Here is a 57,671-nt window from a genome sequence, read left to right on the forward strand (position 1 = left end):
TCCATACATCGTTGTATTCTTAAACAAATGTGACCTTGTAGACGACGAAGAGCTTCTTGAGCTAGTTGAAATGGAAGTTCGTGAACTTCTTTCTACTTATGACTTCCCAGGTGATGACACTCCAGTTATCCGTGGTTCTGCTCTTGCTGCACTTAACGGTGAAGCTGGTCAGTTCGGTGAAGATGCAGTTGTTGCTCTTGTTGAAGCGCTTGACTCTTACATCCCAGAGCCAGTACGTGCTGTAGACCAAGCATTCTTGATGCCAATCGAAGACGTATTCTCTATTTCTGGTCGTGGTACAGTAGTAACTGGCCGTGTAGAAACTGGTATCGTTAAAGTAGGCGAAGAAGTTGAAATCGTAGGTATCAAAGACACAGTTAAAACTACAGTAACTGGTGTTGAGATGTTCCGTAAACTTCTAGACGAAGGTCGTGCGGGCGAGAACTGTGGTGTACTTTTACGTGGTACTAAGCGTGAAGACGTACAACGTGGTCAAGTACTTTCTAAACCAGGTTCAATCAAGCCACACACTAAATTTGATGCGGAAGTATACGTACTTTCTAAAGAAGAAGGTGGTCGTCACACTCCATTCCTTAACGGTTACCGTCCACAGTTCTACTTCCGTACAACTGACGTAACTGGCGCGATTCAATTAAAAGAAGGCGTTGAAATGGTTATGCCTGGTGACAACGTAGAAATGTCAGTAGAATTAATCCACCCAATCGCAATGGACCCAGGTCTACGTTTTGCGATCCGTGAAGGTGGTCGTACAGTTGGTGCTGGTGTTGTTGCTAAAGTAACTGCATAATAGAAGTACAAACGAAAACCGAGAGTTTCGATTCTCGGTTTTGCTATAGGTCAGTAGTTCAATTGGTAGAGCGTCGGTCTCCAAAACCGAATGTTGGGGGTTCGAGTCCCTCCTGGCCTGCCAAATTATTTTTGATAAAAAGCTTGATGCTGGCTAAACTGGTCATATAATAAGTCGCGAATTCAACGACGAGTACAAAAATGTCGAATGATAAATCGCGTGACGCATTAAGCGACGCGCCAATTCCTCAAAGAAACAATTCCGCTGAAGTTGTCAAATCTGGCTCACCAGTTGACGTGATTTTATGGATTATTGCATTGGCATTACTTGCTGGTGCACTTATGGTAAATCAACATCTTCCAGCATATTGGGTTCCCGCAAACAATATTTGGGTGCGTGTTGGGGTAATTTTGGCTTGTATCGTTGTGGCTTTAGGTTTATTATACGCCACCCATCAAGGCAAAGGCTTTGTTCGTTTGTTGAAAGACTCACGCATTGAACTGCGTCGAGTGATTTGGCCAACAAAGCAAGAAACAGTAACTGCATCATGGCAAGTGTTACTTGTTGTTGTAATCACCGCTATTGGTTTATGGTGTTTTGATTACATTATTAGTTGGTTGATGAAGTTTATTATCGGGTAAAAGAGCTATGAAACGTTGGTACATTATTCATGCCTATTCAGGTTATGAAAAACAAGTGATGCGTTCGCTTAATGATCGAATCCAGCGTAGCGCTGTTGCCGATAGCTTTGGTGAAGTCCTTGTTCCTACCGAAGAAGTGGTAGAGATGAAGGATGGTAAGAAACGTAAGTCAGAGCGTAAATTCTTTCCAGGCTATGTGTTAGTTGAAATGGAAATGAATGATGATACTTGGCACATTGTTAAAGAATGTCCAAAAGTACTCGGATTTATTGGTGGTACGGCAGAAAAGCCTGCTCCAATTACGCAAAAAGAAGCTGACGCGATTCTTGCACGTGTACGCAATACTGGCGAAGCACCTCGTCCTAAGACAATGTTCGAGCCAGGCGAAGAATTATTGGTTACTGATGGTCCATTCACAGACTTTAAAGGTGTGGTGGAAGAAGTCCAGTACGAAAAGTCACGCTTAACGTTGACGATTAATGTATTCAATCGACCAACTCAAGTTGAATTGGAATTTCGCCAAGTCGAAAAAACAATTTAATCTGAATTGGTTGAAAACGCCCGATTTTATTAATCGGGCATTGTTGTTGTAACGGTATCGTTACTTGTAAATATTGGGGAGCCTTAATCGGCGTTTGTACCCAGAGGTAATTGAAATGGCTAAGAAGATTGACGGCTATATCAAGCTGCAAGTTCCAGCTGGTAAAGCGAATCCATCTCCACCAATCGGTCCTGCACTAGGTCAACGTGGTGTAAACATCATGGCATTCTGTAAAGAATTCAATGCTGCTACACAAAAACTTGAAGCTGGTCTTCCGATTCCTGTAGTGATCACTGTGTACAACGACAAGTCGTTCACATTTATCATGAAAACTCCGCCTGCTGCTATTCTTCTTAAGAAAGCTGCTGGTATCCAAAAGGGTTCAGCTGTACCTAACAAAACTAAAGTTGGTAAGTTGACTCGTGCTCAATTAGAAGAGATCGCGACTACTAAAGAACCAGATTTAACTGGTGCTGACTTAGACGCGCGTGTACGTACCATTGCTGGTTCTGCACGTTCTATGGGCTTGGAAGTGGAGCTTTAAGACATGGCTAAATTAACTAAACGTCAAAAAGCGATTGCAGCTGCTGTAGAAGCGAACAAAGTTTATACTTTGGAAGAAGCTGTAGCAGTACTTTCTAGCCTTCCAGCTGCTAAATTCAAAGAATCTTTGGATGTGGCTGTAAATCTAGGTGTTGATCCTCGTAAGTCTGACCAAGTTGTTCGTGGCGCGACTACACTTCCTGCAGGTACTGGTAAGACTGTACGTGTAGCTGTATTTGCTCAAGGTGCTGCTGCTGAAGCTGCTAAAGCTGAAGGCGCGGACGTAGTTGGTTTTGATGACCTTGCTGAAAGCATTCAAGCGGGTAACCTTGACTTTGACGTAGTGATTGCTGCTCCAGATGCAATGCGCGTTGTAGGTAAGTTAGGTACAATCCTTGGTCCACGTGGCTTAATGCCAAACCCTAAAGTGGGTACTGTAACTCCTGACGTAGCAACTGCAGTTAAAAATGCAAAAGCTGGTCAAGCACGTTACCGTGTAGACAAAGCGGGTATCATCCATGCTGCGATCGGTCAAGTAGGTTTCACTGCTGAAGCTGTTCGTCAAAACGTTGAAGCTCTTGTAGCTGACCTTAAGAAAGCAAAACCTGCAACTTCTAAAGGTGTTTATATCAAAAAGATCACTTTAAGCTCAACTATGGGTCCTGGTCTTACTATTGATGTAACTAACGTTTCTAACTAAGTTTAACTTAGACAGAATTTTAAAGCCCTGAGTAAGATTTGAAGCGCTGCTTCAAATCTTACGCAAGATACCGGTTTTGGATTTCTTGCGAACTTAGGCAAACTTTGAATTGGTAAATGAGAATTTATCAGCGTCAAAGACCTCAGGCGAGGGGAGTTTTATGCTTCGCTCTTAATATTCCAGCCTGCGTAGACGCGGTGGTGTGATTTAGTTCATCCTCCGCGTGTTGACTCAGTGATGAGTCAACGAACTGGGAGTGTACTTCGCGTGAGTACATAAATCACCGTTAGGAGGTTTTACAATGGCTCTTCTTATCGAAGACAAAAAACAGATCGTAGCTGAAGTTAACGCTGTTGCTTCTACTGCTTTCACTGCTGTTGTTGCTGACTACCAAGGTTTAACTGTTGAGCAATTAACTGCTCTTCGTGTTGAAGCTCGTAAACTAGGTGTTACTACACGTATCGTGCGTAATACTTTAGCTAAACGTGCTCTTCAAGATACTCAGTTCGATATCTTGAACGACAACCTTGTTGGCCCAACAATTTTAGCTTTCTCGACTTCTGAAGACGACATGGGCGCAGCTGCTCGTTTGTTTGAAGAATTTGCTAAAACTAATAAAGCATTTGAACTTAAAGCTGCTGCATTCGATGGCAAGGTTTATCAAGGTGCTGAAGTTAGCGTAATCGCGAACCTTCCGAACCAAGAAAAAGCGCTTACTATGCTTGCAAACGTTCTTCAAGCTCCTATTTCGAAATTGGGTCGCCTTATTACTGCGCTCAAAGAGAAAAACGAGTCAGAAGCTGCTTAAGCTTAATAAATCAATTTCCACACCATTCAATATCCATTTGGAGTTATTCTCATGGCTTTAACTAACGAAGAAATCTTAAACGCAGTTGCTGAAAAAACTGTTCTTGAACTTGTTGAACTTATCTCTGCTTTTGAAGAAAAATTCAATGTATCTGCTGCTGCTGTAGCTGTAGCTGCTGCTCCAGGTGCTGGCGCTGCTGCTGCTGAAGAACAAACTGAATTCAACGTAGAGTTGACTTCTTTCGGTGCTAACAAAGTTGCTGTAATTAAAGCAGTTCGTGAAGCTACTGGTCTTGGTCTTAAAGAAGCTAAAGATTTAGTTGAAGGCGCTCCAGCTCTTCTTAAAGAAGGTGTTTCTAAAGAAGAAGCTGAAGAACTTAAGAAGAAACTTGAAGAAGCTGGTGCTCAAGTTACTGTTAAGTAATTTCGCCATGGGGCCAATATTAATTTGACCCCAAAAATTGGCTGATGGCTCTTGGGTCATCAGCCTTTTTGCGTTACAATTATCGGCTCGATTTTTGTTAACTTGATGTAAAAATCATCAATACTAACTATAATTGAATAAAATCAAACGCTTACCAATATTTTTCCATGTTTAAAAATATTGTTAAGCGTTTTAATACCACTGAACATTGCAGCATTTGAACAAAGTGGTGGTCATATCGACCTGCGTAATTCCTTCTAGACCCGTTCTGCAGGCGGGTTTAGTTTACTTTCCGAGGACTCCAGATGGCATACTCATATACCGAAAAGAAACGGATCCGTAAGAATTTTGGTAAATTGCCCCAAGTGATGGATGCTCCGTACCTGCTCGCGATTCAAGTCGACTCGTACAGAACGTTCCTTCAAGATGGCAAAACACCAAAAAACCGCGAAGATATCGGTCTCCAAGCCGCATTTCGTTCAGTTTTTCCAATTGAAAGTTATTCTGGGAATGCTGCTTTAGAATTCGTTGAGTATAGCCTTGGTAAACCAGAGTTTGACGTTCGCGAATGTATTCTTCGTGGCTCAACTTATGCGGCACCAATGCGCGTAAAAATTCGTTTGATCATTAAAGATCGCGAAACGAAATCAATTAAAGATGTACGTGAACAAGAAGTGTACATGGGTGAAATGCCACTTATGACACAGAATGGTACGTTCGTGATCAATGGTACTGAGCGTGTAATCGTATCTCAATTACATCGTTCACCTGGTGTGTTCTTTGATCATGACAAGGGTAAGACGCATTCAAGTGGTAAGGTGCTTTATTCAGCACGTATCATTCCTTACCGTGGTTCATGGTTAGACTTTGAATTTGATGCTAAAGATTTAGTATACGTACGTATTGACCGTCGTCGTAAATTACTTGCGACTGTGATTCTTCGTGCCTTGAATTATACAAACGAACAAATTCTAGACATGTTCTATGAAAAAGTTCCTGTATATCTAGACATGGGCAGCTATCAAATTGACTTGGTTCCAGAGCGTCTGCGTGGCGAAATGGCACAATTTGATATCAAAGACAATGACGGTAAGACAATCGTTGAGCAAGGTAAACGTATTAATGCGCGTCATGTTCGTCAAATGGAAGCTGCAGGCTTAACTAAACTTCCAGTACCTGATGAATATTTGTATGAGCGTATTACTGCTGAAGACATTACATTACACAATGGTGATGTGATTGCTGCAAACACGGTTCTTAGCCATGAAGTGATGGTTAAAATTGCTGAAGGTGGCGTTAAGCAATTTAACCTACTTTATACCAACGACATCGATCGCGGTTCATTCGTAGCTGATTCATTACGTGCTGATACGACTTCTGGTCGTGAAGAAGCGCTTGTAGAAATTTACAAGGTAATGCGTCCAGGTGAGCCACCAACGAAAGAAGCTGCAGAAAACTTATTCAATAACTTGTTCTTCTCTTCTGAACGTTATGATTTATCACCAGTCGGTCGTATGAAGTTCAACCGTCGTTTGGGTCGTCCTTACGAAGTGGGTACAGATCAGAAGTCACGTGAAGTTGAAGGTATTCTTTCAAACGATGACATCATTGACGTATTAAAAACACTGGTTGAAATCCGTAACGGTAAAGGTGAAGTCGATGATATCGACCACCTAGGTAACCGTCGCGTACGTTCTGTTGGCGAAATGACAGAAAACCAATTCCGTGTTGGTCTAGTTCGTGTTGAACGTGCTGTGAAAGAGCGTTTATCACAAGCAGAGACAGATAATTTGTCTCCACAAGACTTGATCAACGCAAAACCAGTAGCGGCTGCAATCAAAGAATTCTTTGGTTCAAGCCAGTTATCTCAGTTCATGGATCAAAACAACCCATTGTCTGAAATTACACACAAACGTCGTGTATCAGCATTAGGTCCAGGTGGTTTAACACGTGAACGTGCGGGCTTTGAAGTACGTGACGTACATCAGACTCACTACGGTCGTGTTTGTCCAATTGAAACGCCTGAAGGTCCAAACATTGGTTTGATCAACTCATTATCTGTATATGCGAAAGCGAATAGCTTTGGTTTCTTAGAAACTCCATATCGTAAAGTTGTTGATGGTCGTGTAACGGATGAAGTTGAATATTTATCTGCAATTGAAGAAGTAGGTACTGTGATTGCACAGGCCGATTCTCAATTGGATAAAGATGGCAACTTAACAGAAGAATTCGTATCTGTTCGTCACCAAGGTGACTTCGTACGTATGCCGCCAGAAAAAGTAACGCACATGGACGTATCTGCTCAGCAGGTTGTTTCTGTGGCTGCGTCACTGATTCCATTCCTTGAACACGATGATGCGAACCGTGCATTGATGGGTTCAAACATGCAACGTCAGGCTGTTCCTACGCTGATTGCTGACAAGCCTCTTGTTGGTACAGGTATGGAAGCGAACGTGGCGCATGATTCAGGCGTGTGTGTGATCGCGAAACGTGGCGGGCGTATTGAATACGTAGATGCATCTCGTGTCGTTATTCGTGTGAATGAAGATGAAATGGTTGCGGGTGAAGCAGGTGTAGATATCTACAACTTGATTAAATACACACGTTCGAACCAAAACACATGTATCAACCAAAAAGTGCTTGTGAACCTAGGCGACAAAGTTGGTCGTGGTGATGTACTTGCTGATGGTCCATCAACTGATGGCGGTGAATTGGCACTTGGTCAAAACATGCGTGTCGCGTTCATGACTTGGAACGGTTATAACTACGAAGACTCGATCTTATTATCTGAGCGTGTTCTTCAAGAAGATCGTTTGACGTCTATTCACATTCAAGAACTCTCTTGTGTCGCGCGTGATACTAAACTTGGTTCAGAAGAAATTACTGCTGATATCCCGAACGTAGGTGAGGCTGCACTTTCTAAGCTTGATGAATCAGGTATTGTCTATATCGGTGCTGAAGTAACTGCTGGCGACATCTTAGTTGGTAAAGTAACACCTAAGGGCGAAACGCAGTTGACTCCTGAAGAAAAATTGCTTCGTGCAATCTTTGGTGAAAAAGCAGCTGATGTGAAAGACTCTTCACTTCGTGTTCCATCTGGTACGAAGGGTACAGTTATCGACGTTCAAGTGTTTACTCGTGATGGTATCGAGAAAGACGAACGTGCTCAAGCGATTGAAAAAGCTCAACTTGATGCATACCGTAAAGATTTGAAAGAAGAATACAAAATCTTCGAAGAAGCTGCACGTGAGCGCGTTGTACGTTTGTTGAATGGTCAAGAGTCTAATGGCGGCGGTACAACAAAACGTGGCGATAAGTTAACTGATGAAGTTCTTTCAAATCTAGAACTTGTTGATCTACTTGATATCCAACCAGTAGATGAAGGCATCGCGGAGCGTTTAACTCAAATTCAAGTATTCTTGAAAGAGAAGAGTCTTGAAATCGATGAGAAATTCGCTGAGAAAAAACGCAAGCTTTCTACAGGTGATGAGTTAACAACTGGCGTATTGAAAGTTGTTAAAGTTTACCTAGCAGTAAAACGTCGTATTCAGCCTGGTGATAAGATGGCGGGTCGTCATGGTAACAAAGGTGTTGTATCAAACATCTTGCCAGTTGAAGACATGCCACATGATGCGAATGGTGTTCCAGTAGATATCGTATTGAACCCACTAGGTGTACCTTCACGTATGAACGTGGGTCAGATTCTTGAAACTCACTTGGGTATGGCTGCGAAAGGTCTTGGTGATAAGATCGATCAAATGTTGAAAGAACAACGTACTGTACTTGAACTTCGTGAATTCTTAGACAAGATTTACAACAAAGTTGGTGGCGAGCAAGAAGATCTTGATAGCTTAACTGATGATGAAATCTTGGCACTTTCAGGCAACCTCCGTAAAGGTGTTCCACTTGCAACACCAGTATTTGACGGTGCGGAAGAAGGTCAAATCAAAGAGTTATTAGAACTATCTGGTCTTTCACGTACTGGTCAGACAGTACTGTATGATGGTCGTACTGGTGAACGTTTTGACCGTCCTGTAACTGTAGGTTACATGTACATGTTGAAATTGAACCACTTGGTTGATGACAAGATGCATGCGCGTTCTACAGGTTCTTACTCGCTTGTAACGCAACAGCCGCTTGGTGGTAAAGCACAATTCGGTGGTCAGCGTTTCGGTGAGATGGAGGTCTGGGCACTCGAAGCATATGGCGCAGCTTATACGCTTCAAGAAATGCTGACTGTGAAGTCGGATGACGTTGAGGGTCGTACCCGTATCTATAAGAACATTGTAGATGGTAACCATTATATGGACCCAGGTATGCCTGAATCGTTCAACGTATTGACCAAAGAGATCCGTTCTTTAGGTATCAACATTGAACTGAAAAATGGTGACTAAATCCCCCTCAATCCCCCTTTGATAAGGGGGAGACTAACCCCTCTTTAAAAAAGAGGGGTTAGGGGAGATTACCAATTCAGTTAAAAAACAATATTTGTGACCCAGTTGTGAAGTGAAAATCTCCACAACACACGGAGAAAAAAATTGAAAGACTTGCTCGATATCATGCGCAAAAAGACGGATTCAGACGGTCATGCTCCTGTAGAGTTTGATCGCATCCGTATTGGTCTTGCGTCACCAGAAATGATTAAGTCATGGTCTCATGGTGAAGTTAAAAAGCCAGAGACAATTAACTATCGTACGTTCAAACCTGAACGTGATGGTTTATTCTGTGCCAAAATTTTTGGTCCAGTAAAAGATTACGAATGCTTGTGTGGTAAATACAAGCGTATGAAATACAAAGGCGTCATTTGTGAAAAATGTGGCGTTGAAGTAACAACTGCGAAAGTTCGTCGTGAGCGTATGGGTCACATTGAGCTTGCTTCACCAGTTGCACACATTTGGTTCTTAAAATCACTGCCTAGCCGTATCGGTCTTCTTTTAGACATGACGCTACGTGATATCGAACGTGTATTGTATTTCGAATCTTACGTTGTAACAGATCCTGGTATGACGCCATTTGAGAAATACCAACTTCTGAATGACGAAGAATACTTCACAGCATTAGAAGAGCACGGTGATGAATTCACTGCGAAAATGGGTGCTGAAGCAGTTCAAGATTTGTTGAAAGACATCGATCTTGAAGCTGAGATTTCTCGTTTACGTGAAGAAATTCCAAATACAACTTCTGAAACGAAGCTTAAGAAAGCATCTAAGCGTTTGAAGTTAATGGAAGCGTTCAAAGAGTCGAATAACAAACCAGAATGGATGGTGTTGACTGTACTTCCAGTACTTCCACCAGATCTTCGTCCGCTTGTACCACTTGAAGGTGGTCGTTTCGCGACATCTGATTTGAACGATCTTTATCGTCGTGTGATTAACCGTAACAACCGTTTAAAGCGTCTTCTTGATCTAGCTGCTCCAGATATCATCGTACGTAACGAAAAACGTATGTTACAAGAGTCTGTAGATGCATTGTTAGATAACGGTCGTCGTGGTCGTGCAATTACTGGTTCGAACAAACGTCCTCTTAAATCTTTGGCAGACATGATCAAAGGTAAACAAGGTCGTTTCCGTCAGAACTTACTTGGTAAGCGTGTTGACTATTCTGGTCGTTCGGTAATTACTGTAGGTCCTACTTTACGTCTTCACCAATGTGGTCTTCCTAAGAAAATGGCACTTGAGTTATTCAAGCCGTTTATTTTCGCGAAATTACAAGCGTCTGGCCAAGCAACTACCATTAAAGCTGCGAAGAAAATGGTTGAGCGTGAGACTCCAGAAGTTTGGGACGTTCTTGCATCTGTGATTCGTCAACATCCAGTGATGTTGAACCGTGCGCCAACACTTCACCGTTTAGGTCTTCAAGCATTTGAGCCTGTACTGATTGAAGGTAAAGCAATCCGTCTACACCCACTCGTATGTGCTGCGTTCAACGCCGACTTCGATGGTGACCAAATGGCGGTACACGTTCCATTAACACTTGAAGCTCAATTAGAAGCTCGTGCGTTAATGATGTCAACGAACAACATCTTGTCTCCAGCAAACGGTGAACCAATCATCGTTCCATCGCAAGACGTTGTCTTAGGCTTGTATTACATCACGCGTGATGCAATCAATGCCAAAGGTGAAGGCATGGTGTTCGCGGATACTCACGAAGTAAACCGTGCGCTTGCAACAGGTCAAGTTGATTTACATGCTCGCGTTAAAGCTCGTGTACATCAAACTGTGATCAATGAAAATGGTGAGCGTGAGCAACAAACGATTATCGTTGATACAACGCCAGGCCGTTGTTTACTTTGGGAAGTTGTGCCAGAAGGTTTAAGCTTCGAGCAAATCAACGTTGAGATGACCAAAAAGAACATCTCTAAATTGATCAACTCTTGCTACCGTAAGCTTGGTTTGAAAGATACTGTTATTTTTGCTGACCAATTGATGTACCTCGGTTTCCGTCAAGCAACACGTTCAGGCGTGTCTGTTGGTATGGAAGACATGGTGATTCCACCTGCGAAGTATTCAATCATCGAGAAAGCTGAAGTTGAAGTTCGTGAAATTGAGCAACAGTTCGAACAAGGTTTCGTAACTGCCGGTGAACGTTATAACAAAGTTGTCGATATTTGGGCACGTACAAATGACCAAGTAGCGAAAGCGATGATGGATAACTTGTCTTACACGACTGTTAAGAACAAACAGGGCGAAGATGAGAAACAAAAATCATTCAACTCCATCTACATGATGTCTGACTCTGGTGCCCGTGGTAGTGCAGCACAGATTCGTCAGCTTGCAGGTATGCGTGGTTTGATGGCAAAACCGGATGGCTCGATTATTGAGACACCAATTAAAGCGAACTTCCGTGAAGGTTTGACAGTACTTCAGTACTTCATTTCAACACACGGTGCGCGTAAAGGTTTGGCCGATACAGCATTGAAGACAGCGAACTCGGGTTACTTGACACGTCGTCTTGTAGACGTAGCGCAAGACTTAGTGATTACTGAGCCAGATTGCGGTACTTTTGACGGTCTCGTAATGACGCCATTCATTCAAGGTGGTGATGTTATCGAGAACTTAGGTACTCGTGTGCTTGGTCGTGTATTAGCTGAAGATGCGAAGCGACCAGGTTCTGATGAAGTAGTACTGCCACGTAATACACTCATCGATGAGAAACTTGCAAACTACCTAGAAGAGCAAGGTGTCGATGAAGTTAAAGTGCGTTCAGTAGTAAACTGTGCATCTACTTTTGGTGTATGTGCGAAATGTTATGGTCGTGACCTTGCACGTGGTCACTTGGTGAATCCAGGTGAATCAGTGGGTGTAATGGCTGCTCAATCCATTGGTGAGCCAGGTACACAGTTAACGATGCGTACATTCCACGTGGGTGGTGCTGCGAGCCGAACTTCTGCTGCGAACAGTGTTCAAGTACGTAATGCAGGCTTTGTCCGTTTCCATAATGTGAAGACAGTTCAACACGCTAAAGGTCACTTTGTGTCTGTTTCTCGTTCTGGTGAGATTGGTATCACTGATGACATCGGTCGTGAGCGTGAGCGTTATAAACTTCCTTACGGTGCCTCAATCTTGATTAAAGATGGTGGTGCGGTAGAAGCTGGCGGTATTGTAGCGACTTGGGATCCGCATACGCATCCATTGGTAACAGAAGTTGCTGGTAAAGCACGTTTCAGCCAAATCGCTGATGGTGTAACTGCAACCTCGAAAACAGATGATGCAACTGGTATGACGACAGTTGAAATTTTACCTGTAACGTCTCGTCCAGCTTCTGGTAAAGACTTACGTCCAGCGATTGTATTAGATACAGTTGATGGTGGTGAACAGTTCTACTTCTTACCACAAAATACAATTGTGACTGTCCGAGATGGCGAAACAATTGGTGTGGGTGATGTAATTGGTCGTGTACCTCAAGAAACTTCACGTACTCGTGATATTACCGGTGGTCTTCCACGTGTAGCTGACTTGTTTGAAGCACGTAAGCCGAAAGAACATGCGATCCTTGCAGAAGTTTCAGGTGTTGTAAGCTTTGGTAAAGAAACTAAAGGTAAGAATCGTTTGGTGATCACACCGGATGATGGCTCAGAGATTTACGAAGAGTTAATTCCTAAGTGGCGTACGATTAACGTGTTTGAAGGTGAGCATGTTAACCGTGGTGAAACGATTTCTGATGGTCCGCAAAATCCACATGACATCTTACGTTTGAAAGGTGAAGTGGCATTAACCAACTACATCGTGAACGAAGTTCAAGACGTATATCGTCTCCAAGGTGTAAAAATCAACGATAAGCACATTGAAGTCATCGTACGTCAAATGTTGCGTAAAGTTGAGATCATCGATGGTGGTGATACAAGCTTCATCAAAGGCGAGCAAGTGGATTACATCCGTGTTGTCCAAGAAAACCAAGCAGTACTTGCTCAGAACAAGTTCCCTGCGAAGTTTGAACGTCAATTGATGGGTATCACGAAAGCTTCACTTTCTACTGACTCGTTCATTTCTGCTGCATCGTTCCAGGAAACAACACGTGTGTTAACTGAAGCTGCTGTAACAGGTAAAGAAGATGATTTACGCGGTCTAAAAGAAAACGTGGTTGTTGGTCGCTTGATCCCAGCGGGTACAGGTTTGGCTTACCACTTAGAGCGTCGTCGTCAAGAAGCAGAAGCTGCTGAACACGAATTGGTTAATGACTTCTCTGAAGTTGACCAAGCGTTCTCACAAGCATTAAATGAAGATCAGTTTTAATCTAAACTGAATTAAGAAGGCACCTACGGGTGCCTTTTTTTATTGAGTTTGATAATGTGAATTTGAGGCTAAATATCTATTTTGAAAAAAACTCTTTACAAATAGCATCATTTTCGCGTTGTCTTGTAACAGAAATTGAAAATTTTATTCTCTAGATCGCGATATGCTTATATAAATAGACAAAGAGGGACATCAAGATGAAAAAGTTAACAGCTGTCATGGCGATGGCAACCGTATCTACAATGCTACTTGCAGGTTGTGAAAGCATGACGCCGAATCAACAGCGTATTGGTGCAGCTGCTGCAGGCGGTGCACTTGGTGGTGGTGTTGGTAATAATGTTGGTGGTGGTGTTGGTGCAACGCTTGGTGGTGGTGCAGGTGCCGCTGTAGGTAGTAAAGCTCAAGGGGGCTCAGATCGTAATGCCACTTATAGTGGTGTAGGCGGTGCAATCGGGTCTGCAGTCGGTAAAAGTATTTTTGGTGGTAACTCTGGCGCTGCAATTGGTGGTGCAATTGGCGGCGGTGCAGGAGCAGCGATAGAGCAAAAGCGATAGAACAAAATAATCGTTAATTTGCTAAAGTGATAAAAAAAGCGCTCATAGAGCGCTTTTTTTATTAACGGAAACGTGTGGCTTTTGCCTTCTTGCGACGGATATACACAGTTTTGTGAACTTCTGCGATCCGTAAGCCTGATTCATCCATAATATTCACAGTATAGTTACGGTAAACAAGAGCATGATTGCTAGCGAGCTCTTTGATGAGTTGTATTTCACTGGAATCAATGCGGATATCTGCATAAACAGTGCTACGACCAGGAGTTAAAAAATCGATGCTTGCAGCCTTATCCCAAACAATATATTTATCACCTAAGTGATACATGAGTAATGTCATATAGAATGGGTCAACCATAGAATAAAGGCTACCGCCAAAGTGGACACCCACAATATTTTTATTTTTTCGTGTAAGTGGCATTTTTACACGAATATGATGATTTTTTAAGTCGATTTTATCGATAGTAATGCCTGCGCCTTGAAAGGGTGCAAAGCTATTAAACATATACTTGGATATTAACGGAATTGTCGTTAGCTTTTTCAAAATACTCATTTAGGTCAATTATTTTTATTTCATTAGTTAGCATACTAAAGTACAAAAAATATTCTGGCATTGATCGAAAATCATCGTAGACCAAGAAAACGGTCAATCAATAACAAAAAAGGTTGAGCATATTATGCAATTTGAATCGCATTGGATTAACACGACAGATCAACAAAAACTCTATGCTAAAACATGGGGAGATCGGAATAAGCCGGCATTGGTGCTTGTGCATGGTTATCCAGACAATCAAGAAGTATGGGAACCAATCATTTCGAATTTAATCGAAGATTATTTTGTTGTAACTTATGATGTGCGTGGCGCTGGTCAATCGAGCGTACCGAAAAAGATTCGCGCTTATGCATTAGCTCAACTGTCTTTGGATTTGGAGAGTGTGGTAAATCATCTGTTGCCAAATCGAAACTTTCATGTGGCAGCACACGATTGGGGCTCAATTCAAACATGGGAATCCGTAACAGAATCTAAATTTAAAGGTCGTATTCTTTCATATACCACTATATCTGGACCATGCTTGGACCATGCTGCTTATTGGATGCGTGAACAATTCAAACATCAAAAACCAAAGTTCTTTAAGCAATTGATTAAGTCTTGGTACATCGTACTATTTCAGCTACCCGTAGTTGCACCGACGATGTGGAATTTTCTCAATCCAGATCGCTGGGGCAAAATATTTGAAATTCTTGAAGATACAAAAGGCTTACCTGTAAACCAAAATATCTCTAAGGATGGTGAGTATGGTGTGGCACTGTATCGGGCAAACTTTATTCCACGTCTAATGATGCCTCGTCAACGTCATGCGATTTGCCCCGTTCAAGCGGTAGTCTTAAAACGCGATAAATATGTAAGTCCAGAGTTGATTGACGAAATTCCAAAATGGGCGACAGGTTTTGAACGTGTTGAGCTAGATGCGAATCATTGGGCTGTTTTAAGTCGTGCCCAAGAGATCGCATCGTATATTAAACAATTTGCAAAAAAAAATGCGTAAGGCGAATAGAATCTGACGAGTGAAGGTATCAACCCCTGATGAGCAGATTTATTACAAACAAATTCTGATAAAATAGTTTTTTTGTCTGATTCCTATTTCTTATGTTTGCAATTCTTGCTGCCATTGGGGTCATGTTTGGCCTCTCTTTGGCTCGTGTGCCTGTGGTATTTGCACTGATCATTGGTGCTGTAACAGGAGGCCTATTGGCTGGTCTTGGTTTACAAGGCACTATGGAAGCGTTTAATGGTGGTTTGGGCAAGGGTGCCCAGATTGCTTTAGCTTATGGTGTACTTGGTGCATTTGCCTTAACTTTGGCTCGTTCAGGTTTGCCAGATCTTCTAGCATATAAAATGATTAATTCACTTAAAGGTGAGGCTAATCTTAAAATACAAAATCGTGTCAAATATGCCATCTTTGCAACGGTTGCAATAGCGGCTGTTTGTTCTCAAAACGTAATTCCCGTGCATATTGCTTTTATTCCTGTATTGATTCCACCATTATTGATGGTATTCAACCATTTAAAGCTTGATCGACGATTGGTTGCATGTCTACTCACATTTGGTTTATGTGCAACTTATATGTTGATCCCAGTCGGTTTTGGTGCAATTTTCCTAAATGATATTTTAGGTCAAAACATCAATACTTTTGGTGAACCACTTGGCTTCCAAATTGATTATGATCAAATCCCTTCTGCGATGGCGATTCCTGTGTTTGGGATGTTCGTAGGTTTATTAATCGCAGTGTTTTATAGCTATCGTAAACCACGAGAATATCGTGACATTCATGTCGAAGAACAACCACAAAGCATTTCGGGTGAAATGGGTGTTCAAGAAGGTTCTGCGAGACCGGAGGTTTCTAAATTTACGATTTATATGGCGGGGGGTGCTGTTTTAGCAACGCTTGCAGTGCAATTGTATTCTGATTCGATGATTTTAGCTGGTTTAGTCGGCGTGGCGATCCTAAGCTGTGCAGGTATTTTCAAGTGGAAAGAAGCTGACGATGTCATCATTACTGGTATGCGTATGATGGCACTCGTGGGTTTTATTATGATCGCAGCACAAGGTTTTGCAGCCGTGATCGGCGCTACTGGTCAGGTTCCAACGCTAGTTGAGGCTTCAGTCGCATGGATTGGTGATAGTCAAGGTTGGGCAGCATTCTGGATGTTACTCATCGGATTATTAATTACACTAGGTATAGGATCATCATTCTCCACAGTGCCAATTCTTGCAATCATTTATGTCCCATTATGTATTCAGTTTGGTTTTAGTCCAGCAGCAACAATTGCGCTCATAGGTACTGCTGCAGCTCTAGGTGATGCAGGCTCTCCAGCTTCAGACTCGACTTTAGGACCAACATCAGGCTTGAATATGGATGGTCAACATGATCATATGAAAGACAGTGTGATTCCGACATTTATTCATTTCAATATTCCATTGATGATTTTTGGTTGGATCGCGGCAATGGTCCTATAACTACATTTAAAAAATGATTGAATAAAAGGCGATTAATATAATCGCCTTTTTTATTTTAAATCAGATTAAAGTAGTAGGATTAAATAAAAAATTCCGAGTAAAATAATATGATTAATAGGTTATTTAAAATAATTGATGGTTTCATAATTGACTAAATTGGTTTGATTTAAAATAAATTATTGTTAAAATCAGTTATTTATAAATAAAATGTATTTTATTTAATTTTTGAGAGTTGCATATTAATTTTTGGCGTGTTTATTATATTTAAATAGTGGTTTATTTAGATATTTCTTTCAGAGGTTATAATAATGTTAAATAAAATTTCACTGATTGTTTTAGTTGGGATGTCAGCAAATGCACTGGCAGGAGAATGGCAACTTAAGGTAGGTGCATCTGCAATTTCTCCAACGCAAGATACCACTGTGGCTGCTCTAGGAGGAGCTAAAGTGGAAGCCGATGATGAATTTGCTTTTACCCCTTCGGTGGAATATTTCTTTAATGATCAAATTTCTGCTGAATTATTATTAGCGACTCCAGTTCGCCATGATGTTTTGATTAATGGCGCTGATGCAGTGACGATTAAACATTTACCACCAACACTGACTGCGAAATATCATTTTAAAAATACCTCGGGATTTACACCTTATGTTGGTCTTGGTGCAACAGCATTTATTGCTTGGGATGAGCAAGGCGTTCAAAGTGTAAAAGAAGATTTTGGTTATGCAGCGCAGTTAGGTTTCAATTTCCAACCAGCTGATGCAAAAAACTGGGGTGTATTCGCTGACGTACGTTATGCAGATTTGAACCCTGAAGTGAATGTAGATGGAACAACAAAGTTCAAGCTAGATATAGATCCAGTCATCTATAGCATTGGTTACAGCTACAAATTCTAAAAATAAAGTTGCGCCTAGCCCTATTAATCAATAGGGCTTTTTTTATGTGTTGTACTATAACAGGTAGAAAATACCATATAAAAAAACAATTTTTTTCAATAATCTAGAAAGCTCATAACAGAGTAGTATGCATGAAGAACCAATTCATAAAACTCATCATTGTGCTGGCTGCATGTGGAAGTGTTCCAGTATTTGCAGCGAGTTTTGATTGCAAAAAAGCGCAGTCCGAAACTGAGAAAGCTGTTTGTGAACATCGTATCCTGAATGATGCAGATGTTAAAATGGCTGCCACTTATCAAATTCTTCGTCGTTTAGTACCGATGGGAATGCGATCAATCATTCAGAATGAACAAGTCAAATGGCTGGAATTACGTGATCAATGCCAAGCAAATTTGCAATGCTTAAATCATGTCTATCAAATGCGTCAGCAAAAACTAGAAATACATCTTGATCGAATTTACAAACAAGGTCCTTTTTAAAAAAAATTAATTTTGACCATTGAAAAAATTAGAAGCTACACCATTCATTAAGCATTCAAAAAAATTGTTTTGATGTGTTTAAGGAGTAGTTTATGAGCGAGCAGAATACACAAAAACATAGTTTCCAAGCGGAAGTTGCTCAGCTTTTATATTTAGTGACGCATTCACTTTATTCAAATCCAGAAATTTTCCTTCGTGAGCTAATTTCAAACGCTTCAGACGCATGTGATAAATTACGTTTTGAAGGGATTAATCATCCTGAATACTATGAAAATGATCCAGATTTACGTGTACGCGTACAATTGGATAAAGATAATAAAACCATCACCATTTCAGACAACGGTATTGGTTTAAGCCAACAAGAAGCTATTGATAATTTGGGTACGATTGCTAAATCTGGTACTAAAGACTTTATGTCTAAATTAACCGGTGATCAAAAGTCAGATGCACAGTTAATTGGTCAGTTTGGTGTCGGTTTTTATTCTGGCTTTATTGTCGCTGATAAAATCACAGTTGAATCACGTCGTGCAGGGGCTGAAGCTTCAGAAGGTGTACGTTGGATCAGTGGTGGTACAGGCGAGTTCGAAGTTGAGCAAATTACAAAAGAAGGTCGCGGTACAGATATTATTCTACACTTGCGTGAAGACGCATTAGATTATTTGCAAAGTTATAAAGTAAAGCAAATTATCAATAAATATTCAGACCATATTAGTTTACCAATTCAAGTGGAAAAAGAGGTATGGCAACAAGAAGAAGCAGCTGAGGGCGAAGAAGCGAAACCAGGCCAGTATGTCAAAACGGGTGAATGGGAGGCGATCAATTCTGCCAGCGCATTGTGGACACGTAGTAAGAATGACATTACTGAAGAACAGTATATTGAGTTTTATAAAAACTTAAGTCACGACTTTGAAGCACCGATTACTTGGGCGCATAACCGCGTAGAAGGGAGCACTGAATATACGCAATTACTGTATATCCCAAGTAAAGCACCGCACAACATTTTCTCACGTGAAGCGAAAGCAGGTATCAAGCTCTATGTGAAACGTGTCTTCATCATGGATGATGCAGATAATCTCATCCCGAACTATTTACGTTTCGTACAAGGTGTTGTGGATAGCGCAGACTTACCGTTGAATGTGAGTCGTGAATTACTTCAAGAAAGTCGAGATGTTAAAACCATCCGTGAAGGCAACACACGTCGAATCTTAACAACTTTAGATACTTTAGCTAAATCTGAAGATGAAGCAGATCAAGAGAAATTTAAGAAGTTTTATGCTGAGTTTGGGTCTGTCTTAAAAGAAGGTTTGGGTGAAGATTTCACCAATCGTGACCGAATTTTGAAGCTTCTACGCTTTGCAACTTCAAACAATGATGAGGTCACTACTTCATTGGCTGACTACAAAGCAGCAATGAAGGAAGGTCAAAAGGCGATTTATTATGTAACGGCGGAAAGCTTAGCCGCTGCTAAAAACTCGCCACAACTTGAGTTATTCAAGAAAAAAGGCATCGATGTTCTGCTAATGACTGAACGTGTAGATGAATGGGCAATGGAATTTGTTCATGAGTTTGACGGGACACCAATGCAGAATGTCGCAAAAGGTGCTGTAGACTTAGGTGATTTACAGGATGCTGAAGAGAAAAAAGCATTAGAAGCGGCGGCTGAGCAGTTTAAACCTGTGGTTGAAAAGCTGTCTGAGGCATTAAAAGACAAAACCAAAGAAGTGCGCGTAACCACTCGTTTGGTTGATTCTCCAGCGTGTCTGGTGACGGGTGAAGGCGAGTTGTCTCCACAGTTGATTCGCATGTTAAAACAGGCAGGTCAAGCAGTCCCAGAAAGCAAGCCAATTTTAGAGATTAACCCTGAGCATCCATTGGTGAAAAAGTTGGATGGTTCAGCACAATTTGATGATCTTGCAAATGTGATTTTTGATCAAGCTATGATTGCGGAAGGTGGTTTACCAGAAGATCCAGCTGCATATTTAAAACGCATTAACAGCTTATTATTGAAATAAGCGCATATTTTAAATTGTGATCTAAGCCTATCTTCGGATAGGCTTTTTTTATGCAGCGCCGTCGTAGGATGTAAAAGGAACTATTTAAGCTTTGAGTTAAACTAGATAAATTTTTTCGATGTTAATGATAAAAAAACACGTCCAAGTTTTGATTTGTAAAACATATTAAACAATAATAATTAATCTATAATAGCGATCATTAAATATTGGGAATATTCTATGAAAACTTCAATGATGCTCGCATTTAGCATGTTTTGTTTGAGCTTAACCAATGTCACTTATGCAGAACAAGATGTGAAGAAAATTGTTCGAAATGATCGTGTAACCGTAGTGAAGCACCAGATTCCACAATTTGATATTAATCCTTTTGTGGATAGTAAACGTATCACACGCACAGATCGCGTCGGTTATGTTTTACCTAAAACTGAAGCTGAAGCATCTCCTAAAAAAACACGTATTACACGTAATGATCGTATCGTGATTCAAAAGCCTGTCATTTGAGAATCTAAGATCCAAAAAAAGCCCATCAATGATGGGCTTTTTTTTATGACTATTATCGAGCGTTAAAATCTAGCTTCAAGACGAACTAAAGCACGAGGATAGTGTGATCGATCTTCACGCTTGTCATTAAAATAGTTAAGATCACCTTGAACAAAGAACCATTCGCGGAATAAGGGTTGGCGCCAAGAAACAAAAGGTCCCCAACTGTTCATACGTAAATCATCTTCGTTGTAATAACCGCCTACATACATACCGTAGTTAAAGCGGTTATCATGGAAAAACTGATGTTGGCGATAGGTACGATTATCCCAAGTCCAATCATCATCCTGCTCATCCGCATAAGTTAGATAAAGCTGATTTGAAATAAATGCTTCATTTGGACGTGCTTGGGTGAGTTCCAAATTGGTTCTTAGATAATTTTCACTATCTATACCATAACGATAGATTTGTTCAGCATGAAAGGAAAAATCATTCCCGAGAGTCCAATCTTTTTTTGCCTTTAAGCGGGCATAAATGTCATCTCCAGATCGGATACCTAAATCAGCATCTAAATCGAAAGGTAATTTATCAGACAGTTGTGACCAACGTAAGGCGATAGAACTGTTATCTTCACGGATTCGCTTAGTGTCGACATTTTTGTCGGGATCACCAGCGGGATTTTCATTGGTAATGGCAATATTGTTGTCAATTTCATTATCCAGTGAATCATCACCAAAGACTAAACTTAATTTACGCTCTAAGGTTGGTAAGTCGATTTTACCGCGTATACGTGGCTTGAATTCGTAATCATCATACTTATTCCATTTATTATCAAAGATTACACGTAGCGTTGCTTTGGCGGTTTCATCTTCATAACCTTCACCAAACCAACCATCGATTCGCTGTGCAGTTCGGTCTGCCCATTGGCGAATCGATTTTTGACGTCGGTCAATCCATGATAAATCTTCAGTCACTTGGGTCGGAGCGTATATTTTTTTATTGGATTGTTCTGGGAATAGTGTCGGCGTTGCATCAACCATGCGAGGAACGTAGTTAATCCAACCTAAGCTATTTTCATCCGATGTTGGCCAGTCTTTTTGTTGAAATTCTAAAGGATAGTCTAAAGTAGGGAATTCGCTACTGACACTAATTTCATCTGTTTGATAAGGATCAGTCAAGTGATCTATCTGATCTTGGCTATACACGAAAGTACTTAAAAAGCTACAACTTAAGACAAGACTTAAGGTTGACGGTTTGAATTGCTGCATGATTCTTTTCATATTCGCTCTAAGTCATTTTCATTGTTAAGCCACTGAATTTATTTATAAAATTAAAAATGGGCTTAAGCATCGTGATATTATTAAAAATCAATGTTTGATCTATTCTAATGAATTGTTCAACAAAATTCACAATAAACAACAATGAATTTATAGTCATTTAAAATTAGAACAGATAATGAGAAGACTTAAAACTGAAATAATTTTATTAAATAATTGTTTTATAGATAAAAAAAGACCTCCTTGGGGAAAGAGGTCTATAAAAATTTACCATGTATAGAGTCATGCAGTGAATCTATACATGAAGTATATTCAGTTCCGATTCACTTGAATAGGCTTGTTTATGCAACGCTGAATTCTATTTTTATAACAGTCTAAATATGGCTTAAGTCATGCAACCTTAAGCCAGTATTTAGTTTCTCGAAGATGTTTTATGATTTGCTTGGTGGCACGTCACAATGTTCATCAGTACAAGTTTCTGCATCTTCAACAGTGGGTTGATCTGTTTGTTCATTGGCAGTCGTTAATACTTTGTTGATCACATCTTGGAAGACTTGAGTCGGTTGAGCACCAGCCAAAGCCACACGCTGATCGAATACAAAAAATGGTACGCCAGTCACTTTTAATTGATCACGTGCAAGTTCTTCATCAAATTGGACAAAATCGGCATATTGATCAGAATCCAAAATATCATCCACTTCAACTGGATTTAAACCAATGCGCGAAGCAACATCTTCGAGGGTTTCACGCTCGCCAATGGCTAAACCTTGGGTCATATAGCTATAGAAAAAGGCTTCTTTTGCTTCCGAACCCAATCCTAAGCTTTGTGCATGATGAATAATTCGATGGGCGTTAAATGTATTCCCTGAGTTGGCATTTTCCCAATTGAACTCGATGCCTTCTGCTTTTGCCATTTCCGCAATATTGCGTTGCATTTCTTCAACTTCAGCGACAGTACGCCCATATTTCAATGCCAAACGTTCGCTATTTGAGACTTCTTGACGTGGTGGTGCATCAGGATCTAACTGGAAACTGTGCCAATGGACTTCAAGTTCTACACCAGTTGCAGCAGCTGCTGCTTCTAAACGTTTTTTTCCGATATAGCAAAAAGGGCATACTACATCTGACCACACATCTACACGCATAAAAAATCTCTAATCATCATTTATGAATCTATAGTGTGGGCAATGACAACAAAATTAAAGGTCTAAATCTGAAACGCAGAGTTTCAATCCGATATATTTCTGTCGAAAATATGAATTTTGCGTAATAAATTATTGAAACTTGATCACAGAATCACGAATAAATCGACAAAATCACAGCAATTTTCACTAAATTCATTCCTAATTCTGCTTAAAAAATATGCTATACATTACACATCATGTGCTTGTCATTGTTCGCAAGTGATTCATTACTCAAACAAAAAAAGGATAGGAGTTTGAGATGCGCGGAATTTTAGCGGTGGTTATCGTCATGGTGACCTTATTATTTGGTTATTGTGCCTACGCGCAAAATGAAAAAAATGATGAAGTGCAACGTCAACAATTTGATTTGGTGATGACGGAAAAAATTGAGCAGCTTTATGTTCAAGCGAAGGATTGGAAAACCCCTCTGAATTTTAAAGTTGAAGATGAGCGTTTGAATGGTGACTATAAAGTACTTTCTGAATTTATTTTGAAGTATTGGGTAGACAATATTGAATCACGAAATATGTATTTACGTGATTTAGATCAAGCCAAGTGGGATGAGTTTCTGAACGTTCGGCGCCTAGAATTAGATAAAAAGAATAAATATCAAGACACCGAAAAGATGTTTGTCCAAGTGAAGAAAATTCAATCTGAATATCAAATGCGTGACCAACAAATTTATGCAACAGCTTTACAAGCGCTTGATGCTTTGGAGATGAAAGCAGACTTGCGTGAGCCAATGAAAGAAAAGTTAAAATTCAGCCGACAGCATAATAATGATCAAGCTTTGTTTGCTTTAGAACTTAAGATCACAAAAAAAGCTGAAGAAATGTTTGAGTTTTTGAAGAATCATGACTGGCAACGCCGTAACGAAATGATCCTATTTAAAAGTGATCTTAGTGTGAATCGTTTTAACGAGTTATATCGTGAATTAAATCAATTACAACGCGAAATTGATCAGTTAAAAAATCAAAATGCCGAGGTGATTGAAGCACAAACAGTGAATCAAAGTCCAAGTTCAGAGCCTGCTGTTCAGCAAGAAACGAAATAAACACTCTTTCTTAGCTGTTTCTTTCAGCGTGGTTATAAAAAAAAGGACGCCTGCTTTACTCACGGAGTAAGGCAGAAAAGGCTTTACTTGAAAGTAAATGTACATCATGAACATGCTCAATTTTGGGATTAATGTGTGCTTTTTCTTTCCATTGATCTAAGGTGATACCATTATCGAGTACTTTTTTGTCATATAAATAGTTTGGAATTAAGCCTGGTAAGGTAACTCGATAATCTCGTGGAATTTGTCCTACTGCATGTTCTAATAAATCAAACAAGATGGTCGTACAATTACTGATATAGGTGTTATACCAAACTGGGGTATGATTTAGCCGATTGGCTTTGTTCAGGAATTCTAAAAACAACATCTGAATTTCGGTTTGATTCATTTGAATTGGATAAATATAGACATCTTCTTCGCGAATATTTGAGCGGGTATAAATCAAATCATTTTCATCACCTACGACCAGTGCCAATTCATACTGCCGAAAAAAACCGCCAATGGTGGAGAAACCTTCATCCTTTTCCTGACGAACCTCTAAAGAAAATGCGAGATGTTCGCCACCATCAAAACCAAATGTAATAAAAACATGCGCAATAGGACCTTGCATAAAATGAGATACCACTAAATCTATACGATCTAACTTTTCTAAATCGTATTGTCGTGTTTCCCATCGCGTCACGTAGTCTTTATCACTGTGCCAAATAAAATTTCTGACATTCTGTAATTCCACTTTGCCATCTTTGAATTGGAATTGAATAATTTTGTCGGTTTCATCCTGCCAAACGCGATCATTGCGCGGCTCTAAGGAAAAAAAGCTAATCATGGCAATCAAAAAAATAATCAAATACGCCCATGTGAAATAGGGCTTATAGCTGTGTTGCTTGAAATGGAATATCCCTGTAATGATGGCAAGTCCAACCCAAAACAAGATTAGTGCATAAGTGAAAATGGCATTAACAGGCTGATGTGTCCAAATGAATAAGATTGCCCAGAGTGATGTGAGACATAAAAATATAACGAGTAGGCTGTTTTTTATTTTAGTTTTCATGGCTGATGGATATGTATGAGTTTTCTATTTTTATAATGAATTGAAGTTAAGCTTTGAAGTCCATATTTGTAAAATCAGACCGAGTCTTGAAATTCAGTTGCTTAGCAAAACCTTTAAAAAACACTTGAAACCATTTATCTGAGTGCTGATGAATACGTAAATAAATTGGTGTAGTTTAGATAAATAATAGCTCTATTTGTTTAGTTATTCTTCTTTCTTGGTGCTCGATTTGAACGATGCATGTCAGAGTCTTGCTTATGACTAATTCTAAATTATGTTTGATGTTCGGTGTGATCTCAGCTTTGCTGATGAGTTTGACTCATGCCGAAAATATTGCGAGCCTGCCTTCAATTCAATTGTTGGCGGACGATGACTTACGTGATGAAGTTGTGACGACTGTTACACCTTTTCAAGAAGATCAAAAGGTGCGTCAATCTTTGCAACATCAAGTGATCAAAAAAGAACAGGATATTCAAAATGCTGCTTTAGAGCAAAGTTCACCTGCACTGAATATTCAACCAAAAACCCCAGTGCCTGATATGAGTCATCTATCACCTTTACAGCAGCAGTATGTTTTGTCTGTTGCAGCAGGTTTACAGTCGAATGATCCGAGTTCAGGCATTTTTAGAATGTTGGAGCCTTTAGGGATTGATCGTAGTAAAGCCTTAGATATGATTCGAGAGGGTGATTTTGCAAGTGAAAATAATTTTGATAGACAGCGTTTGAATCAGTTGTTAGGGAGTAAATAACAGCGTGGGTTAAAAGTTAACTAAAATGCATTTGTATTCTAATTTAAAAATAATCCATATAGTTTTTCTGATCTTCTAACCTGTCTCTAAATTGCTCATTAATAATTTGGGGCATCTCAGTTATTTTTTGATTCAAATCTCGGATCTGAAACTTTCCCGAATCATTAAAATTTCCTAAAAAGTATAAATTATTTAAGTTCTGCAAATGATTTGATATATCTACATTTGAAATAAATGCTAGACACCAATCTCCAACACTTAATGCTAACTTTGAAAGACTAACTCCTAATTTTTCATGGACTAGTAAAGCTAACTCATGAAAGTACTCATATTTTATTTCTAATTCAAAACCTATATCGTCTTTGCAAAAGTTTGAAAGAGCATCTAATAAACCATCACTTAGATCAGTTGCAGAGTAAATTAAATTATGTCGGTAAAGATAAAGCCCATTTTCTGTCTGTGGCTTTGGGGTAGTCAATAAATGAAACGCTTTATCAATGGTTTCTTTTGTGAAAGTGTCCCTGTTTTTTAGGATTATATTTGCAGCCATAAATCCACCGAGTTTACCCGATACGTAAAGGCGTTGATTTTTGGCAGCTGGTAGTATTTGAGCGTTATATTCAGTGATACCAATCGTAGTAACAACCACCTGGGTTTCAGCCCCTTCTTTTGTATCGCCACCTACAAAAGAAATATTGTTTTCTAAACAGGCTAGTTCACAACCGTGAATAATTTGCTGAATATGGCTAGTAGATGTTTCTTTAGGTGTAATAATAGAAAGCATAGCCGCTTTTGCTATAGAGCCTGCAGCAGCATGATCACTTAAATTAGCTACTACTCCTAATTTCCCCCATATCGCCCAGTCATCAGTCCATTTATTTGTAATTACAACTGGTTTAGAAGCACGATCAATTTTAAAGGAGATATATTTTTCAAAACCAAGATCTACAATACTAATATCATGTCCAAAGCCATTAACAAAATTACTAGATGTCGTTAATAATGGTAAAATGTCATTAAGAAATTTTTTCTCACCAATTTGGGATATCTGTACCATTTTAGTCTCTAAAAATTTTTTGAGAATTTTTATTATATTCTTTTAATTGGGATTCTTGCTGTGTAACTTTTCTGTTTAAGTTAATAACATCATTTTTTAAACTTTCGACCTCAAAAGCATATTTAGCTTCTAATTTTTTCTCAATATAGTAAGCTGAGAGAGGAGCCATGCATAAAGACACTGTAGCAAGAACACCAACTGCAGCCCATAATCCAATAACAAGAATTTGATATCGCTGATTATTTTTTTGATCTTTTGTTATAAGGCTATTTAAGCCACTTTTCATATCAGTGGTAATTTTTTCCTGTAAAGAAATAACAGAAGGTTGATCGAATATTTCTGATTTATTAGATCGGGTTGCTCCACAGACATAACTAAATTCTATTGTTACTATTCGTTCACCTCTTTTTAAGAAAATTGGTTCAGTTGACATATTATGCAACAAGACAATAACCTTTCCATTATAGTTGGGATCAAAAGGCGGTTGTACTGTTAAAACTAATCCTTTATAAATTAAAGACATACGCAATGAAACACGGGCAGTAATGCAATAATTTAATTTAATATTTTCATTACATAAAATATATGCAAAACCGTAGGCAGGAATTTTGAAGCTTTCATATGGTGCTAACCATGTGGTACTGATAGTTGGAATATCATCTCTAGCACCACAATATATTTCTTCTCCTACAGTTAAATCATATGAGCTATTTCTGAGATTGTTTTCATTGAAAGGAGAAATGAGATGTTGTTGAATACAAAGTCTTTCTATTTCTTTACCACTAAGTATCATTTAAGTAATTCCAAAAAAAGTTGAAATCTTTCAGTAATAAATTTTTCAGGCAGGTTGGTAGTACAAGTACAGTCTTGTACTTCACTCGATAACTCTTTCAGAACAACAGCGGGATGTTCTCTTTTATTCCATATTGAGATCGTTAAAGTATTTTTTTCAGTTTCAAATACTTGATGAAGATTACTATATTTTTGGTTGTAGTATTCTTTTTTAATAAAGGTAGAAGTGTATTTAATTTTAGACCCTGTTAAGCCTAAAAATTCTGCCTTATTAGAATTTGTAATGGGATCAAAAAAATATGAGTATTTTTTTAGATTCAAATCATTAGTTAATTCAAAAGTCCTTTGTTTGATGAAGCCATTAAGAATCACAGATTTAAAAGATGCACAATGAGAGTGGATATCATCTTTAAATGAATTCTTATCAGACCAAAAATGTAGTCTTATTGTATTTCCTATAACTGAACTATGAATTGTGTACTTTTCAAAGCCTAATTGATGAATATATGAGTTTGAAGAGATACGTGGTAGATGACCTAGATCTGAAATAAAAATTTTCAATACTCGTTTTAATTCAAGTATAAGACTTTGATAACTTTCTTCAGAACCATCATAACTTGTAATAAGTTTCTCGAGTTCCATTGCATCCATCGACAATTAGAAATTTATTTGATTTTACAATAAAAGAAACCCCGCAAGAAGCGGGGTTTCTTTTGGCTACGTATTTAAGTATTAAACACGTTCGATCACAGTTGCGATGCCTTGACCTAAACCAATACACATCGTCGCAAGACCGATTTGTGTATCTTGTTGCTCCATTACGTTTAGAAGCGTAGTTGTGATACGCGCACCAGAACAACCCAATGGGTGACCAAGCGCAATCGCACCACCGTTTAAGTTCACGATGTCTTGTTTGTCATGTAAACCTAGACCTTTCAATACTGAAAGACCTTGAGCAGCAAATGCTTCGTTTAACTCAACAGTTTGAATGTCGCCAATGCTCAGGCCAGCACGTTTAAGCGCTTTTTGAGTTGCTGGAACTGGACCATAACCCATGATCGCAGCATCACAACCTGCAACCGCCATAGAACGGATAACAGCACGTGGCTTCAGACCTAATGCTTGTGCACGCTCAGCAGACATCAATAACATTGCAGATGCACCATCAGACAACGCTGATGATGTAGCAGCAGTCACTGTACCGCCTTTAGGGTCAAACACAGGACGCAACGCTTTAAATGCTTCAAGGTTCGCATCTGGACGAATCACTTCGTCTACATCACATAGGATTTTGAAGCCATTTGCATCATGACCTTCAACACCAATGATTTCGTTTTTGAAACGACCTTCTTGAGTAGCAGCCCAAGCACGACGGTGAGATTCAACACCAAAAGCGTCTTGCTCTTCACGGCTAATGCCATTCATGCGACCTAACATTTCAGCCGTTAAGCCCATCATGTTAGATGCTTTTGCATAATGTTTAGATGCTTGTGGGTTCAAGTCGATACCATGCATCATGCCAACGTGGCCCATGTGCTCAACACCACCGATGATGAAGATATCACCTTGGTTTGTCGCAATTTGAGCAGCTGCGGTATGAATTGCTTGCATTGAAGAACCACAAAGACGGTTAACAGTTTGACCTGCAACAGTTTTTGGTAAGTCTGCCAATAACACGATGTTACGACCGATGTTCATGCCTTGCTCTAGAGTTTGGTTCACACAACCCCAGATCACATCTTCAACTTCGTTCACATCAAACTGGTTACGAGCAACCAATGCACGAACTAATTCAGCAGATAAGTTATCGGCACGTACATTGCGGAACATACCATTTTTGGTTTTACCCATTGCTGAACGTACGCCATCAACGATGACAACGTCACGTGGATTTAAAGTAGCCATTCACGTTGCTCCTTAACCGTAGAATTTTTTGTTGTTAGCAGCCATGTCACGCAACATTTGTGGCGCTTCATAAGCCTTACCTAAATGCGCATACTTGTCGCAAAGCGCAACATACTCAGCTACACCAGTTTGATCGATGTAACGGCATGGACCACCACGGAATGGAGGGAAGCCTACACCCATGATCATTGCCATATCTGCTTCGTTTGGTGTTGCAACGATGTTGTCTTCTAAGCAACGAACAGTTTCGTTACAGAAAGCAATCATCATACGGTCAATGATCTCTTGAGGATCAAATTCACGTTTTTCACCAGTCACGACAGAAGCAATTACGTCATACGCTGTTGGATCAACAGTTTTTGCTTTCTTGCCTTTCTTGTCCAATTCATATTTGTAGAAACCAACATCGTTCTTTTGACCAAGACGTTGTGCTTCATACATTGTTTGGATTGAACCTTTGAAATCAGGCTTCATACGGTCAGGGAAACCTTCAGCCATCACTTCTGCACCGTGAACGCCAGTATCAATACCGACAACGTCCATTAAGTATGCAGGACCCATTGGCCAGCCAAATTTTTCCATCACTTTGTCGACTTGTTGGAAGTCAGCGCCGTCTTTAAGAAGAAGGTCAAACGCACCAAAGTAAGGGAACAATACGCGGTTTACAAGGAAGCCCGGGCAGTCGTTTACAACGATAGGAGTTTTACCCATTTTTTGAGCGAGTACGACAGTCGTTGCAATCGCTTCAGGTGAAGTTTTTTCACCACGGATGACTTCAACCAAAGGCATCATATGCACTGGGTTAAAGAAATGCATCCCTACAAAGTTCTCAGGACGTTCAAGGTTTTCAGCCAAACGCGTGATTGAAATCGTAGAGGTATTTGATGCAATGATCGTGTTTTCACGTACTTTAGATTCAGTTTCTTTAAGTACGATACCTTTCACTTTCGGGTTTTCAGTTACCGCTTCGATTACGATATCGACTTCTTTAAACTCATCATAGCTTAATGTCGGACGGATACGTGCAAGCGTTTCACCCATTTGAGCAGGCTTGATTTTCTTACGTTCAACTTGTTTAGTCAAAAGACCGTTTGCTTCTTTCATTCCTAAAGCAAGTTGTGGGTTACCAATATCTTTCATGATAATTGGTGTGCCTTTGCTTGCCGCTTGATAAGCAATACCACCACCCATGATACCTGCACCAAGTACTGCAGCTTGATTTACAGGGTGAGCGCCTTGTTCATATTTTTTCGAAGTTTTCTTCACAACTTGGTCGTTGATGAATAGACCAATCAACGCACCCGCTTGTGGCGTTACCGCTGCTTTTGCAAAGTGTTCAGCTTCTTGGCGAAGTGCACCAGCACGATCTAAGCTTGAACCTGCCTGCATAGAATCAAGCAATAATTTTGGCGCAGGGTATTGTGCAGGATTAGCTTTCGCAAGCACCACACCTTTAGATGAGTTGAAAGCCATCATTTGTTCTAATGGATTCAACTTAATTGGATCTAATTTTTCTTGACGCTTCGCTTTCCAGTCTAAACGACCTTCGATTGCTTGTTTAACGATAGAGATCGCAGCATCTTGTAATTTATCAGCAGCAACCACAGCATCGACCGCACCATCTTTAAGTGCAGCAGGTGCTTTTTTCGGGTTCGCCATTGCCATCCATTCAACAGCGTTATCGATACCGATTACACGGCTTAGACGAACGGTACCACCGAAACCAGGAATGATCCCAAGTTTAATTTCTGGAAGACCAACTTGTGCTGATTCTGACATCACGCGATAGTCACACACCAAGCACATTTCAAAACCGCCGCCCAATGCCATACCATTGATTGCAGCAACTTTAGGAATATTTAAATCTTCGAATGAGTTGAAGATTTCATGAACAGGCATCGCCCAATCTACAATGACTTGTTCGCCTTGCGCAAAGTTTTCACCAAACTCAGTGATGTCTGCACCAACGATAAATGTAGATTTACCAGATGTAACGATAAGACCTTTAATCTCAGCGTTTGATTGAACAGCAGCAATTGCAGCTTTAAAGTCGTCAATTGTTGCGCGGTTGAATTTATTAACCGACTCACCTTGTAAGTCAAAGCGGAATTCTGCAATTCCGTCCGAAAGCATTTGGACGGTAATGGCATTGCCAGCGTGGATCATGCCCTGATCTCCTTTTTTTTGGAGGACTTCTAAGTTGATGTTGTGAAGCAAGTGCGTATTTCCTGCGCACATTAAAGCTTCGCTAATCTTACGATAACTATATCGAAAAAGAACATAACAAGTTGTATCAAGCCGTGACGCAATGGTCATCTATTTATTGCACCAGCATGCGTTATAAAACAGCAGATGCGAATGTAGAGTTTGTTCTTCTTACAATAAAGCGATTGTTTCAATTGGCATTTTATTTAAAAACACTTCAACTTATATCTGGGGTAGGTAGGTAATTTCAAGTTATTTTGCACTTTAAATTTCGTCATAAAAGTCAATAAACTGAAATATAAAGCCATCAAAAGTCTATTTGTAGAACACAATGTTTCGTTGTTTGGGGTAGTCGTTATACAATTTACGTGATTATCTATACACCTAAATTGGAACAATTCACTTCCAATTTAGGTGCAGCATCTCCTCATTTAACCCGCTAACCAAAGATAAACCGAGTCAATCAATGATCAAGTGGATTATTCTCGCGATATTCATCATATCGGCACTGTATATTCAACGTCGTGGAAAAGTACGACATTCGTTCTATCGTCAATTCTTTGATCATTCGACCATTTTGGCACCTATTAATTTTTTGATGTATATGTTCTCTAAGGTGCCAAACCAGCCTTATATCGACACACAGCATTTTAAAGATTTAAAAGTGTTAGATGAAAATTGGGAAATGATTCGTGATGAAGCCAAAGCTTTATATGAGCAGGGTGGGATCAAAGCCTCTGAAAAATATGATGACCTAGGCTTTAACTCATTTTTTAAAACTGGTTGGAAGCGTTTTTATTTAAAATGGTATGACTCTGCACATCCTTCAGCAGCAGAACTGTGCCCTAAAACGACAGCATTGCTTAAAACATTGCCAACCATTAAAGCGGCGATGTTTACTGAGCTTGCTCCTGATAGTCGCTTGGTTCGTCATCGTGATCCTTATGCGGGATCTTTACGCTATCATTTAGGGTTGTTGACGCCAAATGATGATCGTTGCTTTATTGATGTAGATGGTCAGCGGTATTCATGGAGAGATGGTGAAAGCGTTGTGTTTGATGAAACCTACATTCATTATGCAGAAAACACGACGGATCAAAATCGTATTATTTTCTTTGCTGATGTAGAGCGTCCTTTAAAGACACGTTGGATGGAACGGTTTAATCATTGGTTTGGTAAAAATGTAATGACTGCGGCAAGTTCACCGAATGAAGCAGGGGATCAAACGGGTGGTCTGAACAAAGCATTTGGTTATGTTTATCGCTTGCGTGTGAAAGCAAAAGCACTGAAAGCGAAGAACCGTCAGTTATATTACTTTTTAAAATGGTTCTTGATGTTAGGGATATTCTTCCTGATTTTTATTCGACCTTATGTGTTTTAAGAGCATTCAGATCAAAATGCGCCTCAGGGCGCATTTTTTAATTTTACTTAAAATGATGTAAATTAAAATTGAGAAGTGGTTCAATAAAAGCTATGCTTTTGTCTGTATAATATACAAAAGAAAATTCAAATGAATCTCAAAAAAATAATATTGGCTTTATGTGTTTTACCGTTTTTTTTAAGTGCCTGTGGCGGCGGTGGGTCGGGAGATTCGTATGAATCATCACCGAGTACACAATTTCGAAACGGTGATCAACTCTATTCAATTTACTATAATTCCAATGATCGATTCGGCTTAAATTATATTGAATTTCAAAATGGACAATTTACTTATACGGATAGTTTTAAACCGTTGAATAGTGTGATTGTGACGCGAAATCGTATCTATCAAACCTATGATCAAGCCCAAAATACGCTTAGTGTGAATAGTCCTAGTCATTGGACGATGAATATCATTGGTGACATCCAAACGGATATCGAAATGGAGCGTGTAAACCTATCGGGTAAAAATGTTTTTGATACAGTTTTACCAGGTTATCGCAACATTGATCGAAATGATTTGAGCCCTAATGTGAGATTGTTTATCGCCAAAGATGGTCTTAAAAATTTTTCTTCAGGTAGCTATTGTTATAGAAAGAAAGCAGAACAAAACCGAGTAGATTATTTACAACTCTATCCAAACACCAGTGAACCATTGGAAGAGAGTTTTAACCAATTTTATGAAGATAACTTGCTGTATCTTGATCTTTTAAATGAAAAAAATCCAATAGTTAAATTTCAACTTGCTAAAGATCGTTGGATGGGTATGAATTTTAGCAGTATTTTTGACACCAGTATGAAGATTAGTTTAGATGATTCAACAGCCATTGAATTTGAAAGCAAACTATATCCTGCTGAATATCATCAAACTTTGAAGCGTACGACTGATGATGAATATAAACTCTATGAAAAATTGTTAATGAACGATGATGTTGCAGAAAATAGACAGCGTTATCAGTTGTTAATGGCAAATATTGAAAAAGGGTGTACGTATTATAATAAAACGGCAGCAGAATCCTTTGTCACGATTCCCGGTTTAAGATGATTTGTTTAAAAAAAGCCCATAATGGGCTTTTTTTATTAATTGATGATCGTGAGCTGACCGTCTTTGCAATCCAGCTTGAGATGAAGTTGATCTGGATGCTTTAGAAAGTAGATCGCAATAATGGGTTCTAGTTCAGTTCTTATTTTACGTGCTAAATGACGTGCCCCAAAGCGGATATCATGACCCTGATAGAAATATGCTTTGGCAAGGTCTGATAAATGAACCTGACGTTTTTGATGTTGCAAACGAATATTGAGTTTTTCCAGTTCAATATCTACCAATTTAGGGAGTGCATCATCTTGAACAGGTTGATAATGAAGGACACGATCAATTCGATTCAGAAATTCGGGATCAAAACTGCGATGCAGTATTTTTTCAATAATGGCTTTCGTGGGTAAGCGTTTTAAACATAGATTCTGAAGTTTTTGCGGTAAAACATTTAATTTATCTAAATATTGTTGTGCTGCGCGTGCTCCTGCATTACTGGTCATAAAGATCATACAATTACGAAAGTCAATCGTTTTTGTTCCAGCAGTAAGGGTTAGGCGACCTGTATCCAACACATTCATTAAGCCACGAATCACTTCGGGAGAGGCTTTTTCAAGTTCATCAAACAGCATAATGCCAGGACGGGTATGAGAGCCATTAATCGCAGTTTCATCGAATAAACTATGACCTTCTTTTGAACCGACATATCCAGGCGGAGCGCCTGTTAAAGCGGCTGCATAATGTTCTTGAGCCAGTGTATTCATATCGATACGACAAAATGCATCAGGACGACCATAAATCGCTTCAGCAATCAAACGAACAGTCTCTGTTTTACCAACACCTGTTGGTCCAAGCATTAAGGTGACGGACAAGGGGCGTTCAGGACTTGAAAAGTCAGCTTTGACCACGTGAAGCATTTTTTCGATTTCATCTAAGGCTGGATTTTGCCCAATGATACGATCACGCAATAACTGCATCACTTTGGCTGGTTCAAAATGAAAGCGAGACTTTCCAATGAGTCGATCTTTTTCTGAAGGACTATGGGATGAGAGTGCAGGTTGTATGGCGTGAAAAGCACGATCGGTCGCAGTCATGTTGGCGCATCCATGAATGAATCAGTTGAAAAGCATATCAAACTTGAATTTAACAACTCAGACTTTTTAACAATCAGCTGATTATCAAATCTGCGATCATTGCTCTGAACTGTTGGATCAACAAGGTTTTAAAATCGTCTACCGAAATGCACTTGAAATAGAGCGCGTTACCATCACAATAAGCTCATGCTGTTGCATGAATGACTGACTCTACATTAAAGGCTGCTTGTGAACGAAAACGCACGTGAACACATTGAAAAAATCTTAGCCAATCTTACGACTTTGCCTGGTGTCTATCGCATGTTAGGTAAAGATGGAGAGTTGTTGTATGTGGGAAAAGCGAAGAATTTAAAAAATCGTGTTTCTAGCTATTTTGTTAAAACCATTGAGCATCCCAAAACACAGGCTTTAGTTGCCCGCATTCATGATATTGAAACCATGGTGGTCCGCTCAGAAACGGAAGCATTACTTCTTGAACAAAACTTAATTAAGCTTCATCGACCGCCGTATAACATCATGCTGCGAGATGATAAATCTTACGTCTATATTTTTGTGTCCAGTGATAAGCCTTATCCACGTATTGCAGCAGGTCGTGGTAAGGGGAAACATCAAGCAGGTAAATTTTTTGGACCTTATCCAAGTGCTTATAATGCACGTGATACATTGGTGGTCTTACAAAAATTATTCAATGTCCGCCAATGTGAAAATAGTTATTTTGCGCAACGTAAAAGACCGTGTTTGCAGTATCAAATTAAACGTTGCTCAGCTCCATGTGTGGGTATGGTATCACCTGAAGATTATAAAGATGATGTTGATAACTCTATTCGTTTTTTACAAGGGGACACACGTGAGCTTAATCAAGAATTAATTGCCAAAATGGAAGCGGCAGCAGAAGCTCTCGAATTTGAAAAAGCCGTTTTTTATCGTGATCGGATGGCATTATTGCGTGATGTCCAAACGCAACAAGCGATTTATAAAGTCAAAGGTGAAGCAGATATATTGGCGATCGCATACCAAGCGGGGGTAACGTGCGTTCAGATTATGCATGTGCGTAATGGCAAGATGTTGGGAGGAAAAAGTTATTTCCCAGATATGTTGGGCGATGATTTGGGACAAATGCTGGCAGATTTTATCGCGAACTTTTATTTCCAAGTTGCCGATGAGATTCCAACAGAATTAATCGTCAACGTGGAGCTGCCAGACAAGAAAGACATAGAAGAGGCACTACAACAAAATTTTGGCAAAAAAATTCTGATTAAATCAAAAGTTCGAGAAACCCGTGCAGAATGGCTCGAGCTTGCGACCATGAATGTACAGCATGCCATTAAAGGACAACTTGCTAACCATTATGAATTGAATGAACGTTTTCATCAGTTAGAAGAGGTGGTCGGACGTCCAATTGATCGTATCGAATGTTTTGATATATCCCATACGATGGGCGAAGCAACGATCGCTTCTTGTGTTGTCTTTGATAGTGGAGGGGCTCGCAAGCGCGATTACCGTCAGTTTGCTATCGAAGATATCACTGGCGGTGATGATTATGCTGCCATGCGTCAGGCTTTGACACGACGGTATAAGAAGGCGATGCTGCCAGATTTGCTTCTCATCGATGGTGGTAAAGGGCAATTACATATGGCAATGCAGGTCATGCAAGATCTTGGATTGGATGCATTCATGGTGGGGGTTTCAAAAGGGGAAGGACGTAAGCCTGGTTTGGAAACCTTACATTTCACTGATGGCACAAAGATTCAACTGCCTGAAGACCATAAAGCGCTACATTTAATTCAACAGGTTCGTGATGAGGCGCATCGATTTGCCATTACTAAACATCGTGCCAAGCGCGATAAACGTCGTGGGCAGTCAGTTTTAGAAGCCATTCCAGGGCTAGGACCAAAACGCCGCCGTGATTTATTAACACATTTTGGTGGGATTCAAGGGGTATTAAAAGCCTCTGAAAAGGATCTGAATTTAGTCCCAGGTTTTGGTGCAAATCTCGCTCGGACTGTGTACAAAATCTTGCATGAGTAATCATGCATATCAATTTGCCAAAATGCTCATTGACCTGCGAGTCATTGATCATTTACCTCAATCTGAAAATTCAGCATGCTAGCGCGATAAGAAATTTAAAATAAAAGGGTTGCACATGTCATTTGGACAGGTATTTCAAGAAATTGATCAACAAGAATGGGTGGGGATCCCTGAGGGTTGGTTGCAAGGTCGTACCATTTTTGGTGGTTTAACCACGGCGATGATGCTACACAAAGCAACACAAATGATTCATGACCCTCAAAAAAGATTATTGAGCACCAGTGTGGTATTTGTGGGTCCTGTTCAGGAAAAGCCAGTCAAAGTGACAGTGGAAATTTTAAGGCAAGGTAAATCTGTGACTAATATTGAGGCTCGGATTTGGCAGGATGATGCTGTACAGGGAATTCTGCTGGCAAGTTTTGGTTCAGACCGTGAATCAGTTGTGAATATGGATCAAACTCGCACAGCACCACAGTATGATTCGCCTGAAAGTTTAGTTAAGTTGCCTTATCATCCTCTTATGCCGCAATGCTATCAGAACTATGATCTGATTTGGGCTGAAGGGAAATACCCTTGTACGGCTGCTGAAAAGCCAGATTTTGGTGGGTGGTTTCGATATGCAGAATCTAAATTTGAAGCAGGTCCGCTGAGCATGCCTGAATTTATAGCAATGTTAGATATTTGGCCTGCAGGAATTTTTCCTATATTAAAAAAACCAGCACCGGGAAGTTCAATTTCTTGGTATGTGACGCTGTTAGAACCTATTCAAGCTGACCGACGAGATTGGTTTAAATATAAAGTATTTACAGATCATTCTGCGCATGGTTATTCTACTGAATATGCCCATATTTGGGACCATAATGACCGTCTCGTTGCAATTTGTAGACAGACTGTCGCGATTTTTGCCTAGTCGACAGCGGGTAGTGAATCGTTTAAAGTAAGCGGATTAAAGAATCAAAGCTCAAGTTTTTATTGCAAATTTTAGCTGTAATTGGGGCAAACTGGCGGTGTCTATGTCTACAGGTCGCATCCTGAATATACCAAATATCTTGACGCTAGCACGTATTGCGTTAATACCTGTTTTTTTAATTATTGCCTATTGGCCTCCTGCGATTGGTGTGGGTGGGCATGAAGGGGGTATGACGCGTCATATCATTCTGACTGCAATTTTTGTGATTGCTGCTGTCACAGATTGGTTTGATGGTTACTTAGCAAGAACATTGAATCAGACTTCTGCATTCGGACGTTTTTTAGATCCTGTTGCGGATAAATTAATGGTTGCAGCAGCATTGATTGTTTTGGTGCAATGGCAACCTACAATTTCGATGGCTTTTGCTGCGATTGTGATTATTTCACGCGAGATTACGGTTTCTGCTTTACGTGAGTGGATGGCTGAGCTCGGTGCACGTACCAATGTGGCTGTATCAACGGTTGGAAAATATAAAACAGCTTTCCAGATGATCGCTATTTCTGTGTTCTTACTCAATTGGAAACCACTTGAATTAGTTGCATATGGTTTGTTGTATACCGCTGTAATTTTAACACTGTGGTCCATGTTTATTTATTTAAGAGCGGCATGGCCATATCTAAAACAACCTTAATATATTTAAAGCGCCAAAAGGCGCTTTTTTATTGTGTTGAGAAAGTGATTAAAAATGAGAAGTAAATTTGCTATTGCTTTAAGCATCTTGTCGAGTTCAAGCATTTATGCGGATGATTTATCACGGGCACAAGAGTATTTGCATAATGATGGAATCGCGTATTGACTATCTCATTCTGAGATTTATGCAAATGAAGCAAATATTGCGAGAGGTGGATATTTTCAACTCGGTGAGCATAGCCATGAGGCGGCAAAACAAGTGCAAAATTATATTGATCAAGCGCTCAAAGAAGCGTTAGGCAGCTATCAATATTCAAAAGAGAAAGCATACCTTATGCGTTGTTTGGAAATCTCTTATTCAACGCAGTATCGAAATTATATTAAAACTGTTTATGCGTTAGATGTTATCGAAAATCAAAAATAACCTTAATTGCTTAAGCTTTTCTGCTGAGGGTTAAAGTAATTCATATTGGGAGATTCAACCGCTTTAAAGTTGAATCATCTTAGAGATTAAAAATAACAATGAAAAAAATACACTTTCAAAAAGTCATTGATGACTTAAACCTTATGGAAATACTCAAGCGGTATCAAGTTACAGTGGTCGGTACGCCACCTTTAGGAATTGCAACAGCACAAAGTGATATCGACCTCATTTGTAGTTATCCGATTGAGCAAGAGAATCATTTGATTGAAATACTAAAATTATTTCAAACCTATAAGGCATGGTGCATTGAGCGAAGTTATTTTGAACGTGATACTTGGATTTGCCGATTTGAATATTATGCTTGGTCAATGGAGATATTTTGTTCTACAACACCAATTCATCAGCAGGCGGGATTCCAGCACTTCTATGTTGAACGTAGAATATTAGATTTGGCAAATGACCAATTTAAACAGGAAATCATTCGCCTTAAGCGAAAAGGTATAAAAACTGAACCTGCATTTGCACAGATGTTAGCGCTCGATGGTGATCCTTACACGAAGTTAAGTCAGCTATATGAAGCAGATGACTGTGTGTTGATTCAACTGCTTCAATGCCAAGGTTACCTAGATTAAACTTTAACTATGGGTTTCCTCATCTCCATCGTCTTCAAAAGTTTTTGCAATTTTTTCGATATTCAAACTTTTAGCCATCGCATCAAAAATTTGTTTATATACACCGTCTTGATGGTAAAGAGCATCATGTTCTCCATGCTCGGCAATTTCGCCTTCTTTCATGACATAGGTGTAATCCGCATCAATAATTTGCGACAGGCTGTGCGAGATAATAATGACAGTACGTCCTTGTTTAATCTCATCAAGGCTTTGTTTAATTTGTTCCGAAGCAATGGCATCCAAACTCGCTGTCGGTTCATCTAAAAAGATAATCGGTGGATTTTTCAAGAACATACGAGCAATCGCAATACGCTGTTGTTGTCCTCCAGAGAGTTGCAATGCATCGGAATGATAGCCATCTGGAAGTTGTAAAATTTGCTCATGAATGGAGGCTTTTTTAGCAGCAATGATCACGTCTTCTTCAGTGGCATCTGTTTTACCATAGCGAATATTTTCAAGAATAGTTCCTTGGAAAATATGATTTTTTTGTAGGACTAATCCAATATGATCTCTCAAATATTGAGTATCAATTTGATTGAGATCGATGCCATCGAGTTCGATACACCCCTGATTAGGTTCATAAAATTTATCTAAAAGACTGATTAAGGTTGATTTTCCCGCACCTGATAAGCCAACTAATGCAGTAATTTTATTGGGTCGAATCTCCATATTGATATTCTTTAGTGCGTGGTGACCGTTTGGATAAAAGAATTCAACATTTTTCAGCGTAAATTTTCCTTGAATTTGCGGTTTGAGTTGACCTGTAGGTTCAATTTGATCATCTGCTTCTAAAATTTTAAAGAAGCTTTCTGAATAGATCATGGCATCATTCACTTCATCATATATACGATGTAAGGAGCGAATTGGCGCGGATACATTATTGAACAAGAGCACATGAAACATGATCATACCGATGCTCATCTGACCATCAAGCACAAAATACGCAGTTAGGATGATGATTAAAACAATACCTATTTGTTCAATAAAGGTTTTTAACCCATCAAATAAAAAGCTGACTTGACGGGTTTGCATTTGATTATCTGTGAGTTCTTTTTGTAGTTTGAGTTGTTTGGTTGATTCTATTGACTCGCGGTTGAAAGATTTGATAACCGTAATTGAATTAATAATTCCGAGGATACCTTGGCTTTTCTTTTCTCGACCATCACGTAAATTTCGACGCCAGCCTCCGAGTTTTTGTGCTTGTTTATAAGTTAACCAGAAGTAGATTGGAACGATAGTGGTCGCCACCAAGCCAACATAAAAGTTGGCGTAGTACATTAATCCTAAAGCCACGATCGCACTGGTAAATAACGGCAAAATGTCAATAAAGAATATTTGAACTAGACGAGTCAGAGAACCAATACCACGATCGATTCGTGTTTGTAATTTTCCCGCCTGATTATTCTCTTCGTTGAAAAAAGCTAATCTATAGGTCAGAAATTTTTCAATGATGCCTTGTGCTAAATCTTGTGAAATAAAAATTCTAAGTTTTTCACCATAAAACTTTTGTCCGAATTGCACAAAAGCATTAATCACTTCTTTACCCAATAATATCGCTGTAATGGTAATCAGGATATTCCAGCCTTCGGCTAAGCCAAAGCCATTCTCAACCAGCGCATTAATTTCATCAACCGCATACTGCAAAGTGAGTGCATTCACTTGAGCTGTGAATGAGCCGATGAGCGTAAGAAAGAGAGTGGCAATCACTAAAAAGCGATAAGGTCGAACGAAAGGTTTAAGTTTTAGAAAAAGTTGCCATAAATTCATAAGCGATTGTTTTTATTGTCTAGATTTATGCCAGTCTAAGCTTGATTGTCCAGTGTCACAAGCGTTCACAATGTTTCAATTTGTCAGTTGAAATATTCAGCTAATATACGGTTATATTTTCATGGCAAATTGGTTATGAACTTTGAGCTGTTTGCACCCGAACCCAATTCAAATCTCCTACCTTGTGATGGGATTGTAGAAGATTACGGCCTTATACTTACTCATGCTGAATCACAGGATTATTTCGATTATTTTTTAGAAGCTTTGGCTTGGAAACAGGATGAAGTGATTTTATACGGCCAATATTTTAAGACGGGTCGTAAAGTCGTATGGTATGGTGACCAAAACTATCAATATCACTATTCAGGAATGGATAAACAAGCACAGATTTGGGATTTGAAATTATTAGCACTCAAGCAAAAAATTGAACTTATAACAGGAGTTCAATTTAATTCTTGTTTGGCCAATTTGTACGAAGATGGAACTCAAGGTGTAGGATGGCATAGTGATGATGAGGCTGCATTAAGAGATCCTGAACATGGCGAGACTGTCATTGCCTCACTGAGTCTCGGTGCAACACGAAAATTTAGATTTAAACACCGTGATAAAACTCATACTGCGGAAATGTATCTACAATCAGGACAGTTGATTGTGATGAAAGGTCAAACACAGCGTTTTTGGAAACACACTTTAGCGAAATCAACCAAAGTATTAGAGCCTAGAATCAATTTAACCTTTCGCTATTTTTATCCTAGATGAAGTGACAAGTATCCTATTAAGGTTGAATACCTTGAGGATTACGATACCAACTTTCAATAAATAAAGCGGCTGCCAAGCTGTCTGCGGACAACTTTTTTCCACGCCCTTGCGCCTGATAATGATCGAGTTCATCACGCGCTTCGCGAGTTGTTAATCGCTCATCCACCATCCATGTTTCTATATTGGTTTGGTGTCTTAAACGACGGGCAAATTTACGTGCTCGTGTTGATAGTTCCGATTCGCTATCATCCATATTTAGTGGTAGCCCGACTAAAAACAGATTTGGAGAATGCTGTTTTACAATTTTGAGTAGATCATCCCAATTGGGAATGCCATCTTTCATCGGTAAAAGTGAAAGTGGCGTAGCACTTTCAATAATGGACGATCCTACAGCCATTCCTGTTTTCTGTGTGCCAAAGTCAAAGGCCATAATGAGTTGAGCGGTAGTTGAATCAGGCATGTCCAATCTCAGATGAAAGCCATGTACGATCGACTCCCATTTTTCTATAGGCAGCGTCCCAGCGATCGTCATAGGGTAAGTTAAAAATCAAATCCATATCAGAGTCACAAATGAGCCAGTCACCTCGAGCGATTTCTTGCTCCAACTGGTTTTTACTCCAACTTGCATAGCCTAAAGCAATTTGATAGCGACCAACACCTTCATTGTGTGCGATTGCATCAAGAATATCCTTTGAAGTTGTTAAACAAAGGTTTTCACCTACAGCGATGGACGCATGCCAAGTAGGTTGACCTGTATGAAGTACAAAACCCGCTTCTGGTCGTAAAGGACCACCTTGTAAGACATCATGTGGGTGAACATGATCTGCAACGATATCAAGATCTGTTAAGAGTTCTTTAACCTGAATCCCAGCCGGACGATTGATCATAATTCCCTGCGCACCTTCATGATCATGACGAGCAATATAGACCACACTATTTGCGAAGAAATCATCTGCTAAATCAGGTGGGGCAATCAGGCAACGGTGCGTTAGAAATTGTTTACTCACCTAATGGCTTCTCCTATGTTTGAGTATCACTATACTTCAACATACTAGACTTATGGGTTTTCAACAATCCTTTTAAAATAATCAAGATGTGCTGGTCTGAAACTTTAATTGTCTTAATTGTTTTGCATGTTGAAGGGTGGTCTCGCTAATTTCGACACCACCAGTCATACGAGCAAGCTCTAATATCCGTTGATCTTCATCAAGCTCAACGATAGTGCTGCTAGCAGGGTCTGTTTGCAGTTTTTTCACTAACAAATGTTGGTCCGATTGCGCTGCAACTTGGGCTTGATGTGTAATACATAGAATTTGAACATGTTGACCTAATCCAGCCAATAAGCGACCGACAATCTCAGCTGTTCCACCGCTGATGCCCACATCAATTTCGTCAAAAACGAGTACTTCAGCTTCAGTTTTTTCTGCATTCATGACTTGCATGACCAATGCAATACGTGACAATTCACCACCAGACGCAACCTTCGCAAGCGGTTGAGGTGGAATCCCTTTGTTTGCTGTGAACAACAATTGAATAAAACTAAACCCTTCAGATGAAGGTTGCTCCAGAGGATCAAAACGGAATTCAAAATGAGCTTCTGGTAAAGCCAGTTGCTTGACTTGTTCTGTTAAGAGTTTGGCTAAGGGTTCTGCTGCTTTACGACGGATATCATCTAGATATTGAGCTTTCTCTATAAACTGTTGATGTGAAATTTCAACTTGTTCAGCCAAAGTCTCTGGATCTTCAAGCTGATGTAATTGTTCTAGCTCTGCCTGCCAATGTTCGTATTCTGATTTTACATCTTCGGGTTGTACTCGATATTTGCGCGCTAAACGATGGAATATTTCCAGTTGTGTGTTTAACTCTTCCATTCGTTCAGGATCAAAACTCTGACGGTCAATGAATTGTTTTAAATTAGCACTGGCATCATCGAGTTCACTTTGCGCATTTAATAATGAGTTATAAATTTCAGAGAGTAAATCACTACGACCTGCATGAGATTCAAGCTTGCGAATAATACTTGAAATTTCCTGAGTGATATTTTGATCAGACTCATCTAAAACGTTGATTGCATAACTACAATCTTGCATGATGTGTTCATGATGACTTAAGCGATCGAACTCTTGTTCAATTTCTTTATAGTCAAGTCGAACCACTTCTTCTAATTCTTCTAATTGAAGATTAAGTATCTCAATGCGTTGAAGGCGGGTGGTCTGTGCATCAAGCGCAGCTTGATGCTGTCGGATATTTTTTTGCCATGCGTTATAACTGTCTTTGACAGCGAGCGTATGCTGACCAAAATTGCTGTAACGATCCAACCAATGTTTTGGATAGGGTGGTTCTAACAATTGTTGCTGACTATGTTGGCTGTAAAGTTGGACTAAGAGTCTGCCAATTTCCTTTAATTCTGACAGGCTACTTGGACGTCCATTGATCCAAGCTTTACTACGACCTGTAGCAAATATTACCCGTCTTAGGTGAATTTCACCTGATTCATCTGCCAGCTCATGAGTGCTTAACCATTCAGCTTCGGGACTTTGATCTTGATAACTAAATACGGCTGTAACATCAGCCTTATCTGAACCATAACGAACGTAATTTGTATCAGTACGCTCGCCTAAACACGCTGATAATGCATCGAGTAATAAAGATTTACCTGCACCAGTTTCACCCGTAAGAACATTGAAACCTTGATCAATATCAATGGCTAAGTTATCGGCTAAAGCAAAGTTGATCAGATTAAGGTGTGTCAGCATAAACGCATCCGAGCTGCGAAAGTGTGGATTCTAAGATAGAGAAATTTTGTTTTAGTCTCAAGTCACGACATTTGAATATGAGAACTTTTAGTTTGCATTTTAACTGAAATTAGGTTGATTACTAGTGACTGAATATATTCTTTTACCTGTGTACAAAAGATATATAGAAGAAATCAAAAAAATCTTTAAATTTCATCAATAGGGAACAAAAGTTGCTTATAAAAACCATTGCAAAACACTGATTGATTAGTTGCTCGAGCGCAATTAAACTACGGCAATTAAAATTTATAAAATGCGCATTATTTGGAGAATACGCATGTCATCACAATTTGATCATGTATCTGTTGTAAAAAAATCAAATGTTTATTTTGGCGGGACGTGTATTAGCCACACTGTTCAATTTGAAGACGGTACGAAAAAAACACTTGGGGTTATTCTACCGACGGAACAACCGCTTACTTTTGAAACACATGTACCAGAGCGTATGGAAATTATTTCTGGTGAATGTCGTGTCACAATTGCAGACAATGAAGAACATGAGCTTTTCCGTGCAGGGCAGTCGTTTTACGTGCCTGGTGAGAGCCGTTTCAAAATCGAAACAGATGACGTATTAGACTACGTTTGTCATTTCGAAGGTTAATTACCAAAAAAAAATTTGACCAACATTCAATGGTCAAATCGGTTAAACTATTCGCTATATAAAATCCTGTAAAGTTGGCTTTGCGGGATTTTTCTTTTCTATATTATTGTATTGTCTTAGTGAGTTGAGGTCGTTCATGGCTAAACCCGAATATTATTATGGCGTTCATTCTGTGGAGTCATTGTTGGAGTTAGAACCTGAACGCGTTTTGACTCTATTTGCACTAAAAGGTCGTGAAGATCAACGTTTAAAACGTATTTTTGAGTTGGCTGAACCTTTCGGAATTAGTATTCAAAAAGCGAGCCGAGACAGCCTTGAAAAACTGGCTGGACAACCTTTTCATCAAGGTGTCGTTGCTGCAGTTCGTCCTCATCCAACGCTGAATGAAAATGATCTTGAGCAATTAATCAAAAGTACAGACAGTGTTTTTTTACTGGCGCTTGACCAAGTGACGGACCCGCATAATTTGGGTGCGTGTATTCGAACTGCGGCAGCCATGGGCGTACACGCGGTTGTTGTTCCTCGTGATCGTTCTGCGAGCTTAACACCAACGGCTCGTAAGGTTGCTGCTGGTGGTGCAGAGAAAGTTAAATTTATCCAAGTGACGAATTTGGCTCGTACTTTAGCTAAAATCAAAGATGATTTTAATGTTCGAGTGATTGGCACGATGTTAGATGAGCATGCTCTACCTATTCACGAATGTGATTTGACTGGTCCTGTCGCAGTGATTATGGGTGCTGAAGATACTGGTTTAAGACCGATTACTCAGGCGCAATGCGATCACAAAGTTTATATTCCAATGAGTGGCAATTTACAAAGTTTGAATGTGAGTGTGGCGACAGGCATGGCACTTTACGAAGCGTGTAGACAACGTCAAGCCTAATTAGAGATGGCACTTTCAGATCGAGCCCAAGGCTATTTTTTTCTTATTACTACCATGTGCATCTGGGGGGGATTTACCCTCACTGCACGATTAAATGCGCTATGGCATATCAATACGTGGGACATTGTGGCACTGCGTTTTTCACTGGCTTTTTTGATCTTAATGCCGATTTTACTTTATCGTAGAGAAGCCTCTTTTTTACTTAAAAAAGAACCATTTATCTTGGCAATGATTGGTGGTGTGATCTATTGTTTGTTGGCTTATAGCGCATTTCACTATGCACCGACTGCGCATGCTGCAATTTTTCTCAATGGTTGTATTCCTATTTGTACTGCCATCGTGGCTTTTATATTGATGAAGCAGGCTTTTGATCGTCATACATGGGCAAGTTTGATCATTATGATCACCGTGCTCGGTATTATGAGTCTCCTGATGTATCGTGAATCTGGCATTTCTTTTGGTGCTGGTGATGGATTATTCTTCTTGAGCGCCATTTTTTGGGCAATATTTACCGTATTACTGCGTAAATTCCAACTGAGTGCATGGCAGGCGATGTGTGGGGTTGCCATCTGGTCAGCCGTGATTTATGTACCCATTTACGTGTTATTTTTACCCAAAGATCTTAGTACTCCTGAGCCTCAGCATTTAATGTTTCAAACAATATTTCATGGCATATTTGTGGTCATTATTGCAACTTTAACTTATGTGGAAGCGATTAAAAGACTCGGGGCTTTTAAAGCAGGGAGCATTACCAATTTAGCACCTTTTTTAGCTGCAATTTTGGCAGTGCCTTTGTTAAATGAACCTTTAAGTATTGCGATGTTATTTGGGTTGTTGGGTATGGCGATAGGCGCATTACAACCATGGCGATGGCTGGGTCGCCAAGATGCACTAAGCCAAAAACTTGAGCAACAAAAAAAGCAGTCTTCTTAGACTGCTTTTTTTCAATTTAAGTTTGTTGTGCAAGACCAAGATAATATTGGTGTTTTACTGCGAGTTGTTGATAGAGATGATCAAGTTCACCATCATTTATAACAACATCGTCTGCACGTTTTAATTTTTCTTCACGAGACATTTGCGCACTCATTATCTTTTTAATTTGCTCAATGTCTTGATGATCACGTTGCGAAGCACGCAAGATTTGTAATTCTGTGGATGCATCGATCAGTAAAGTACGTTGAGTAAGTTGGTGTTGATTGGTTTCAAACAAGAGTGGGGAAACTAAAATGGCATAAGGACTGGTCGCCCGTTGTAGTTGTTCAATAATCGATAGGCGAATTGCAGGATGCGTAATATTTTCTAATATCTTTCTAGCTTCAGGATGTTTAAAAATATGGTCTCTTAACGCTCTGCGGTCGAGTGCGCCATCTTCCAATAGCGCCCAATCCCCAAAATGATCTTTAATTTTTTGTAGTGCAGGTTTTCCAATTTCAACCACTTCACGTGCTACGATATCTGCATCAACAACAGTAATACCTTGTGTTTCAAACCACTGACTTGCAGCAGTTTTTCCACTTCCAATACCACCTGTTAAGCCCAAAATAAAGCGCATGTAAAAAACCTTGTAATTATCATAATGAGGCTTATTTTAGCTTAACCCCCTAAATAAACCTTCATAATTTCGTTACCCCATAAGAATGCAATCCATCCAGCAATCGCAATATAAGGTCCAAAAGCAAAGGGCTGATTTTCTTTTTTGACTTTCATCAAAATGATGCCGATGATTGCACCGACTAAGGATGAAAGTAGGACAATGAGCGGTAATAAAAATGGACCCATCCATGCACCAAGCGCGGCCAGTAATTTGAAGTCGCCATATCCCATTCCTTCTTTGCCTGTCACGATTTTAAATAGATAGTACACCACCCATAAACAGAGGAAACCAATCAAATAACCCCAAATGGCGGAGGTAGGTGATGTGTAGAGTGCATAGCTATTTACCGCTAAACCAAGTGCAGCCAAGGGGAGAGTATATCGATCGGGTAAAAGTTGTGTATCGAAGTCGATGAATGTGAGTGCGATCAGTGTCCACGTTAAAATTAAGCCAAAAAGCATTTGTAGGCTTGGACCAAATACCGCGACGACCACTAATGAGCAAACAGCAGTCAAAACTTCTACCAGTGGATAACGAATGCCAATCGGATTTTCACATTCACCACATTTTCCACGTAAAAATAACCAACTTATCACGGGGATATTTTGATACCAACGAATAGGTGTTTTACATTTTGGGCAGGTCGATGCAGGTTTACTTAGCGTGAGTTTATCTTCATCAATTATGGCTTGGTCGGGATGTAAAAACATCTGACAGTCTTGACGCCATTCTTGCTCCATCATTTTAGGTGTGCGGTAAATGACAACATTTAAAAAACTTCCGACACATAAGCTGATGATTCCCACAGTTAAATAGAGTGCTGTAGGCGATTGAATTAAATACGCAATTATTTCGTTCATTACACCACAGAACCCATTTGGAAGATTGGAAGATACATTGCGATGACTAAGCCGCCGACCAAGACACCTAGAATGGCCATAATCAAAGGCTCCATCATGGAGGTTAAGCCATCGACAGCATTGTCGACTTCACTTTCATAATGGGTTGCAACCTTATCTAGCATAGCATCGAGTGAACCCGATTCTTCACCAATCGCTACCATTTGCACAGCCATAGATGGGAATAAATTGGTCGAGCGCATAGCGAAATGAAGTTGTTGACCAGTCGCAACGTCGTCACGAATACGCATAACTGCTTGCTCATATACCACGTTATTCGTTGCACCAGCTGTTGATTGGAGTGCATCGATTAAAGGGACGCCGGCAGCAAATGTGGTTGAAAGTGTACGGCTATAACGTGCGATAATTGCTTTATAAACCAAATCACCAAAAATAGGCAGCCTTAAAGCCGTGCGATCTAATGCATCCGCAAATTTTTGACTACGTTTTTTGGCTTCAATAAAGCCGATAATGGTCAGCGCGATACCGATAATTAAAATAAACCAATATTTTTGCACCCACTCAGACATTGCCACTACGAGTTGCGTGAACGCAGGTAAGTCTGCGCCAAATGAGCTAAACATCTCAGAGAAGACAGGAACCACTTTGACCATCAAAATAATGGTCACAATAATTGCAACAACAATGACAGCAATTGGATACTTCATCGCTTTTTTAATTTTTTGTTTGAGAACTTCACTTTTTTCTTTATAAATCGCGACTCGATCGAGCATGGTTTCAAGCGCACCTGATTGCTCACCTGATTCTACCAATGAGCAGAATAACTGATCAAAATGCTGAGGATATTTGCGTAGTGCACCTGCAAAAGTATTACCACCTTCGACCTCAGTTTTAATACCCAAAACCACTTCACGCATTGCAGGATTATCTAAGCCTTCTGCAACAATTTCAAAGCTTTGAACAAGTGGTACACCTGCTTTCATCATGGTGGCAAGCTGACGCGTAAAGATGGTGATGTCCAAAGTAGACACTTTCTTCTTCATTAAGCCTTCAAGAATATTCTTGCGCTTCTCGCGGATACTACGCACCGTAATGCCTTGTTTGCGGAGCATGACTTTTGCAAGTTGAATATTACGCGCAGGCATTTCACCTTTAACTTTGGTTCCCTTGCGATCCACGCCGTCATATACAAACGTTGGCATCATCTGTGCTTTTTTCACCGCCATAATGATTTCCTTATTTTTAATTATTCACTGGTCACTCGATTCACTTCTTGTAAAGAAGTAAGTCCGTTCATGACCTTAATTAATCCTGAACGTCGAAGATTCTTAAACCCCAGTCTTTCAGATGCAGCTGCAATCTCTAATGCATTGCCATCATCCATAATAATCTTCGAAATTTCAGGTGTCACTTTCATGACTTCATAAATACCGACACGTCCTTTATAACCATCACGGCACTCAGGACAACCGACAGGTTGATAAATTTTAAAATCTGGATCTGCTAAATCCTGTTCTGTGAATCCCATTTCTAACAAACTTGGTTTAGGAATATCAGCAGGTACTTTACAGTGTACACACAGTCGTCTAGCAAGTCGTTGAGCAATGACGAGATTCACCGAAGTTGCAATATTAAAAGAGGGAACCCCCATATTGCGCAACCGGGTTAAGGTTTCAGGAGCACTATTGGTATGAAGTGTAGACATCACCATGTGGCCTGTTTGTGCTGCCTTAATTGCAATTTCAGCTGTTTCGAGATCTCGAATCTCCCCGACCATAATAATATCAGGATCTTGACGCAGGAATGATTTCAATGCGACTGAGAAGCTTAAGCCCACTTTATAGTTGACGTTGACCTGATTAATGCCTTCTAAGTTAATTTCTACGGGATCTTCTGCTGTAGAGATGTTGGCATTTTCAGTATTTAAAATATTCAATCCTGTATAAAGCGATACTGTTTTACCAGAACCTGTTGGACCCGTAATCAGTAACATGCCTTGAGGCTTCTCAAGTGCCTCAAGAAATAAAGCTTTCTGATCTTCTTCATAACCTAATGCATCAATACCGAGCATTGCACTAGACGGATCCAAAATACGTAATACGATTTTTTCACCAAATAAGGTTGGCAATGAGTTCACACGAAAATCGATCGCTTTAGTACGAGATAATTTAAGCTTAATACGGCCATCTTGCGGAATACGCTTTTCTGAAATATCCATTTGAGACATAACTTTCAAGCGTGAAGCTAATCGATTCGCGAGTTGCAATGGTGGATTTGCAATAGTTCTTAAAACACCATCAACGCGGTATCGAACTCGGTACGTTTTTTCATAAGGTTCGAAGTGTAAATCTGATGCACCCATGCGAATGGCATCAACTAAAAGCTTGTTGATGTACTTAACAATCGGGGAATCATCACCTGAAGGACCATCATCGTTATTATTTTGCGGTGTATCGTTCTCGACCACATTAACGTCAAGATCTTCATCACCGAAATTGAAATTCTCATTTTCAGAAAAATGCTTTTCGATCAGTTTTTCAAGTTTATTATGTTCTACAGTAATAGGAACGACGTTTAATTTACTATTAAATCGAATTGCTTCCAATGCTTCGATATCTGTAGGATCACTCGTCGCTACAAATAAAGATATACCTCGTTGATATAAAGGTAAGATTAAATGTTTTGTAACAAGATTTTCTGCAACGATATCTTTGGGTAGTAACTCAACATTATATGCATCTAAATCGAACAATGGCTCCCCAAACTCTTGAGCAACCATTTCAGCAATCGTACTTGCTCGTATTTTGAGATGTTCAACGAGGTAAGGTACTAATTTTTGATGAGATTTTTTTGAATTAATAATAGCATTTTGCATTTGCTGGGAGGTCAAAATGCCTTCATCAACCAAACGACGACTTAACCCAGATAATTTTGGCCCACTTTGATCTAAAGTCATCCCCAATACGCCTTAAATTCATTTTATAATTCGAATATTAAAATTATACGGTTATAAGTAGAAAATTCTATACTTAAAATCATTAATATTATCCGAAAACTATGAAAAAATTGAATTTTTTCACTTATTCTGTTGGGTATTGTGTCTTATGTTGTCTTTTTTTAAAGAATTCTAGGTGCTGAATCTGTATCCATTGAATTTTTACGTTAATTTTTTAAAATCCGTGTAGAATGTGCGCATTTTTGATAGAAGGTTAGATCTATGTCGGGTTCGACAATTACTCCGTGGGTTGTAGGCAATTGGAAAATGAACCCAATGCAGGCTAACACGCAACAGCTTTTAGCTGATTTGAAACAACAGCTTGAGCAAGCTTCAATCGCTCATGATGTTTGTAAAATTGGTGTTGCGCCAACTTTATTGGCTTTACTCCAAGTAAAAAATGAACTTGCAACAGATGCTCATGAAGTGTTTGTGGTCGCTCAAGATGTATCACGTATTGCGGGTACTGGTGCATTTACAGGTGAAGTTAGCGCAGATCTTTTAAAGGATAGCCAAGTCGATTATGTATTAATTGGACATTCTGAACGTCGTGAAATATTTAATGACACGCCTGCGATTCTTAATGAAAAAATAAAAAATGCTTTAGCTGCTAACTTACATATCATCTATTGTGTGGGTGAAAGCCTTGAACAGCGTGAAAGTGGGCAAGCTGAGCAAGTGGTGTTACAACAAATTTGTGACATTGCAGGTGTTGTGAATCCAGAGCAATGGGTGCATATTACCGTCGCCTACGAGCCAATTTGGGCAATTGGAACTGGTAAAACAGCTTCCCCGGATGATGCACAAGCAATGCATGCTAAAATTCGTGAAGGATTGAGTCAAATTACACCTGAAGGTCAAAACATAGCAATTCTTTATGGTGGTAGTGTAAAACCTGAGAATGCTGTTGAATTGGCAGCATGCCCTGATATCAATGGTGCCCTCGTAGGCGGTGCATCACTCAATGCAGAATCATTTGTTCAAATTGCGCAAGCATTTGCTCAATCAAAATAATTAGGAGTTCATCATGCAATCTTTTGTACTGGTGCTACACATCATTTTAGCGTTATTGATGATTATTTTAATTCTAGTACAGCATGGTAAAGGTGCAGATGCTGGTGCGTCTTTTGGCGGTGGCGGTGCAGCGACTGTATTTGGCGCTTCTGGTTCTGGTAACTTCTTAACACGTTTAACCGGGATACTTACTGCTTTATTCTTTATTACAAGTATTAGTTTGGCTTACTTTGCAAAGCAGCAAACGACAGATGCTTATGGTTTGAAAACGATTAACACAACTGAGCAAGTTGATCAAAAATCGCCTGAAACTTCATCAACTGCACCAAAACCAGCTGAATAATTGAATATTTCGCTTTCAATTTTTCATTGAAACCACTAGAATGCGTCACAGCTGCGGTGGTGGTGGAATTGGTAGACACGCTACCTTGAGGTGGTAGTGCTTTCGGGCGTGGGGGTTCAAGTCCCCCCTTCCGCACCAACTTATAATCCAGAAGTTTAAGTTGGTGTTTGCAGCAAAATCTGTTGATGCGGGATGGAGCAGTCTGGTAGCTCGTCGGGCTCATAACCCGAAGGTCGTTGGTTCAAATCCAGCTCCCGCTACCAATCAATCCTATAATTAAGATGCGAACTTAAGATAGGCAACTTAAACAAGGTTTGAGTTGAGATACATTTTTTGCACGTTGATGCGGGATGGAGCAGTCTGGTAGCTCGTCGGGCTCATAACCCGAAGGTCGTTGGTTCAAATCCAGCTCCCGCTACCACTTTTGATTAAGGTGCAACTTAATCAAGTCTAATTAGAAAATTTTTCTGATTGAAAAATGATTCAAATTTAGATATAATTTTGCACGTTGATGCGGGATGGAGCAGTCTGGTAGCTCGTCGGGCTCATAACCCGAAGGTCGTTGGTTCAAATCCAGCTCCCGCTACCAAGTTTCTAAAGAGGCTCACAACTAGGTGGGCCTTTTTGCACAGTGGGCATTGCTTTTCTGTGCAATAATGGGGGCGAATGCGCCCTTTTTTGTTATCTATCGTGTAGTGTGGACATCAATTGGTCAAATAATCATGCTATCACTATAGTTAGTCTGTGTCGGTCTGTTGGCCGATTGAATCGCACATAAATGACGAGAGTAAATGAAGTTATCAAATAAAACCCAAGCATTGTATGAACTGATCGCACCCGCTGTTGAGGCGTGCGATGTTGAACTATGGGGTTTAGAATTTACACCTCAGGGTAAGCGTTCGCTAGTACGTATCTACATTGACAAGCCTGAAGATCCAAACAAAGAACCTGTTATTTCCGAAGACGGTGAAATTGATCTTGGTCGTGGTGTGGGTGTGCAAGATTGTGTACGTGTTACCCAACAAGTTGGTGCAATCCTCGATGTTCATGATCCAATTTCTGGTGAATATGCATTAGAAGTGTCATCTCCAGGTTGGGATCGTACTTTCTTTAAACTTGAACAGATGCAAGCATATATTGGTCAACAAGTTGCTTTACGTTTGATTTCTGCAGTGGATAACCGCCGTAAATTCCAAGCGAAACTGGTTGCTGTAGATGTAGAAAATGAAATGATCCAAGTTGAAGTTGAAAAGCAACAAGTGCTCGAGATCGATAGTCACAATATCGATAAGGCCAACTTGATCTATCAAGACTAAATTAATCTTAACTAAAAGAATTTGAATAGTAGGTGACTTATGGGCCGTGAAATTCTTACCGTTGCTGAGACGGTTAGTAATGAAAAAGGTGTTAGTCGTGAAGCGATTTTCGAAGCGCTCGAGCAAGCTCTAGTTGCTGCAACGAAGAAAAAATTCTACGAAGGCACAAATTCTGAAGAAGCACAGTTGCGCGTTGAAATCGATCGTAAGACTGGTGAATACCGTACTTTCCGTCAATGGACTGTAGTAGCAGATGAAGATCATGAAATGCCTGCATGCCAAGACGCGATTTCTGATGTGGACCCAGCGAAATGGTCAATCGGTGATGTGCGTGAGCTTGAAGTAGAATCAATTGAATTTGGTCGTATTGCAGCTCAAATCGCGAAGCAAGTTATTGTTCAGAAAATTCGTGAAGCTGAACGTGCGCTTATTGCAGATGCATATGAATCTAAAGTTGGTGAGTTAATTTACGGTGAAGTAAAGAAACAAACTAAAGATGGTTTCATTATTGACCTCGGTGAGAATGCGGAAGCATATCTTGCACGTGAAGAAATGATCGCAAAAGAAATTTTACGTCCTAAACAGCGTGTAAATGCGATTTTATTTAACGTAAACCGTGAAGGTCGTGGTGCGCAGCTACAACTTTCTCGTGCTAAGCCAGAAATGTTAATGGCATTGATGAAAAAAGAAATTCCAGAAATTTCTGAAGAAATTATTGAAATTAAAGCTGCTGCACGTCAACCGGGTGTTCGTGCTAAAATTGCAGTGAAAACGAACGATCATCGTATTGATCCAGTTGGTGCATGTATTGGTATGCGTGGAACACGTATCCAAGCTGTACAGCAAGAATTGAACGGTGAACGTATTGATGTTGTAGTTTGGTCAGATGATCCAGCTCAATATATCGCAAGTGCTTTAGAGCCAGCAGATGTATCGGGTATTGTGATTGATGAAGAAGAACGCACAGCAGATATTATTTTTGCTACAAGCGATCAATTGGCGCGTGCAATTGGTTCTCAAGGTCAAAACGTACGTTTAGCTTCTGAGTTAACTGGTTACAAGCTCAATATGATGCTTGAAGAAGAGTACCGTGCTCGTCAACAAAATGAAGCACAGCAATATCTCGATATGTTTGTAGGTCGTCTTGATATTGAAGAAGACCTTGCGATGGCATTGGTAGAAATGGGCTTTACTTCACTTGAAGAGATTGCTTACGTTCCAGCTGAAACATTTGATGAAATCGAATTAGATGCAGAAACGGTTGAGCTTTTACAAAGCCGTGCGAAAGAAGTTGCATTGGCAGATGCACTGAAAGAGCAAGAAAATATTCAAGAACCGAGCGAAGAGCTTCTAGCGATGGAAGGAATGAGTTCAGAGCTTGCTTATGCATTAGCGGCTCGCGGTGTAATCACAGTAGATGATTTAGCAGATCAGGCAACTGATGATATCTCTGATATCGAAGGTTTAGGTGCTGAGAAAGCAGGTCAATTGATCATGAAAGCACGTGAATCATGGTTTAATTAACGAGGAGGTCATACATGACGGATAAGTCAATTAAAGAGTTAGCAGTCAGCGTAGGTCTTCCAGTTGAAAAACTATTAGATCAGGTGCGAGATGCTGGGTTGCCTCAATCTAAGGCAGAAGACACAATCTCAGTAGAACAGCAAGACCGTTTAGTCGCTCATTTGAAAAAAGCGCATGGGCAAGACAGCGGCAGCGCAGGAAAAATCACGTTGAAACGTAAAACTACGAGTACTGCAAAAGTAGCAAGTACATCAGGTAAAGCTAAAACTATTAACGTAGAAGTTCGTAAGAAGCATACGTTCACTAAGCCAGATCCTGAACAAATTAAAGCTGAAGCATTGGCAAAAGCAAAAGCTGAAACTGAAGCAAAAGCACAGCAAAAAGTTGAAGTTAAACCAGCTCAAGCTGAAGAGAAGACGCAACCTGCAGTAAGTAAAGCGAAAGCGAACTTAGATGCAATGCGTGCTGCAGCGAAACAATCGAGTGAGAAGCAAGAAGTTGCTAAAGCTGCGGTTGTGGTTAAGCGCAAGTCAACAAATAAACCGATTGTTAAACAAGCAACTAAGCCAACTGAAACTGCAGAACAGAAAAAAGCACGTGAAGCTGAAGCTGCTAAATTAAAAGCAGTCGAAGAAGCAGCACGTCGTAAAGCAGCTGAAGAAGCACAACAACGTACGCTTGAACAAATGCGTCAGATGGCTTCTAAGTACTCTAATGAAGATGCAACTGCAACGATTCGTGTGGTCGATGATTCTCCATTGGCTGCTGGTCTTGTTGGTCAAGCATACGAAGATTCATTCGCGAAAGAAGACCGTGACATTAAGCGTGGTAATAACACACCAGGTGCACGTTCTCCTAAGAAAGGTGGTCGTCGCGGTCAAGAAGAGCAATCTTTCCGTGACAACTCTCATAAACGTGGTTTGAAATCAAGCCAAGCTAATAAACATGGTTTCGAGAAGCCAGTTAAAAAGCAAGTTTATGATGTTGAAATCGGTGCAACTATTGTTGTTGCTGACCTTGCTGCAAAAATGGCGATTAAGGTTCGTG

At 39.8% G+C, this 57,671-nt stretch carries 51 protein-coding genes and 5 tRNA genes (1 of these 56 running past the window's edge); 38 read left to right on the top strand and 18 right to left on the bottom strand.

What is annotated here, in order from left to right:
* The 11 genes from AC1M9K_RS03935 to AC1M9K_RS03985 form a co-directional block, all read left to right on the top strand.
* On the top strand, nt 1-808 hold an 808-nt coding region (locus AC1M9K_RS03935), incomplete at its 5' end, for an elongation factor Tu (RefSeq protein ID WP_481588571.1).
* A 47-nt stretch (nt 809-855) separates the two neighbouring features.
* A tRNA-Trp gene (locus AC1M9K_RS03940) sits at nt 856-931 on the top strand.
* Nucleotides 932-1,008: 77 nt separating this feature from the next.
* Nucleotides 1,009-1,449: a preprotein translocase subunit SecE gene (gene secE / locus AC1M9K_RS03945; protein WP_035265936.1), complete on the top strand. Its 441-nt coding sequence runs from the start codon at nt 1,009-1,011 to the stop codon at nt 1,447-1,449.
* Nucleotides 1,450-1,456: 7 nt separating this feature from the next.
* A complete protein-coding gene (gene nusG / locus AC1M9K_RS03950) occupies nt 1,457-1,990 on the top strand; it encodes a transcription termination/antitermination protein NusG (RefSeq protein ID WP_035265938.1) in 534 nt (177 codons plus the stop codon).
* A 115-nt stretch (nt 1,991-2,105) separates the two neighbouring features.
* Nucleotides 2,106-2,534: a 50S ribosomal protein L11 gene (gene rplK, locus AC1M9K_RS03955; protein WP_004813566.1), complete on the top strand. Its 429-nt coding sequence runs from the start codon at nt 2,106-2,108 to the stop codon at nt 2,532-2,534.
* A 3-nt stretch (nt 2,535-2,537) separates the two neighbouring features.
* On the top strand, nt 2,538-3,233 hold the full coding sequence (gene rplA, locus AC1M9K_RS03960) for a 50S ribosomal protein L1 (protein WP_035265940.1): 696 nt from the start codon (nt 2,538-2,540) through the stop codon (nt 3,231-3,233).
* 301 nt (nt 3,234-3,534) lie between these two features.
* Nucleotides 3,535-4,041: a 50S ribosomal protein L10 gene (gene rplJ, locus AC1M9K_RS03965; RefSeq protein WP_035265941.1), complete on the top strand. Its 507-nt coding sequence runs from the start codon at nt 3,535-3,537 to the stop codon at nt 4,039-4,041.
* 51 nt (nt 4,042-4,092) lie between these two features.
* Complete coding sequence (rplL, locus tag AC1M9K_RS03970) at nt 4,093-4,464, top strand: 50S ribosomal protein L7/L12 (RefSeq protein WP_035265942.1); 372 nt, start codon at nt 4,093-4,095, stop codon at nt 4,462-4,464.
* A gap of 305 nt (nt 4,465-4,769) precedes the next feature.
* The gene (gene rpoB / locus AC1M9K_RS03975; RefSeq protein WP_481588572.1) at nt 4,770-8,858 is read left to right on the top strand and encodes a DNA-directed RNA polymerase subunit beta; all 4,089 of its coding nucleotides are present in this window, start codon (nt 4,770-4,772) and stop codon (nt 8,856-8,858) included.
* Between the two features lie 144 nt (nt 8,859-9,002).
* Nucleotides 9,003-13,196, top strand: coding sequence for a DNA-directed RNA polymerase subunit beta' (gene rpoC, locus AC1M9K_RS03980; RefSeq protein WP_481588573.1), 4,194 nt, complete (start codon nt 9,003-9,005; stop codon nt 13,194-13,196).
* A gap of 197 nt (nt 13,197-13,393) precedes the next feature.
* Nucleotides 13,394-13,750, top strand: a complete 357-nt coding sequence (locus tag AC1M9K_RS03985) for a hypothetical protein (RefSeq protein WP_035265949.1) — start codon at nt 13,394-13,396, stop codon at nt 13,748-13,750.
* 61 nt (nt 13,751-13,811) lie between these two features.
* Here the strand turns inward: AC1M9K_RS03985 and AC1M9K_RS03990 are convergent, their stop codons facing one another.
* Nucleotides 13,812-14,300, bottom strand: coding sequence for a DUF4442 domain-containing protein (locus tag AC1M9K_RS03990; RefSeq protein WP_481588574.1), 489 nt, complete (start codon nt 14,298-14,300; stop codon nt 13,812-13,814).
* A 124-nt stretch (nt 14,301-14,424) separates the two neighbouring features.
* On the opposite strand from AC1M9K_RS03990, the gene AC1M9K_RS03995 reads away from it, so the two are divergent.
* From AC1M9K_RS03995 to AC1M9K_RS04020, 6 genes are all read left to right on the top strand, one after another.
* Nucleotides 14,425-15,294, top strand: a complete 870-nt coding sequence (locus tag AC1M9K_RS03995) for an alpha/beta fold hydrolase (RefSeq protein WP_481588575.1) — start codon at nt 14,425-14,427, stop codon at nt 15,292-15,294.
* 101 nt (nt 15,295-15,395) lie between these two features.
* Nucleotides 15,396-16,766: a Na+/H+ antiporter family protein gene (locus tag AC1M9K_RS04000; protein WP_092766629.1), complete on the top strand. Its 1,371-nt coding sequence runs from the start codon at nt 15,396-15,398 to the stop codon at nt 16,764-16,766.
* Between the two features lie 308 nt (nt 16,767-17,074).
* Entirely contained in the window at nt 17,075-17,659 is a 585-nt protein-coding gene (locus AC1M9K_RS04005; protein ID WP_481588576.1) for an OmpW/AlkL family protein, read from the top strand.
* Between the two features lie 131 nt (nt 17,660-17,790).
* Nucleotides 17,791-18,138 carry a lysozyme inhibitor LprI family protein gene (locus AC1M9K_RS04010; protein ID WP_035265964.1) on the top strand — a complete coding sequence of 116 codons (348 nt, stop codon included), beginning with the start codon at nt 17,791-17,793 and terminating at the stop codon, nt 18,136-18,138.
* A gap of 92 nt (nt 18,139-18,230) precedes the next feature.
* Nucleotides 18,231-20,150, top strand: coding sequence for a molecular chaperone HtpG (gene htpG, locus AC1M9K_RS04015; protein WP_481588577.1), 1,920 nt, complete (start codon nt 18,231-18,233; stop codon nt 20,148-20,150).
* A gap of 219 nt (nt 20,151-20,369) precedes the next feature.
* On the top strand, nt 20,370-20,651 hold the full coding sequence (locus AC1M9K_RS04020; RefSeq protein ID WP_481588578.1) for a hypothetical protein: 282 nt from the start codon (nt 20,370-20,372) through the stop codon (nt 20,649-20,651).
* 62 nt (nt 20,652-20,713) lie between these two features.
* Here the strand turns inward: AC1M9K_RS04020 and AC1M9K_RS04025 are convergent, their stop codons facing one another.
* The gene (locus AC1M9K_RS04025) at nt 20,714-21,910 is read right to left on the bottom strand and encodes a hypothetical protein (protein WP_481588579.1); all 1,197 of its coding nucleotides are present in this window, start codon (nt 21,908-21,910) and stop codon (nt 20,714-20,716) included.
* 428 nt (nt 21,911-22,338) lie between these two features.
* Nucleotides 22,339-23,052, bottom strand: a complete 714-nt coding sequence (locus tag AC1M9K_RS04030; RefSeq protein ID WP_035265969.1) for a DsbA family oxidoreductase — start codon at nt 23,050-23,052, stop codon at nt 22,339-22,341.
* A gap of 298 nt (nt 23,053-23,350) precedes the next feature.
* Here AC1M9K_RS04030 and AC1M9K_RS04035 point away from each other — a divergent pair, with 298 nt between their 5' ends.
* Entirely contained in the window at nt 23,351-24,145 is a 795-nt protein-coding gene (locus tag AC1M9K_RS04035) for a hypothetical protein (RefSeq protein ID WP_481588580.1), read from the top strand.
* A 55-nt stretch (nt 24,146-24,200) separates the two neighbouring features.
* On the opposite strand, the gene AC1M9K_RS04040 is transcribed toward AC1M9K_RS04035, so the two are convergent.
* Nucleotides 24,201-25,196 (bottom strand): Lnb N-terminal periplasmic domain-containing protein, encoded by a 996-nt coding sequence (locus AC1M9K_RS04040; RefSeq protein WP_035265971.1) that lies wholly within the window; start codon nt 25,194-25,196, stop codon nt 24,201-24,203.
* A gap of 257 nt (nt 25,197-25,453) precedes the next feature.
* Between AC1M9K_RS04040 and AC1M9K_RS04045 the strand changes: the two genes are divergently transcribed.
* Nucleotides 25,454-25,945, top strand: a complete 492-nt coding sequence (locus tag AC1M9K_RS04045) for a hypothetical protein (protein ID WP_481588581.1) — start codon at nt 25,454-25,456, stop codon at nt 25,943-25,945.
* A gap of 43 nt (nt 25,946-25,988) precedes the next feature.
* Here AC1M9K_RS04045 and AC1M9K_RS04050 read toward each other — a convergent pair whose 3' ends face one another.
* The 5 genes from AC1M9K_RS04050 to fadB form a co-directional block, all read right to left on the bottom strand.
* A complete protein-coding gene (locus AC1M9K_RS04050; protein WP_481588582.1) occupies nt 25,989-27,002 on the bottom strand; it encodes an AIR synthase related protein in 1,014 nt (337 codons plus the stop codon).
* A gap of 1 nt (nt 27,003) precedes the next feature.
* The gene (locus AC1M9K_RS04055; RefSeq protein ID WP_481588583.1) at nt 27,004-27,795 is read right to left on the bottom strand and encodes a dCTP deaminase domain-containing protein; all 792 of its coding nucleotides are present in this window, start codon (nt 27,793-27,795) and stop codon (nt 27,004-27,006) included.
* Nucleotides 27,792-28,436 carry a hypothetical protein gene (locus AC1M9K_RS04060; protein ID WP_481588584.1) on the bottom strand — a complete coding sequence of 215 codons (645 nt, stop codon included), beginning with the start codon at nt 28,434-28,436 and terminating at the stop codon, nt 27,792-27,794. Before AC1M9K_RS04060 ends, AC1M9K_RS04055 begins: the two co-directional genes overlap by 4 nt.
* 90 nt (nt 28,437-28,526) lie before the next feature.
* Nucleotides 28,527-29,699 (bottom strand): acetyl-CoA C-acyltransferase FadA, encoded by a 1,173-nt coding sequence (fadA, locus tag AC1M9K_RS04065; protein ID WP_035265978.1) that lies wholly within the window; start codon nt 29,697-29,699, stop codon nt 28,527-28,529.
* 12 nt (nt 29,700-29,711) lie between these two features.
* Nucleotides 29,712-31,865, bottom strand: coding sequence for a fatty acid oxidation complex subunit alpha FadB (fadB, locus tag AC1M9K_RS04070; protein WP_481588585.1), 2,154 nt, complete (start codon nt 31,863-31,865; stop codon nt 29,712-29,714).
* 505 nt (nt 31,866-32,370) lie between these two features.
* Between fadB and lpxO the strand changes: the two genes are divergently transcribed.
* Both lpxO and AC1M9K_RS04080 read left to right on the top strand, forming a co-directional pair.
* A complete protein-coding gene (gene lpxO / locus AC1M9K_RS04075; protein ID WP_481588586.1) occupies nt 32,371-33,285 on the top strand; it encodes a lipid A hydroxylase LpxO in 915 nt (304 codons plus the stop codon).
* 129 nt (nt 33,286-33,414) lie between these two features.
* Nucleotides 33,415-34,368, top strand: coding sequence for a hypothetical protein (locus tag AC1M9K_RS04080; protein ID WP_481588587.1), 954 nt, complete (start codon nt 33,415-33,417; stop codon nt 34,366-34,368).
* 35 nt (nt 34,369-34,403) lie between these two features.
* Here the strand turns inward: AC1M9K_RS04080 and AC1M9K_RS04085 are convergent, their stop codons facing one another.
* Nucleotides 34,404-35,450, bottom strand: a complete 1,047-nt coding sequence (locus AC1M9K_RS04085) for an AAA family ATPase (protein WP_180028651.1) — start codon at nt 35,448-35,450, stop codon at nt 34,404-34,406.
* A 228-nt stretch (nt 35,451-35,678) separates the two neighbouring features.
* Between AC1M9K_RS04085 and uvrC the strand changes: the two genes are divergently transcribed.
* From uvrC to AC1M9K_RS04105, 4 genes are all read left to right on the top strand, one after another.
* Complete coding sequence (gene uvrC / locus AC1M9K_RS04090) at nt 35,679-37,478, top strand: excinuclease ABC subunit UvrC (RefSeq protein ID WP_481588588.1); 1,800 nt, start codon at nt 35,679-35,681, stop codon at nt 37,476-37,478.
* Nucleotides 37,479-37,593: 115 nt separating this feature from the next.
* Nucleotides 37,594-38,388, top strand: coding sequence for an acyl-CoA thioesterase (locus tag AC1M9K_RS04095; RefSeq protein ID WP_481588589.1), 795 nt, complete (start codon nt 37,594-37,596; stop codon nt 38,386-38,388).
* Between the two features lie 103 nt (nt 38,389-38,491).
* Nucleotides 38,492-39,079 carry a CDP-diacylglycerol--glycerol-3-phosphate 3-phosphatidyltransferase gene (pgsA, locus tag AC1M9K_RS04100; RefSeq protein ID WP_035265993.1) on the top strand — a complete coding sequence of 196 codons (588 nt, stop codon included), beginning with the start codon at nt 38,492-38,494 and terminating at the stop codon, nt 39,077-39,079.
* Nucleotides 39,080-39,600: 521 nt separating this feature from the next.
* Entirely contained in the window at nt 39,601-40,134 is a 534-nt protein-coding gene (locus AC1M9K_RS04105; RefSeq protein ID WP_481588590.1) for a DUF4269 domain-containing protein, read from the top strand.
* 3 nt (nt 40,135-40,137) lie between these two features.
* Here the strand turns inward: AC1M9K_RS04105 and AC1M9K_RS04110 are convergent, their stop codons facing one another.
* A complete protein-coding gene (locus tag AC1M9K_RS04110) occupies nt 40,138-41,940 on the bottom strand; it encodes an ABC transporter ATP-binding protein (RefSeq protein WP_481588591.1) in 1,803 nt (600 codons plus the stop codon).
* 135 nt (nt 41,941-42,075) lie between these two features.
* On the opposite strand from AC1M9K_RS04110, the gene AC1M9K_RS04115 reads away from it, so the two are divergent.
* Nucleotides 42,076-42,699, top strand: coding sequence for an alpha-ketoglutarate-dependent dioxygenase AlkB family protein (locus AC1M9K_RS04115; RefSeq protein ID WP_481588592.1), 624 nt, complete (start codon nt 42,076-42,078; stop codon nt 42,697-42,699).
* A 16-nt stretch (nt 42,700-42,715) separates the two neighbouring features.
* Here the strand turns inward: AC1M9K_RS04115 and ruvX are convergent, their stop codons facing one another.
* From ruvX to recN, 3 genes are all read right to left on the bottom strand, one after another.
* Nucleotides 42,716-43,159: a Holliday junction resolvase RuvX gene (ruvX, locus tag AC1M9K_RS04120; RefSeq protein WP_035266001.1), complete on the bottom strand. Its 444-nt coding sequence runs from the start codon at nt 43,157-43,159 to the stop codon at nt 42,716-42,718.
* A complete protein-coding gene (locus tag AC1M9K_RS04125) occupies nt 43,152-43,706 on the bottom strand; it encodes a YqgE/AlgH family protein (protein ID WP_035266003.1) in 555 nt (184 codons plus the stop codon). The genes ruvX and AC1M9K_RS04125 overlap by 8 nt, the downstream gene beginning before the upstream one ends.
* A gap of 81 nt (nt 43,707-43,787) precedes the next feature.
* On the bottom strand, nt 43,788-45,455 hold the full coding sequence (gene recN, locus AC1M9K_RS04130; protein ID WP_481588593.1) for a DNA repair protein RecN: 1,668 nt from the start codon (nt 45,453-45,455) through the stop codon (nt 43,788-43,790).
* Between the two features lie 316 nt (nt 45,456-45,771).
* Here recN and ppnP point away from each other — a divergent pair, with 316 nt between their 5' ends.
* From ppnP to AC1M9K_RS04145, 3 genes are all read left to right on the top strand, one after another.
* Entirely contained in the window at nt 45,772-46,095 is a 324-nt protein-coding gene (gene ppnP / locus AC1M9K_RS04135; RefSeq protein ID WP_092766653.1) for a pyrimidine/purine nucleoside phosphorylase, read from the top strand.
* 136 nt (nt 46,096-46,231) lie between these two features.
* The gene (gene rlmB, locus AC1M9K_RS04140; RefSeq protein ID WP_481588594.1) at nt 46,232-46,978 is read left to right on the top strand and encodes a 23S rRNA (guanosine(2251)-2'-O)-methyltransferase RlmB; all 747 of its coding nucleotides are present in this window, start codon (nt 46,232-46,234) and stop codon (nt 46,976-46,978) included.
* 6 nt (nt 46,979-46,984) lie between these two features.
* Nucleotides 46,985-47,911, top strand: coding sequence for a DMT family transporter (locus tag AC1M9K_RS04145; protein ID WP_481588595.1), 927 nt, complete (start codon nt 46,985-46,987; stop codon nt 47,909-47,911).
* Nucleotides 47,912-47,927: 16 nt separating this feature from the next.
* Here AC1M9K_RS04145 and coaE read toward each other — a convergent pair whose 3' ends face one another.
* From coaE to pilB, 4 genes are read right to left on the bottom strand one after another with little or no spacing between them, the layout of a single operon-like run.
* Nucleotides 47,928-48,530, bottom strand: a complete 603-nt coding sequence (gene coaE, locus AC1M9K_RS04150) for a dephospho-CoA kinase (protein ID WP_481588596.1) — start codon at nt 48,528-48,530, stop codon at nt 47,928-47,930.
* Nucleotides 48,531-48,571: 41 nt separating this feature from the next.
* Nucleotides 48,572-49,432 carry a prepilin peptidase gene (locus AC1M9K_RS04155; protein ID WP_035266012.1) on the bottom strand — a complete coding sequence of 287 codons (861 nt, stop codon included), beginning with the start codon at nt 49,430-49,432 and terminating at the stop codon, nt 48,572-48,574.
* Nucleotides 49,432-50,658: a type II secretion system F family protein gene (locus tag AC1M9K_RS04160; protein ID WP_035266014.1), complete on the bottom strand. Its 1,227-nt coding sequence runs from the start codon at nt 50,656-50,658 to the stop codon at nt 49,432-49,434. The genes AC1M9K_RS04155 and AC1M9K_RS04160 overlap by 1 nt, the downstream gene beginning before the upstream one ends.
* Before the next feature lie 20 nt (nt 50,659-50,678).
* The gene (gene pilB / locus AC1M9K_RS04165; RefSeq protein ID WP_481588597.1) at nt 50,679-52,388 is read right to left on the bottom strand and encodes a type IV-A pilus assembly ATPase PilB; all 1,710 of its coding nucleotides are present in this window, start codon (nt 52,386-52,388) and stop codon (nt 50,679-50,681) included.
* Between the two features lie 261 nt (nt 52,389-52,649).
* Here pilB and tpiA point away from each other — a divergent pair, with 261 nt between their 5' ends.
* The 9 genes from tpiA to infB form a co-directional block, all read left to right on the top strand.
* A complete protein-coding gene (gene tpiA, locus AC1M9K_RS04170; RefSeq protein WP_035266016.1) occupies nt 52,650-53,441 on the top strand; it encodes a triose-phosphate isomerase in 792 nt (263 codons plus the stop codon).
* Nucleotides 53,442-53,454: 13 nt separating this feature from the next.
* Complete coding sequence (gene secG, locus AC1M9K_RS04175) at nt 53,455-53,784, top strand: preprotein translocase subunit SecG (protein WP_035266018.1); 330 nt, start codon at nt 53,455-53,457, stop codon at nt 53,782-53,784.
* Nucleotides 53,785-53,837: 53 nt separating this feature from the next.
* Nucleotides 53,838-53,922: transfer RNA gene (locus AC1M9K_RS04180), tRNA-Leu, on the top strand.
* A gap of 48 nt (nt 53,923-53,970) precedes the next feature.
* Nucleotides 53,971-54,047, top strand: a tRNA-Met gene (locus tag AC1M9K_RS04185).
* Nucleotides 54,048-54,128: 81 nt separating this feature from the next.
* Nucleotides 54,129-54,205 (top strand) — tRNA-Met (locus AC1M9K_RS04190).
* A 91-nt stretch (nt 54,206-54,296) separates the two neighbouring features.
* Nucleotides 54,297-54,373: transfer RNA gene (locus AC1M9K_RS04195), tRNA-Met, on the top strand.
* Between the two features lie 202 nt (nt 54,374-54,575).
* On the top strand, nt 54,576-55,100 hold the full coding sequence (rimP, locus tag AC1M9K_RS04200; protein ID WP_035266019.1) for a ribosome maturation factor RimP: 525 nt from the start codon (nt 54,576-54,578) through the stop codon (nt 55,098-55,100).
* Nucleotides 55,101-55,139: 39 nt separating this feature from the next.
* Nucleotides 55,140-56,624 (top strand): transcription termination factor NusA, encoded by a 1,485-nt coding sequence (gene nusA / locus AC1M9K_RS04205; protein ID WP_035266021.1) that lies wholly within the window; start codon nt 55,140-55,142, stop codon nt 56,622-56,624.
* Nucleotides 56,625-56,638: 14 nt separating this feature from the next.
* Nucleotides 56,639-57,671: the start of a translation initiation factor IF-2 gene (gene infB, locus AC1M9K_RS04210; RefSeq protein WP_481588598.1), read on the top strand. The gene runs 1,682 nt beyond the window's last position; the window shows 1,033 of its 2,715 coding nt (coding positions 1-1,033); it begins with the start codon at nt 56,639-56,641; the stop codon falls past the right edge of the window.

Source organism: Acinetobacter sp. 24-47-67, assembly GCF_056779735.1.

Bases quoted from the DNA above. Each gene is read 5' to 3' on its own strand.
- secE (WP_035265936.1), top strand. From the start codon at position 1,009: ATGTCGAATGATAAATCGCGTGACGCATTAAGCGACGCGCCAATTCCT.
- nusG (WP_035265938.1), top strand. From the start codon at position 1,457: ATGAAACGTTGGTACATTATTCATGCCTATTCAGGTTATGAAAAACAA.
- rplK (WP_004813566.1), top strand. From the start codon at position 2,106: ATGGCTAAGAAGATTGACGGCTATATCAAGCTGCAAGTTCCAGCTGGT.
- rplA (WP_035265940.1), top strand. From the start codon at position 2,538: ATGGCTAAATTAACTAAACGTCAAAAAGCGATTGCAGCTGCTGTAGAA.
- rplJ (WP_035265941.1), top strand. From the start codon at position 3,535: ATGGCTCTTCTTATCGAAGACAAAAAACAGATCGTAGCTGAAGTTAAC.
- rplL (WP_035265942.1), top strand. From the start codon at position 4,093: ATGGCTTTAACTAACGAAGAAATCTTAAACGCAGTTGCTGAAAAAACT.
- rpoB (WP_481588572.1), top strand. From the start codon at position 4,770: ATGGCATACTCATATACCGAAAAGAAACGGATCCGTAAGAATTTTGGT.
- AC1M9K_RS03985 (WP_035265949.1), top strand. From the start codon at position 13,394: ATGAAAAAGTTAACAGCTGTCATGGCGATGGCAACCGTATCTACAATG.
- AC1M9K_RS03990 (WP_481588574.1), bottom strand. From the start codon at position 14,300: ATGAGTATTTTGAAAAAGCTAACGACAATTCCGTTAATATCCAAGTAT.
- AC1M9K_RS03995 (WP_481588575.1), top strand. From the start codon at position 14,425: ATGCAATTTGAATCGCATTGGATTAACACGACAGATCAACAAAAACTC.
- AC1M9K_RS04000 (WP_092766629.1), top strand. From the start codon at position 15,396: ATGTTTGCAATTCTTGCTGCCATTGGGGTCATGTTTGGCCTCTCTTTG.
- AC1M9K_RS04005 (WP_481588576.1), top strand. From the start codon at position 17,075: ATGTTAAATAAAATTTCACTGATTGTTTTAGTTGGGATGTCAGCAAAT.
- AC1M9K_RS04010 (WP_035265964.1), top strand. From the start codon at position 17,791: ATGAAGAACCAATTCATAAAACTCATCATTGTGCTGGCTGCATGTGGA.
- htpG (WP_481588577.1), top strand. From the start codon at position 18,231: ATGAGCGAGCAGAATACACAAAAACATAGTTTCCAAGCGGAAGTTGCT.
- AC1M9K_RS04020 (WP_481588578.1), top strand. From the start codon at position 20,370: ATGAAAACTTCAATGATGCTCGCATTTAGCATGTTTTGTTTGAGCTTA.
- AC1M9K_RS04025 (WP_481588579.1), bottom strand. From the start codon at position 21,910: ATGAAAAGAATCATGCAGCAATTCAAACCGTCAACCTTAAGTCTTGTC.
- AC1M9K_RS04030 (WP_035265969.1), bottom strand. From the start codon at position 23,052: ATGCGTGTAGATGTGTGGTCAGATGTAGTATGCCCTTTTTGCTATATC.
- AC1M9K_RS04035 (WP_481588580.1), top strand. From the start codon at position 23,351: ATGCGCGGAATTTTAGCGGTGGTTATCGTCATGGTGACCTTATTATTT.
- AC1M9K_RS04040 (WP_035265971.1), bottom strand. From the start codon at position 25,196: ATGAAAACTAAAATAAAAAACAGCCTACTCGTTATATTTTTATGTCTC.
- AC1M9K_RS04045 (WP_481588581.1), top strand. From the start codon at position 25,454: ATGACTAATTCTAAATTATGTTTGATGTTCGGTGTGATCTCAGCTTTG.
- AC1M9K_RS04050 (WP_481588582.1), bottom strand. From the start codon at position 27,002: ATGGTACAGATATCCCAAATTGGTGAGAAAAAATTTCTTAATGACATT.
- AC1M9K_RS04055 (WP_481588583.1), bottom strand. From the start codon at position 27,795: ATGATACTTAGTGGTAAAGAAATAGAAAGACTTTGTATTCAACAACAT.
- AC1M9K_RS04060 (WP_481588584.1), bottom strand. From the start codon at position 28,436: ATGGAACTCGAGAAACTTATTACAAGTTATGATGGTTCTGAAGAAAGT.
- fadA (WP_035265978.1), bottom strand. From the start codon at position 29,699: ATGGCTACTTTAAATCCACGTGACGTTGTCATCGTTGATGGCGTACGT.
- fadB (WP_481588585.1), bottom strand. From the start codon at position 31,865: ATGATCCACGCTGGCAATGCCATTACCGTCCAAATGCTTTCGGACGGA.
- lpxO (WP_481588586.1), top strand. From the start codon at position 32,371: ATGATCAAGTGGATTATTCTCGCGATATTCATCATATCGGCACTGTAT.
- AC1M9K_RS04080 (WP_481588587.1), top strand. From the start codon at position 33,415: ATGAATCTCAAAAAAATAATATTGGCTTTATGTGTTTTACCGTTTTTT.
- AC1M9K_RS04085 (WP_180028651.1), bottom strand. From the start codon at position 35,450: ATGACTGCGACCGATCGTGCTTTTCACGCCATACAACCTGCACTCTCA.
- AC1M9K_RS04095 (WP_481588589.1), top strand. From the start codon at position 37,594: ATGTCATTTGGACAGGTATTTCAAGAAATTGATCAACAAGAATGGGTG.
- pgsA (WP_035265993.1), top strand. From the start codon at position 38,492: ATGTCTACAGGTCGCATCCTGAATATACCAAATATCTTGACGCTAGCA.
- AC1M9K_RS04105 (WP_481588590.1), top strand. From the start codon at position 39,601: ATGAAAAAAATACACTTTCAAAAAGTCATTGATGACTTAAACCTTATG.
- AC1M9K_RS04110 (WP_481588591.1), bottom strand. From the start codon at position 41,940: ATGAATTTATGGCAACTTTTTCTAAAACTTAAACCTTTCGTTCGACCT.
- AC1M9K_RS04115 (WP_481588592.1), top strand. From the start codon at position 42,076: ATGAACTTTGAGCTGTTTGCACCCGAACCCAATTCAAATCTCCTACCT.
- ruvX (WP_035266001.1), bottom strand. From the start codon at position 43,159: ATGCCTGATTCAACTACCGCTCAACTCATTATGGCCTTTGACTTTGGC.
- recN (WP_481588593.1), bottom strand. From the start codon at position 45,455: ATGCTGACACACCTTAATCTGATCAACTTTGCTTTAGCCGATAACTTA.
- ppnP (WP_092766653.1), top strand. From the start codon at position 45,772: ATGTCATCACAATTTGATCATGTATCTGTTGTAAAAAAATCAAATGTT.
- rlmB (WP_481588594.1), top strand. From the start codon at position 46,232: ATGGCTAAACCCGAATATTATTATGGCGTTCATTCTGTGGAGTCATTG.
- AC1M9K_RS04145 (WP_481588595.1), top strand. From the start codon at position 46,985: ATGGCACTTTCAGATCGAGCCCAAGGCTATTTTTTTCTTATTACTACC.
- coaE (WP_481588596.1), bottom strand. From the start codon at position 48,530: ATGCGCTTTATTTTGGGCTTAACAGGTGGTATTGGAAGTGGAAAAACT.
- AC1M9K_RS04155 (WP_035266012.1), bottom strand. From the start codon at position 49,432: ATGAACGAAATAATTGCGTATTTAATTCAATCGCCTACAGCACTCTAT.
- AC1M9K_RS04160 (WP_035266014.1), bottom strand. From the start codon at position 50,658: ATGGCGGTGAAAAAAGCACAGATGATGCCAACGTTTGTATATGACGGC.
- pilB (WP_481588597.1), bottom strand. From the start codon at position 52,388: ATGACTTTAGATCAAAGTGGGCCAAAATTATCTGGGTTAAGTCGTCGT.
- tpiA (WP_035266016.1), top strand. From the start codon at position 52,650: ATGTCGGGTTCGACAATTACTCCGTGGGTTGTAGGCAATTGGAAAATG.
- secG (WP_035266018.1), top strand. From the start codon at position 53,455: ATGCAATCTTTTGTACTGGTGCTACACATCATTTTAGCGTTATTGATG.
- rimP (WP_035266019.1), top strand. From the start codon at position 54,576: ATGAAGTTATCAAATAAAACCCAAGCATTGTATGAACTGATCGCACCC.
- nusA (WP_035266021.1), top strand. From the start codon at position 55,140: ATGGGCCGTGAAATTCTTACCGTTGCTGAGACGGTTAGTAATGAAAAA.